Raw genomic sequence first — 56,161 nt, 5'->3', positions numbered from 1 at the left:
CGCCTCGCTGGTCACCCTCATCGTGCCCGCCAGCGCCATCCTGCTCGGCGTGCTGTTCCTCGGCGAAAGACTGGAGCCGATCGAGATGCTGGGCATGGCTGTCATCGCTCTGGGCCTGGTCACCATAGACGGAAGGCTGTTTGACAGCGCTACCAGGGGTGGTCCCGTCAAACGCTCGCCATAATTTTATCGCGCCCGTTTGCAAAATCTTTTCAACGGCTAAGCATCGTCGGCTCGACGGGTTTTCCATAATTCTGCCGCAATGCAGCATGTTTTCCGCTTGTCTGCCGGCCGTTCTCCCCTAGACTCCCGCCCGTACTCTACTCATGGAGGCATCGCATGGGACTTGCACGGCCAATCAACGCATTGATGATTTGTGCTGCGTTCGCATTTATCGGCGCCCTGATAATGGGAGTTCTTCCTTGACCGCATGAGCTGGGGGGCATCGGTCTCCGGTGCCGCACAAACGAGAAAGGCCCGTCGTCACCGGCGGGCCTTTTCCTTTGTGGACAAGGACTTCGGGAGCATTTTTGCACTCCCCGTCGGCCCGTTCATGGGTCGACTTGACCGATTGGTCTAAGCAGCGGCAGCGCCGGGAGTTATTGCCTCTGGCGCGGCCGCCTGCGCCCGCAGGCCGATCATGTGGCAGATCGCGAAGGCGAGGTCCGCCCGGTTCATCGTGTAGAAATGGAATTCTTCCACGCCGCGCTCCATCAGGTCCATCACCTGCTCGGCGGCCACGGCGGACGCCACCAGCGCATGGGTCTGCGGGTCGTTGTCCAGCCCCTCGAACCGCTCCGCCAGCCAGGCCGGCACATGGGTGCCGGCCTTGGCGGAGAAATTCGCCACCTGCCGGAAGCTATGCACCGGCTGGATGCCCGGCACGATCGGAATATAGATGCCGGCCCGCCGCACTCGTTCGACATAGCGCTCATAAAGATCGTTATCGAAGAAGAACTGGGTGATGGCGCGGGTCGCGCCGTTGTCGACCTTGCGCTTCAGCATCTCGATATCGGTCGCGAAATCAGGGCTTTGCGGATGTTTTTCCGGATATGCGGCGACCGAGATGTCGAAATCCGCGATCGCCTTCAGGCCGGCGACCAGATCCGCGCCATTCTGGTAGCCGCCCGGGTGCGGACGGTAGACGTCGCCGACGCCGCTCGCCGGATCACCGCGCAACGCCACAAAGCGTTCGATGCCGATATCCTTGTATTCGCGGATGACCGCGTCGACCTCTTCCTTCGGCGCGCCGACACAGGTCAAATGCGCCGCCGCCGGAATGTCGGTCCCGGTGAGGATGCGTTTCACCGTTCGGGCCGTGCGCTCGCGCGTCGAGCCGCCGGCACCGTAGGTCACGGATACGAATTTTGGACCGAGGGGCGCGAGACGGGTCACCGTCTGCCACAACCGCTGCTCCATCTCGTCGGTCTTGGGCGGGAAAAACTCGAAGGAGACGCGCACGCGGCCCCCTGTGTCGGGGCGTCGCGAAAAACGGAACTGGCTCATCAGGCGGCCTCCCCTTGCAATGCTGCGTTTGGACTGTCGGCGATCAGCACGCGCCTGTCGCGGCCGAGCCAGAGTTTTACGGTGAGCGTGGCGCGGCCGGCGGAGCGCGGCTCGAACGCCTTCGTCGCCTCGACGTCGAGACCGGCTTCGGCGAACCACTCGGCGATCTGCTGATCGGAAAAACCCAGCCGCAGGTGCGCGTGCTCGTCGCGCAGGAACTCCAGCGTATGCGGCGCGAAATCGACAATGACCAGGCGCCCTGCCGGCCTCAGCAGCCGCGCCGCCTCGCGGATCGCGGCGCCCGGCTCGTCGAGATAGTGCAGCACCTGGTGCATGGTGACCAGGTCGAAACTGTCGCGCTCCACCGGCGGGGCAAAAATATCGCCCTGGCGCACCTGCGCATGCGACACCCCTCCCCGGTCGAGATTGGCGCGCGCCACCGCAAGCATCTCGCGCGAGAGGTCGATTCCAACGCCGCGGCGATAAAGCGGCGCGAACAGTTCGAGCAGCCGTCCTGTGCCGGTGCCGAGGTCGAGCATGGACTGGAACGGCCTTGTGCCGATCAGGGCCAGAAGGGCCGCCTCCACCGCTTGGTCGGGCGCGTGCAGGGTGCGCAGTTGATCCCAGGAGGCGGCATTGCGGCTGAAATAGGCGCTCGCCTTCTCCTGCCGCCGATGCTTGACCGCCTGCAGCCGTTCGAGGTCGCGGTCGACCAGCGCGTCGCGCTCATGTACGCGCGACACGATGCCGGCGACGAACTCGCGCACATCCTCGTCGTCGGAGATGCGGAAGAAGGCCCACGAGCCCTCCTGATAGCGCTCGACCAGCCCGGCCTCCATCAGCAGCTTGAGGTGGCGAGAGACGCGCGGCTGCGACTGGTTGAGGATTTCAGTGATGTCGGAGACGGTGAGGTCGCCGCGCGAGATCAGCGCCAGGATGCGCAGGCGACTGGATTCGGCCGCCGCCTTCAATATATCAACCATCAGGTCCAGGGTGATGCGCATCGCAAGCTTGCCAATCAGAAAGACATAAACATATCTTTATGTGAAGAATCGGAGAGTCGCAACCCTTATGTCGCTCGGGGACAAGAAAATGCCGCTTGCCGGTAATGCGGGCAGACCCATGTTCGAGATGCGCGGCGGCGAGGTTGCGCTGGCAGACGACCCGGCGCAGCGGACCGGCGATGCGCATCTCGTTTTCATCGGCTTGGTCCGTTCGCCCTGGGCTCGCCGCGACGACTGCCCGAAAAACATGCGCGAGGCGCGCGAGCGCGGGCAGCCGGCCAGCGTCGAGATCGCGACAGAGTTCCGCGACGGCTTGCGGGAGCTTTCCGCCGCGAGTCACATCGTCCTGCTCACCTGGCTGCATCACGCGCCGCGGAATCTGATTGTGCAAAAACCCCGCCATGCCGCTGAATCGAAAGGAGTCTTCGCCCTTCGTTCGCCGGCGCGACCGAACCCGGTCGGTATGCATGTGGCGCGGTTGCTCAACATCGACGAGGCCGCCGGCGTGCTTGTACTGGAAGGCATCGATGTACTCGACGGCACGCCGGTGATAGACGTCAAACCCTATTTCGCGACCACCGATGCCGTACCGGAGGCCAGCTACGAAAAGAGCCGGCCGGCGAGCGATTCGGACGGCGGCTGATGTCGACTCACCGCCAGCGCGCGATCGCCAAGGCGCTGACGGCGCTGCTGCCGCTGGCACCCTATGCCGATGCCGAGAAGATCAGGACGGACGCGGGCGCGAAACACCTGAAGACCTTGCCGCCGACCGTGGCCGTCTGGCTGGCGGCAGTGGCGCATGTCCGCCATGCGCATACGGACTACGAGGCGCTGCTCGAGGACGACTACGACCGCGACTCGGCCCGCTTTTTCGTCGTCGACCAGATCAACGCCGTGCTGACGCGCTGGCGCGCCACAAGGCTGCTCGATCCGGACGACGAGGACGTGTGAAAGGAGCCTGGACATTTGATGCCGCGGAGAGCGGTTGCATCCGGTGGCGCACGGAGCGCGGCGCTGGATAGCCTCGGGGCAAGTGAGGAGCAACAGCGAGCCTACGCTCGGCCCAAGAATGCAAGTTCACTCCTCTTGAAACCTTAGTCCGTCGACGATCAGCCCCAGCAGCCTTTTACCGCGCGCGTCCGAGCCGTCCTTGCTGAGGCTCGCGGAAATGGTGGCGGCGACTGCCATCAGCACATCCTCGGGGTCGATGCCGCGCCGCACCGTGCCCGCATCGGCGGCGGCGTCGAGCAGCGCCGACAACGCGCCGGCGGCCAGCACGCGCGATTGCGAAAACACTTCGGCGTCGGAATTGAGCGCCGACTTCATCGCGTCGGCAAAACCGTATTTGACGGCCATCAGCGCCGCATAATGCTCCAGCCAGGTCGTCAGCGCCTGCAGCGGCGGCAGCGTGCGCGCCAGCATCTCGGCTTCCGCCTTCAGCCGTGCCACCTCGTTGCGGTAGAGCCCGGCAAGCAGCGCGTCGCGGTTCGGAAAATGCCGGTAGAGCGTGCCGATGCCGACGCCGGCGCGTTCGGCCACAGCCGCAAGCGACAGGTCCCCGCGCTTCTCGGCGACCAGCGCCGAGGTCGCCTCCAGCAGTCTTTCGCGGTTTCGCGCCGCGTCGGCGCGCGGCGGCTTTCGCTTTTCAGGCGATGTCAAAAACTTCTCCGCGGACCCTTGGTAAAACGGAGGAGGCTCCGTATATTCTGAACCGGAGGTCACTCCGCATATCTAAGACCGCCCGCGCCCGCGGGCAAGCAGCCGCTATTTGCCCGAGTGGGCAGGAAGGCACATCATCATGGCAAGCAAGGTTTGGTTCATCACCGGATCGTCAAAAGGGTTTGGTCGCGTTTGGGCGGAAGCCGCACTGGCGCGCGGCGATTCTGTCGCAGCCACCGCTCGCGATCCCAAAACCCTCTCCGATCTGGTCGAGAAATACGGCTACCGCGTCGCCGCGCTGAAACTCGACGTCACCGACAAGGCAGCGGTCGAAACGACGATCGCCGAGGCCCACAAACGCTTCGGCCGCCTCGACATCGTCATCAACAATGCTGGCTATGGCCAGTTCGGCGCGATCGAGGAGATCAGCGAGACAGAAGCCCGCGACCAGATGGAGACCAATGTGTTTGGTGCGCTGTGGGTGACGCAGGCAGCACTTCCGATCATGCGTGCCCAGAAATCCGGCCACATCATCCAGATCTCGTCCATCGGCGGCGTCAACGCCTTCCCGAACATCGGCTGGTACAACGCCTCGAAATGGGCGCTGGAAGGTTTCAGCCAGGCGCTTGCCGTCGAGGTCGCGGATCTCGGCATCCATGTGACGCTAGTGGAGCCGGCGGGCTTCTCGACCGACTGGGGCGGCCCCTCGGCAAAACACTCGACGCCGATCGCCGTCTACGATCCGGCCCGCGCAAAGACCGCGCAGCGGCGCGCGACCGTCGTTCCCGGCGATCCGGACGCAACTGGCCCGGCCATGCTGGCATTGGTGGATGCAGAGGAACCGCCGGTGCGCGTCTTCTTCGGCGATGTCGGCCTGCCGATGATCCGCCAGGAATACGCCAACCGGCTTGCGCTCTGGGAGAAGTGGGATTTTATCGCCGACCTTGCCCAGGGCGAGAAGAAGAACCGCAAGGCGGCGTGATCCTGTCGCCCGCCGGTTAGGCGGGCTTATAAATCCACTGTTCCGGAACGCGGACGGAAACCTCCTCGTCCATCGTCAGCGTTCCGGGCTTCTCCACCCAGGCCACCAATCCGCGCAGGCGCTTCGCCGCCTTGGGAAACAGCAGCGAGCCCGCCTCCTCGTCCGCCATGCCGGCGCGCATCGCCACCTGCTTGCCGGCATAGCGGCACGGGCCGTTCTGCGCGTCGACCTTGACGGTGACGCCGCCCTTGAAGAACAGCAGCGTGCCGGACGGCAGCATGGAGAGATGCGGGATACCCTCGAGCGAAAGGTTGGCGCCGATCCATTCCGGCCTGATCTCGGTCAGCCCCATCCGTTCGGCCACCAGTGCCAGTTCGTCGGGCGCCACGATCGAAAGCTGCCGCTCGTTGCGCATCTCGGTGCCGCGTGGATACCACGGCTCGCGGCTGCCGGAGCGGCGCGTCGGGCCTGCGTGAAAATCGCCGGGAATGCCGTCGAACTCGAGCGGGAGCACGTCGACCGCCGCCGTCTCGAAATGATCGGTCGCCGCGACATAGAGCCCGGCGATGCGACCGGTCAGCTTCCTTGCAGGCACGATATCGAATTGCGCGTCGCGGGCCGGGACTGTTGGCAGGTCGAGCATGAAGTTTCCTTTCGCTCGAAAGCTTTGCCGACGGCCGCCCGCTGCGTCCAGCCAAAACGGCTGATCGGACGATGAGCGGAACGAATGCGACCGAAGCCCTGCCCCTTCAGTCCGCCAGGTTCACATCATCCTGAGCAGCGCGCCGCCGATCGAATAGCCCGCCCCGAAGGCGCACAGCAGGCCCCAGTCGCCCGCCGCCATGTCCTCATGGTTTTCCTTCAGCGCGATGACGGCGCCGGCGGCGGCGGTGTTGCCCAGCCGGTCGAGCACCATCGGCGCGCGGTCGCGGCCGACATCGTGGCCGAAAGACAGTTTCAGGATCATCGCGTTCATGCGCGCATTGGCCTGGTGCAGCCAGAAGCGTCTTATGTCGTCCGGCGTCAGCCCGTGCTCGGCCAAAAAGTCGACGATGAAGCGGTGGCCGGCGACGGTGACTTCCTTGAACACCTTGTTGCCGACCTGCTTGATCAGGTTGCCCTCGGTCGGAATGGCGGAGGTGTCCTCCAGTCCGTCGCGCAGCAGAAAACCGAAATTGGTGCGGATGTTGTTGGAAAACTGCGTCCAGCCGCGCGTGTCGATCACCTCGAAGCGGCCGGGCCGCGGCGCCTCGCCCATGCGCTCGACAATCATGGCGGTGGAGGCGTCACCGAAGATGAAATGCGTCTGGCGGTCGCGGAAATTCAAATGCCCGGTGATGATCTCGGGCGTGACCACCAGCACACGCCGCTGCGCCCCTGCCCGCACCAGATTGGCCGCGACATGCAGGCCGGCGGCCGCCGACGAGCAGCCGAGCCCCATGTCGAAGGCCGCGCCCGGCGCGCCGATCGCCTGCTGGATCTCGATGCCGATCGCCGGATAGGGTCGCTGGTGATGCGAGGCCGCGCAGATGACCATGTCGATGTCGGCGCCAGTCAGGCCGGCATGGTCCAGCGCCCGCAGGGCGGACCCGACTCCGAACTCGGCCATGACGGAGAGTTCGTCGTCGCCGCGCGGCGGAATGCGCGGCGCCATGCGTTCCGGGTCGAGGATGCCGTCCAGCGTGTGCACATGGCGGGTCTTGACGCCGGAGGCATAGGCGATGAAATCCTCGGCCGACTTCTGCAGCAGCGGCTCGGCCGTGCCTTCGCGCCACGCGTTCTCGGCGTCGACGTAAGTGTTGAAGCTTGCGACCAGCTCCTCGTTGGTGATTGAGGCCTCGGGGATCAAAACCCCGATCCCGCTGATCATGACACGATGCATGTTTGCAAAAACTTCCGTGACTGCGCGCAACCGGCTTCTACCCCGGCCCGGCTCGCCCGTCCCGGCGGCGTCATATTGCGCCGCACCCGTTTACGCCGATTTAAGCGCCGCGCAAAGCCCAGCCGTCAGGCCTTGCGCGCCACGATGAACAGCCGCGGAAACCGCAGCAGCACGCGTCCGTCGGCGCGCGGCGGATAGGCTTTTGCAATGCGCGCAAGATAGTCGGCGACAAATTTCGCCTGCTCGTCCGCGTCGAGCGGGTCGAGGAACGGTTTCAGGCCGGTCGAGCTTACCCAGTCGACGATGGCTTGCGCATCGGCCAGCGGATGGTTGTAGGCGATGTGCCAGACATCGACCTGCGCGGCATCAGGCGCGAACAGGTCGTAGTAGAAGGCAACGGGCGGCAATGGCGCGCGCGCCGCCTTGGCGAGCTTTGCCGAAAACGGCATGGCGGCCGCCGTCTCGCGCATCAGGCCATGCGACGGTTCGCCAATATTGTCGGGCATCTGCACCGCCAGCACGCCGCCCGGCGCCAGCCTGGAAAACAGCCGCACCAGCACCTCGGCATGGTTCGGCAGCCACTGGAACACCGCGTTGGCGAAGATCACGTCCGGCGGCGTCCCCGGCTCCCAGTCTTCGGCGCCGGCCAGCGAGAAGTCGAGCCTTGGCAAGCGCTTGCGCGCCGCCAAAATCATGGCGGGCGAAGAATCGATGCCGCTGACCTTCGCTTCCGGCCAGCGCGCCGCCAGCAATTCGGTCGAATTGCCTGGCCCGCAGCCGATGTCGACGACGTTTTTCGGCGTCTCCAGCGGTATCCGCGCCAGCAGGTCGCGCGCCGGCCGCGTCCGCTCGTCCTCGAACTGCAGGTATTTTTGCGCGGACCAGTCTTCTTTGTTCGTCTTTTGCATCTGCCAGCCGCGCCCGGGAGCTTTTTGAAAGGCTGTTCAATCGGCCTGTGACTACCGACCGTTGCTAGATCGATCGCGCCCTCGCCACAAGCGCCATCGTCGCCAAGCTGCGGAATTCCGCAGGGCCATCGATTTTTCTTTCTTCGCGCTCGGCAGGCGCCATCATGACGTGTCGGGGGTTTCCAGCGCGTAGACGGCGAGCGCGTTGGCATGCGCCAGAATCTCGTCGATCTCGCGAATGTTGCGCGGATGGGTGGCTGTCGGGTCGTAACGCGACAGCCGGCCGCCCGGCGGACGCCCGCGCCGCAGCGGCGAGACGCGCCGGAAGCGGACCGCGCCGCGATCTTGTCCGCCCTGCCCGCCCGCGCCGCCACTTGGCTTTTCCCGAGCAACGGCCGCGTCGCGCCGCGCCTTCCAGCGGGCAAACCGTTTGGCCTGGCCGGGCAGATCGTCGAGCGCGCGACCCAGCGCCTCCAGCCGCTGGCCAAGGCGGGCGGCATCGATCGGATCGTCAGGCGACGGCGGCTGTGGCAGGGGGCGGTATGGCGAGTCGTCAGCGAGCGATCTGATGCGCGGCAGGGCATGTGCCGGCACATAGCGGCGGCGAATGCGGAACGGATTTTTGAGCGGATCGAGCAGCGACAGGGTCAAGGCGCGCAGCACTGGGTTTGGACGTTTCTTCGGGCCCGTCGGCATGAAGGCGCGGGGCCCTCGCCGGATCGCGGGCTCTTTCGGTTTGCGCGGGCGAAACGGCGGCAGGGTCACCACGATCCCACGCGCCGCCGCGATGATGAGGCGCCGCGCCGCGGATTCGGCCGGACGCAACAGTCGCATGATGGCGCGGTGGAGATGGCGGGGAAGAGTGGGTGCGCCACCGGCCATCTCGGCCATGCCGACAAGCATGGCCAGCAGACGCTTCAGCGCCTCCCAGTTCTTGTCGATTGCCGGACTTCTCTCCATCTCCGCCGCCTCCTTTCCAGCACAGGCGACGAGGATTATCGCTTCGGTAGGAAGGAGGGGGATAAGTCCTGGGAAAATTATCCTGACGGATGCTGACATCGGCTTACGTTGGCGATCCTTCCAACACCCCTCATCCGACCCCCCCTTCAACTCGCTCGCTGCGCTCACGGCTCAGGGTCGGCCACCGCCCTGGGCCGTGAGCGCAGCGAGCGAGTTGAAGGGGGGGTCGGATGAGGGGTGCTGGACGGAGTGCCGTCAGCAATGGCCTGGCTTCATGCCTTGCCAGCCTGTGCCGCCATCCCATTGGTCGCCGGCTCTATTCCGGCGCCTTGTCGCGCGCCTCGCGCGCGATCGCCGAGACATCCCGGTAGATTTCGTCGAGCCGGTCGTCCAGCGCGTCGAGCTGCTCCGTGGTCAGGCCGAAAACCTCGTGGCAGGCGCCGCGGATTTTCTGGTCGGCCACGCCTTCGAGGATGAGGTCGAGCGCATCCACCCTGAACCGCGCCCGCTCCAGAACCTCCTTCGCCGCGATCAGTTTTGTGCGGATGTCGTCCAGCCGGTCGATGTTTTCCATGGCGATGTCTCCGGTTTGCAGGAGGCCACAAGATAAAGAACTTCAATATTGCAGCGAGGGTCAACTACCCGCGTCAGCCGCTTGTGCGTCATGCGGTGCGGAACGAGCGCCTCCGGCCCCAGCCGGCGGGCCTTGTCCTTCTCATATTCCTCGAAATTGCCCTCGAACCATTCCACATGCGCGTCGCCGCTGGACGGTGAAGCTATATTTCAGTTTTCCTCACCGATAAACGTCGCGCCGATTGCCGATCTGAACGACCAGGATTTCTACAGTGCTATCACTGATCCTTGCGAGGATTCTGAAGGCGCCGACACGATATTTCCATAGACCCGCCAGAGGTCCGGTCAAAGCCGCGCCGATCTCGCGCGGGTTTTCCCGTTGAGCGACATTGGTTTCGAGATAATTCAGGATGCGGACCTGGTCGGATCGCGATAGCTTCGAAAGCGCCTTCTCGGCATTCTTCTCGATCCGGATAAGCCAGGCCACGCCGGACCTGGCTCAGTCGGTCAGGCCAAGGCGCTCTCGCACCTCCTCCAGCGTGTAGAACTCGGTGTCGCCACTCTTCAAGCGCTCGAGCGCGAGAAAGCCGGCCTCAAGGTCCCCCACCTCCTCGATGATCGCCTCCAGAGCGACATCGTGTTTGCTGCGCCCCACCTTGCGAGCGACAGCGTCAAGGCGTTCCTCAAGTTCCACCGGCAGTTTGACAGTGAGCATGGCGGTCTCCATCGCCATACAATACCGGATCAATAGTGCTCGAACAACGCCCCTACCTCGTCAGCCGCTTATGCGTCATGCGGTGCGGCACGAGCGCTTCCGGTCCCAGGCGGCGGGCCTTGTCCTTCTCATATTCCTCGAAATTGCCCTCGAACCACTCGACATGCGCGTCGCCCTCGAAGGCCAGCATGTGGGTGGCCATGCGGTCCAGGAACATGCGGTCGTGGCTGATGATCACGGCGCAGCCGGCATAGGCCTCCAGCGCGTCTTCCAGCGCGCCCAGCGTCTCGGTGTCGAGGTCGTTGGTCGGCTCGTCGAGCAGCAGCACGTTGCCGCCATTCTTCAGCATTTTTGCCAGATGCACGCGGTTGCGCTGGCCGCCCGAGAGGTTGCCGACCTTCTGCTGCTGGTCGCCGCCGCGGAAGTTGAAGGACGAACAATAGGCGCGCGAATTGACCTCGTGCTTGCCGAGCTTGATCACCTCGGCACCGCCTGAGATTTCTTCCCACACGGTCTTGTTGGGGTCGAGCGCGTCGCGGCTTTGGTCGACATAGCCGAGTTTTACCGTCTCGCCGACGCGGATCGAACCGTCGTCCGGCTTTTCCTGGCCGGTGATCATCTTGAACAGCGTGGTCTTGCCGGCGCCGTTCGGGCCGATGACGCCGACGATGCCGCCGGGCGGCAGCTTGAACGACAGATCCTCGATCAGCAGTTCCTCGCCAAAACCCTTGTCGATGTCGGCGACCTCGATGACCACGTTGCCGAGCCGCTCGCCGGCCGGGATGACGATCTGCGTGTCGGACGGCTTGCGCTTGTCGGCCTGCTCGACCAGATCCTCATAGGCCTTGATGCGCGCCTTCGACTTGGTCTGGCGGGCTTTCGGCGAGGAGGCGATCCACTCGCGCTCGCGCCAGATCGCCTTCTGGCGGGCGTCGTCCTCGCGGCCTTCCTGGATGAGGCGCTTGGCCTTGGCGTCGAGATATTTGGTGTAATTGCCCTCGTAGGGGATGCCGCGGCCGCGGTCGAGCTCCAGAATCCAGCCGGTCACGTTGTCGAGGAAGTAGCGGTCGTGGGTGATGATCAGCACCGAGCCGGGATAATCGCGAAGATGCTTTTCCAGCCACTGCGTGGTCTCGGCGTCGAGATGGTTGGTCGGCTCGTCAAGCAGCAGCAAGTCGGGCTGCTCCAAGAGCAGCCGGCAGAGCGCGACGCGGCGGCGCTCGCCACCGGACAGGTTGGTGACCTCCGATTCGCCGGGCGGGCACTGCAGCGCCTCCATGGCCATCTCGACCTGCTGCTCGAGATCCCACAGGTTCTGCCGGTCCATCTCGTCCTGCAGGCGAGCGGATTCGTCGGCCGTCTCGTCGGAATAGTTCATCATCAGCTCGTTGTAGCGCTCGATGATGGCGGTCTTCTTCTTGACCCCCTCCATGACGTTCTCGAACACGGTCTTGTTGGGGTCGAGCTGCGGCTCCTGCGCGAGGTAGCCGACGGTGGCGCCTTCGGCGAGCCACGCTTCGCCCTGGAATTCCTTGTCGAGCCCGGCCATGATGCGCAGGATCGTCGATTTGCCCGAGCCGTTGGGACCCAGGATGCCGATCTTGGCGTCGGGGTAGAAGGAGAGATGGACGTTGTCGAGCACCTTCTTGGTGCCATAAGCCTTGGAGAGGCCCGACATGTGATAGATGAACTGGCGTGCCACGCGCGCGAAACCTTTCGGAACCTGTTTCGGGAGTTGGGCGCTATGTAGGCGAAGCCGGGTCAAACGGCAATCGTCAAGTGGCTGCGAATCTTGCGTCGGCAAGCCCGCGCGACAACGCCGCTGGCGGCGGCATCATCCCGAAACGCAGGGTTGATATGCAGCACGCATGTGTTGCACCCGCAACAAAGATGCGTTCACTCCAAATCTGACCAGGATCGGTCAACTGCCTGACGGGTAATGAAATTTCTTGATTCCGGCATATACGAAAAGTATAATAAACCATAGATTGTGGCAAGAGTCACAATTTTCCCTTGCATGAATGAAAAAGCTTACGTAAGGTAATAAAAAAGAAAAGTTGTTGACCAAATCTTTTGAGGCTCCCTCCCTCCTTACTGGAGCTTCGCCCGTCCCGAGACGTGGACGCTGGGGCAAGATGGTAAACAACAGATCCTTTGCTTTATAGAACAAGCAATGGAGCGGGAAACATTCGCAAAAGACATCCCCACGACGCGGACCCCTTGGATCGTTCGCGCGACGGGTAATGCGGGACTGTCAACGCCCTCGTGTCACGGGCGGGAGACCTGACACGTTGTCGTAGTCGTTTTGGCTGGGCTCATCTGGATGCGGTTTCGATACGGGCGGTGCGCAATACCGCGCCGGCGGCCGCTTTTGCCCTGCCCTTGCCGCGCGAGAACCGGCCAATTCCGGCCCGGGGACCGGGCGCGCCGCGCAATCCGGATCAACCGTAACCAGAACGGGAGTTTCGAACCATGGCCGTCACCACAAGCTTTGCATTCGGTTTCGTCGAAAGCATCGATCCTTTCTCCATCACGGGACGTTCTGACGCCACCAGCCTGTCCGACGGCGGCGTCGCCGTCGTCGGCGATCATATCGGGCACACCGACCTCACGACCTTCGAAGCTGACGGAGACATTGCGGGAAGCGCGTCCGTCATCACCGGCGTCGACTCGGCTGTGACCCAGCTCAGCAACGGTAACATCGTCGTGCTCTCGGACACCGGCACCGACATGTCGTTCCGCATCGTTACGACCACGGGTGCGACCGTGCGGGTCGACACCAGCATCGGAGAGTCCGGGCCCGACGTCCTGGATCCGGAAGTGGCGGCACTGACCGGCGGCGGGTTCGTCGTCGCCATCCAGGATTTCTTCGGCGGCACGGACAACGACGTGGACCTGCGGATCTACGACAACGACGGCAACCTGCTCTTGAACTTCGCGGCCGACGCCAGCGGCGCCAATGACCAGAACCCGAGCGTCGCCGGACTGGCCGACGGCGGCTTCGCCGTCGCCTGGCACCGGAACGTCGGCTCCAGCAACGAGATGTGGTATGCCGTCTACGAAGCCAATGGCACCGTGCGGAAAGCGCCGACGCAGCTCGACGCAATCGGCACCGTGAACCGCAACGCCAGCGTGGTTGCGCTCGACAATGGCGGCTTCGCCATTGCCTACGAGGATAATGGCTGGTCCACCACCGACATCGACATCACGCTCGCGCGCTTCGACGCCGCCGGCAATTTTGTCGACTGGCAAGACATCGCGCAGAACGCCTCGAACGACTTCGCGCCGTCGGCCACGGTGCTTTCGAACGGCATGATCGCGGTCGGCACGGTTAATGACCTGTTCGGGCACAACGACCCGGTCTGGACCCTCGTCGACCAGAACACCGGGGCAATCCTGACAGCCTCGAGCGTCGGCACCACCCACAACGATTTCGACGCTTCGATCGCCGCCATGAAGAACGGCCAGCTCGCGACATTCCACACCAACGCAACCGCGGGCGACGTGGTGGGGCAGATCCTCCAGACCCAGCGCTTCTCGACCAGCGACGCCGCAGGCGACACGATCCTGGTCGACAGCCTGCAGGATTTCGCCTCGGGCAACGCCGGCGACGACACGTTCCAGGGCGGCGGGCTGGATGCTTTCACCAACGACTCGATCGACGGCGGCGCTGACTTTGACCGCATCCTGGCCACCGCCGACATCAGCCTCGTCGACACGACCCTGAACTCGATCGAGGAGATCGAGATATTGTTCCCGAACACGGCGACCTCGGTGACGGTCCGCGCCGACCAGATCGGGGCGGGCCTCGCCGCCGACCTGGTCGTCGACTTCAGCCTCAATGGCAGCCCGGACAAGTTCCGCGTCGAAATGCTGACCGACACGAACGTCGACCTGTCGCAGTTGCAGTTGGTCAACTTCAACGCAGGCGTTGGCGAGGGCGACCGGCTGATCGTCCTCGGCGACAATGACGATGAGCAGATGCGCGGCACATCGGTGCGCGACGAATTGTTCGGCACCGGCGGCAACGATCTTCTCGACGGTGGCTTGGGCGGCGACCTCCTGTCGGGCGGCACCGGGTCGGACCGGGCAACCTATGCCAACGCGGCCGCAGGCGTCGTTGCCAGCCTCTTCGATTCGACGACCAACACCGGCGAGGCGGCCGGAGACACCTACAATTCGGTCGAAAACCTCACCGGCTCGGGTTTCGCCGACACGCTGACCGGCACCAATGGCGTCAACAGCATTCTTGGCGGCAATGACAACGACAAGATCTCCGGTCTCGGCGGCAGCGACAATCTGTTCGGCAACGACGGCAACGACATACTTGCCGGCGGCGCCGGCGCAGACAAGATGTCCGGCGGCGCGGGCAGCGATCGGGCAACCTACGAGACCGCGGCGGCCGGCTTGGTCGCCGACCTCTCCACCCCGGCGAGCAACACCGGCGACGCCCTCGGCGACACCTACAACTCGATCGAAAACCTCACCGGCTCGGCCTTCGACGATGCGCTGCTCGGCAACAACGGCACCAACAGCATTCTTGGCGGCGCCGGAGACGACTTCCTGGTCGGGCGGGGAGGCGACGACAACCTGTTCGGCAATGCCGGCAACGACGTGCTGATCGGCGGAACCGGCGCCGACGATCTCGCCGGCGGCGCCGACAGCGACCGCGCCTCCTACGAAACGGCGGCGGCCGCTGTCGTGGTCGCGCTGCTCAGCCCGGCGACCAACACCGGCGACGCGCTTGGCGACACCTTCACCTCGATCGAGAACCTGACCGGCTCGGACTTCGACGACAAGCTGAGCGGCACCAACAGCGCCAACAGCATCATCGGCGGCGACGGCGACGACCTCCTCATCGGTCTCGGCGGCGACGACAATCTGTTCGGCCAGGACGGCAACGACGTGCTGAACGGCGGCACAGGCGCCGACGATCTCTCCGGCGGCGCGGGCAGCGACCGGGCCACCTACGAGAACGCCGCGGCGGGCGTCACGGCCGCCCTGCTCAGCCCGGCGACCAACACCGGCGAGGCGGCGGGCGACACCTACAGTTCGGTCGAGAACCTCACCGGTTCGGCCTTCGCCGACAAGCTGACCGGCACCAACAGCGCCAACAGCATCGTCGGCGGCGCCGGCAACGACCTGATCACCGGCCTCGGCGGCGACGACAATCTGTTCGGGCAGGACGGCAACGACGTGATGATCGGCGGCACAGGCGCCGACGACCTTTCCGGCGGCGCCGGTTCGGACACGGCGTCCTACAGCACGGCGGCAGCGGGCGTGATCGCCAGCCTCACCACTCCGGCCAGCAACACCGGGGACGCCGCCGGCGACACCTATTCGTCGATCGAGAACCTCACCGGATCGGCCTTCGGCGACACGCTGACCGGCAACAGCGCCGTCAACGTCATCCTCGGCGGCAACGGCGCCGATACGCTGAACGGCCGGGCGGGCGACGACACGATGACGGGCGGCTCCGGCAACGATAACTTCCGGTTCGATACCGCGCTTGGCCTGACCAATGTCGACGACATCACCGACTTCAACTTCGTCAACGACACCATCCAGTTGGACAACGCCATCTTCAACGCCATCATCGGGGTCGGCTTGCTCTCTGCGGACCAGTTCGTGGCCAATCCCGACGGCGAGGCGACGACCGCGGCCCACCGCATCATCTACGAGACCGATACCGGCATCCTCAAATACGATTCCAACGGCAGTGCCCTCGGCGGCAGCACCGTATTCGCGACGCTGACGGCCGGTCTCGGCGTAACCAATGTGGATTTCTTCGTCGTCTAGGCGGAATACCCCTATCCGCCGCTATCATGCAGGAACGCCGGCAGCCCCGCTGCCGGCGTTCTTTTAGCGCCCCATCGCGCCTTATCTGCCTCATCGACGAAGCTCTCGACCCAAGCGCCAACCCCTCACCAGCAGAATGGAGCAGAAAAGGCGCGACCTGCTCTGAAACCCTGAACCGCAACGCCGTCGCCTTGGTGGCCGCGTATCGCATCATGGCGCCGATCTTCGGCTTCGCCGCCGATTGCCGACCCTCCGGCGATCGTCTATCGCTGTCCATAGCGTCGCATCCGAAGCTCCTGAACCGTTGGGCAAGCATGGCCGGCCGCCTTCGCAGGGAATTTTCCACGCCGACCGGCGCCGTGCTGGCGCAGACGGTGACCCTGGCGGACCGCCAGCCGATCGGCGTGGTCCAGATCAACCACGGAATGGCCGAGCATTCGGCGCGGTACGACCGTTTCGCCGACGCCCTCGCCGACGCGGGCTTTCATGTCTACGCCCACGATCATCGCGGCCATGGCGGCACCAAGGCTGCCGACGCCGTCCCGGGACGGTTCGCGACGAAAGACGGCGTCGAAAAGGTGCTGGCCGACATCGATGCCGTACACGATCAGATCGCCGCGGAACATCCGGGCCTGCCGCTGATCGTCTTCGGCCATTCGATGGGCGGCATCGTCGCGCTGAATTCCGTGCTGCGCCGCTCCGACCATCTGGCCGGCGCGGCGATCTGGAACGCCAATTTCTCGCCCGGCCTTTTGGGCCGGGCCGGCCAGGCTATGCTTGCCTGGGAACGATTCCGGCTGGGCTCCGACGTGCCGTCGCGCATGCTGCCGAAACTGACCTTTCAGGATTGGGCCAAGAAGATCCCCAATTGCCGCACATCGGCGGACTGGCTGTCGCGCGACCCAGCGGAGGTCGACAAATATGTCGCCGACCCGCTCTGCGGCTGGGACGCTTCGGTATCGCTCTGGCAGGACGTGTTCCAGATGGTCTTCGCCGGCGCCGACGACCGCAGCTTTGCGACCGTGCGGCGCGACCTGCCCATCAATCTCGTCGGCGGCGGCGCCGACCCCTCGACGGTCAACGGCAAGGCCGTCGAAGAGCTGGCCGCGCGCATGCGCAAAATGGGTTTTTCGAATCTGGTTTCAAAGATTTGGCCGCAGACCCGCCACGAAAGCTTGAACGACCTCAACCGCGACGAGATCACCGCGGATTTCATTGGCTGGGCGAAACGCGTGGCTGCCGAGCGCTCCGCCCGGCAACCGGCGTAACCTCAGGCGATGATGAAGTCCGCGCTCGTCAATGCCACCCCCGCCCCAACCGTCGCGAAATGGATGCGCAGGCCCAGCCCCGAACCGTCGGCATCATAGTAGAGCCGGCCGTTGTCGATGTCCTGGATGATAAGATCGTTGGCATCCTGGGCTTCGCCCGAGGCATTGGCGCGGAACTGGCCGGAGGAAATCGTGCCGGTCTGCGTGAAGGCCGAGAAGATCGCCTTCGACAGTTGGAAGCGGTCGTCGGCTGCAACGAAGCCGACGATCGTGTCGATATTACCTGCCCCCAGCGAGCTTGCGAAGACGAACGTGTCGAGGCCGCCCAGCCCACGCAAGGTGTCGGCCCCGCCCTTCCCCTCCAGGCGGTTGTTGCCGGCGTTGCCGATGATGGACTGGGCGAACTCGTTGCCAGTCAGGTTGATTGCGCCAAGCCCCAGCGTCGAGCTGGTCTGGATCGTCTCCACCTCCGCTCCGGCCGTCAGAGCATAGCTGACCGTCGTGGCCACGCGATCGATGCCGTTGCCTGCCGCCTCGAAGATCACGTCGCCTGAATTGTGCACCCGGTAGGTATCGTTGCCGCCGAGGCCGTTCATCGTGTCCGCCGCGCCGGGACCGCCGTCATGCAGGGTATTGCTGCCGGCATTGCCGATGATTTCCTGCTTGAGCGCATTGCCGGTGAGATCGATCGAAGCCGTGCCCGCCGTACCGTTGGTGCCCATGAGCTCGACGTGGACATTGGCGCCAAGCACGTAGTCGACCGCGGCAGCCAGCCGGTCCAACGTACCTTGCGTCGCGCTTTCGACGATCGTGTCTCCGGAATTGTAGACACGGTAGGTGTCGTTGCCGCCCAGCCCGCGCATGACATCCGTCGCGCCGCCCGCACCGCCGGAACTCAGCACGTTGTTTCCGGCGTTGCCATAGATCGTCTGGGCCCCCAGATTGCCGGTGAGATTGATCGACGACTTGGCGGTGCTGTTGGTGGTGGTCAACAGTTCGATGTCGTCGTCCGCCGCCAGCGCATAGCTGGCGCGGGCCGTCACCCGATCGGCCGCACCGTTTCCCACGGTCTCGACGATCACGTCGCCCTGCTGGTCGACGACGTAGACGTCGTCGCCCTTGCCCCCGGCCATGGTGTCGGCGCCCAGCCCGCCGTCCAGCCGGTCGTTACCGCTCAGTCCGTTCAGTGTATCATTGCCGCTGTAGCCGTAGAGCGTGTCGACCCCGCTCGTGCCGTCGAGCGTGCTGTCGCCGCCGCCTATGCTCAACAGGTTGACGCCGTCGCCGAAGACGCCCGTTGCCAGCAGATATGCGGTGCCGTCCAATTCCACGAAATCGATGTGCGAAGCGCCCGTCAGGCGCGAATCGGCATCGTCGGAGACGCTGTCGATGTGGGTGAGCGAGCCGTTTGCCTCGATGCGAAAATACGAGATAGTCCCGCCGAACCCGGTGGCGGCCGCCGCCAGGTAGGTTTCACCGCCGAACGAGAAGACTTTCAGGCCCCGCGCCCCGTTGAGCGGAATATCCGTCGAATGCGAGATGTTGAAAACATTGAGCAGAAGGCCGGCATCGGAGACCGAAAAGACGCTCAAGCCGTCGGACCCCTCGCCCGAGGCGATAAGGTAGTTGTTTCCGCCGACCGTGGCGGTCGCCAGTGCGAACACGCTCGCGATCTCGAGACCGACGGTGTTGAAGACCGTGTCGGTCGCCGCCAGCGAGCCGTCGGCACCCATTTCGAAGGCCGTGATGCCATGGTCGTCCCGCCCGCCGACAAAGACGAAGGTGTCGGTTGCGGTCGTCAGCGAGGTCGTGGCATAGGCGCCGTTCAAGGCGGTCGCGGCCGTATCCGGAACATTGGCCACGTTGCTCAGCGAACCGTTCGATTTCAGTTCGAAGACGCTGACGCCGTCATCGGTCCTGCCGGGCGCGATCAGAAACTGCTTGCCGCCCTTCTGGACGACGGTCATCTCTCCTTCGTTGTTGGCGAGTTCGAGCGTCGCGTCGTCCACGACGCTGCCTACGAAGGTCAGACTGCCGTCATTGGCGACCTTGAAAGTGTTGATGCCGTTCTCGAGCGCACCTGCTGCATAGAGATAGCGTGTCGAACCGAAGCTGGCCGTCGCGAAATTCGCGGCTCCGTCGAGTTTTGTCGCGCCGACATCGATCGTCGACGAGATGAAGGACAGGTTTCCTTTGGCATCCAGCTTGTTGATGGAGATGCCGTCATCATTGTAACCCGCGACGTAGACGAATGTCTGTCCTCCGATCGACAGAAGCTCCAAGCCAAATGCGCCGCCCAGCGCCTGCGATCCTTGATCGAACAGAACCGCATCGACTCCCAACGTATTGTCCTTGACGACTGCCATAGGATTCCCCCCATCCAAACTTATGGTTAACCGAATTTATAGGCGAATATTTCTTGGAATTTTGACAAAAATCATCATAAACTCTACGAGAATTGCTTCCAACTCCGAACAGATTACACGCATCACCTTGCCGACAGCTATTCAGCAGCTCCGCACGTGCCTGCGGGCCCAGCGAAGCTGTCGCATCCGAATCCTGTTTCCTGGCGCACGCCGGACTGGCATAGAGGAGCGATGTCCAGTCCTCCGCTTCACGGCATCCGCGTCATCGAACTCGCCCGCATCCTCGCCGGCCCCTGGGCCGGGCAGACGCTGGCCGACCTCGGGGCAGACGTCATCAAGGTGGAAAGCCCGGACGGCGACGACACCCGCAAATGGGGTCCGCCCTTCGTCACCGGAGAGGACGGCGAGAACCTGTCGGCCGCCTATTTTCACTCCTGCAATCGCGGAAAACGCTCGATCGCGGTGGATTTCTCGACACCCGAAGGCGCCGAAACGATTCGAAAACTGGCAGCTTCCGCCGATGTGCTCATCGAGAACTTCAAGCTGGGCGGGCTGAAGAAATACGGCCTCGACTACGAGAGCCTGCGAAAGATCAACCCGCGCCTCGTCTACTGCTCGATCACCGGCTTCGGCCAGGACGGCCCCTATGCGGCGCGCGCCGGCTACGACTTCATTGTGCAGGGCATGTCCGGCCTGATGTCGATCACCGGCGCGGCGGACGGCGAGCCACAAAAAGTCGGCGTCGCCGTCACCGACGTCTTCACCGGCCTCTATTCGGTGATCGCCATCCAGGCCGCGCTCCGCCATGCCGAGGCGACCGGCGAGGGCCAGCACATCGACATGGCGCTGTTCGACGCCCAGATTTCCGTGCTCGCCAACCAGAACCTCAACTACCTCGTGTCCGGCAAGGCGCCGTCGCGCATGGGCAACGCGCACCCCAACATCGCGCCCTATGAGGTGCTGCCGGTCGCCGACGGCCACTTTATCCTTGCGGTCGGCAATGACGGGCAGTTCAAGAAGTTCTGCGCGGTGGTCGGGCTGGACGGTCTCGCCGACCATCCGGACTTTTTCACCAATTCGGCGCGGGTCGCAAACCGCGTCGCCTTGCGGGCCGCGATGGTCGAAAGACTGGCGAAGTTCGACCGCGACGCCCTGCTGGCGAAGCTCGAAGCGGCCGGCGTGCCGGCGAGCCCGATCAACACCATCGCCGACATGTTCGCCGACCCGCAGGCGATCGCGCGAAAGATGCGGCTCGACCTCGACGACGGCCACGGCAACGCCCTGCCCTCGGTGCGTTCGCCGATGGTGTTTTCGCAGACACCGCTGGCCTACGAGCGCCCTTCGCCGCGCCTAGGCGAGCACACGGCGGAAATCCTTGGCGAACTGGAGAAGCGCGAAGCATGAAGACCGGCGGAAAGTTGATCGTCGAAGCCCTCGAAGCCAACGGCGTCGACCGGCTCTATTGCGTGCCGGGCGAGAGTTATCTCGCCGTGCTCGACGCGCTTCATGACTCGCCGATCAAGACCATCGTCTGCCGCCAGGAAGGCGGCGCGGCGATGATGGCGGACTGCCACGGAAGGCTGATCGGAAAACCCGGCATCTGCTTCGTCACCCGCGGCCCCGGCGCCACCAATGCCTCGGCCGGCGTCCACATCGCCATGCAGGATTCGATCCCGATGATCCTGTTCATCGGCCAGATCGCCAGCCATGCGCGCGAGCGCGAGGCGTTCCAGGAAGTGAACTACCGCGCCTTCTTCGGTCCCATCGCCAAATGGGCGACCGAGATCGAGGACGCCTCGCGCATCCCCGAGATCGTCACCCGCGCCTTCTCCGTCGCCACTTCCGGTAGGCCGGGGCCGGTGGTGATCGCGCTGCCGGAGGACATGCTGACGAGCGAGGCCGAGGCCCCTGCGGCTCTGCCGTGGACGCCGGTTGAGACTCGGCCGGGCGAACCCGAGATGCGGCAGTTCGCCGACCTGCTGGCCAATGCAAAGCGGCCCTTCGCCATTTTAGGCGGCACGCGCTGGACGGCGGAAGCCAAATCCGCTTTCGAAAAGACAGCGGAGGCCTGGGCGCTGCCGGTTGGCGTCTCGTTCCGCCGGCAGATGCTGTTCGACCACCTGCACCCCTGCTATGCCGGCGATGTCGGCATCAGCCCGAACCCGAAGCTGGCCAGCTACATCAAGCAGTCGGATCTGGTCCTGCTGATTGGCGGGCGTTTCGGCGAAATGCCGTCCTCCGACTATACGCTGCTGAAAAGCCCCTACCCCGACCAGACGCTCGTCCACGTCCATGCCGATCCGGACGAACTCGGCCGCGTCTATCGGCCGACGGTCGCGATCAACTCAACCCCGGCCGCCTTCGCCGAGGCCTTCGCGAAAACCGCGCCGAAGGCGCCGCCCGCCTGGGAGGCCGAGACGGAGCGCCTGCACGCCGCCTATCTCGACTGGTCGACGCCGCCCGAGAGTGGACCGGGACCGGTCGCCATGGGGCCGATCATGGCCTATCTGGAAACCGTGTTGGCGGACGACGCGATCATCACCAACGGCGCCGGCAACTATGCCACCTGGGTGCATCGCTTCCACCGATCCCGCCGCTTCGCCACGCAGGCAGCACCCACTTCCGGCTCGATGGGCTACGGCACGCCCGCGGCGGTCGCGGCGAAACAGCTTTTCCCGGATCGTCAGGTGATCGCCTTTGCCGGCGACGGCTGTTTCCTGATGAACGGCCAGGAATTCGCCACCGCCGTGCAATACGGCCTGCCGATCGTCGTCATCGTCGTCAACAACGGCATCTACGGCACCATCCGCATGCACCAGGAGCGCGAATATCCCGGCCGCGTCTCCGGCACCGACCTGGTCAATCCGGACTTCGCCGCCCTCGCCCGCGCCTATGGCGGCCATGGCGAGACGGTTGAGAAGACCGCCGACTTCGCCCCAGCCTTCGAGCGCGCGCGCGCCAGCGGCAAGCCGGCGATCGTCGAGATAAGACTCGACCCCGAGGCGATCACGCCGACGCGGACGTTGACGGATATCCGCGACGGGCGATAGCGACTTAGAGCACTGTAATGCGCTACATCGCCTTTTCCACCTGGCCGCGGATTTCGCCGCCGGCATGCGCTGCGGTGTGGATGTTGACGTAGTATTGCCCGGCCATCAGGTCGGTCGCTTGCGCCTCCGTCAGCGTCGCCGAGCCTTTCGCGCCGCTTTTCGGATCCTCGATCGGCACGGCCACGTCGGCATTTGCGCCCGCCGCGGCGGGACCGTGGAAATGCGCGCCGGTGGCATCGCCGGTCAGGCCGGAATATTCGATCGTCCAGTCGAGCTTCCTGGTTTCGGTGTCGAAGGTGATATCGGCGGTGCCCTTGGCAGCGCTGTCGTTCGGCGGCACTTCCTGCGAAGCTTCGAGCGTGGCCGACATTTTTACCATCTCGGCCATGGCCGGCGACGCGGCGAAGAGGGCAGCGGCGAGGGTGAGACCGGTGGCGAACGGCAGGGAAACAGACTTGCGCATAGCGTTCCTCCCTTGATCAGAAGCCGTGCGATCGGCAACGGCTGCGCTGTTAACGAACCGCGCTCCCATAAGTTTCCCGCCCACGAAAAAGGGGCGGTCGCCCGCCCCTTCCCGATCTTGCTTGAAACTCGCGGCCTCTACTTGATCGCCTTGTCGGTGATCGCCGCGGTCCAGGCGCCGCTCGGCTCCTTGGTGATGATCTTCTGGGCCAGCAGGGCATCGGCGGTACGCTTGTAGGCCGCCTCGATCAGCTTGCCGTCGGCGTTGTCGATCAGTTTTGCCACCTCGCCCATCATGCGCTTCTGGTGGTTCTCGTCCTGGCCGCCATTCTCGACCACGATGTCGGCAGCTTCATCCGGGTTCTCGGTGGCGTATTTCCAGCCCTTCATCGAGGCGCGCACGAAGCGCACCATCTTGTCCTCGAAGGCCGGGTCCTTGAGCTTGTCCTCCATGGCGTAGAGCCCGTCCTCGAGCAGGTCGTTGCCCATCACCGTGTAGTTGAAGACGATCAAGTCTTCCGGCTTGTAGCCGGCGTCGATCAACTGCCAGTACTCGTTGTAGGTCATCACCGAGATGCAGTCGGCCTGCTTCTGGATCAGCGGCTGCACGTCGAAACTCTGCTTCAGCACGGTGACGCCGTCCGCCCCGCCTTCGGTCTTCAGGCCGAGCTTGTTCATCCAGGCATAGAACGGATATTCGTTGCCGAAGAACCAGACGCCCAGCGTATGGCCCTTGAAGTCGGCCTCGGTCTTCACCGGCCCGTCCTTCGGGCAGACCAGTTCCATGCCGGCCTTCTTGAACGGTTGGGCGATGTTGACCAGCGGCACGCCCTTTTCGCGGGCGGCCAGCGCGCCGCCCATCCAGTCGACGATGACGTCGGCGCCGCCGCCGGCGATCACCTGCTCCGGCGCGATGTCCGGCCCGCCCGGCTTGATGGTGACGTCGAGGCCTTCCTCTTCATAAAACCCCTTGTCCTTTGCGACGTAGTAGCCGCCGAACTGCGCCTGCGTCACCCATTTGAGCTGCAAAGTGACCTTGTCGGCGGCGAGCGCCTGCGCGGCCGCCAGCGACATCGCGCCGGCAAGCAGTGAAACCATCGTTCTTTTCATTTTTTGTACCCTCTGGATAAGTCTATCCACCACGGACAGACGGATGCCAAAACGTGGCGGCCCTCTCGAACAGGGCGACCACGCCATAGAAGACCGAACCCGCGAGCGCCGCAACCGCGATTTCGGCCCACACCATGTCGATGTTCATGCGGCCCACCTCGGTCGAGATGCGGAACCCCATACCGACGACCGGCGTGCCGAAGAATTCGGCGACGATGGCGCCGATGAGGGCCAGCGTCGAGTTGATCTTCAGCGCGTTGAAGATGAAGGGCGCGGCAGCCGGCAGGCGCAGCTTGAACAGCGTCTGCCAGTAGGACGACGCATAGGTGCGCATCAGGTCGCGCTCCATGTGGCCGCTGGCCGCCAGCCCGGCGACGGTGTTCACCAGCATCGGGAAGAAGGTCATGATGACCACCACTGCCGCCTTCGATTCCCAGCCGAAGCCGAACCACATCACCATGATGGGCGCCACGCCGATGATCGGCAGCGCCGACACCATGTTGCCGATCGGCATCAGGCCGCGGCGCAGGAACAGGAAGCGGTCGGCGAGGATCGCGGTGACGAAGCCCGCCGCGCAGCCCATGGCGTAGCCGGCAAGCGCTGCCTTGAAAATGGTCTGCTGCACGTCGGCGGCGAGGATCGGCAGGGAATTCGCAATGCGCGCGCCGACCGCGCTGGGCGGCGGCAAAAGGATGAAGGGGATGCCGGCGCCGCGCGTGATCGCCTCCCAGAAGATCAGCAGCCACAGGCCGAAGATCGCCGGGATGACGAGCCGGAGCAGAATTTGTGCCCAGCGCGCCGCAGGCTGCAGGCCGGAGAGCAGCGCGATGCAGCGCCAGGCGAGCAGCCAGGCTGCCGCCATGAGAAGGTAGAAGGGCGGACGCGCGGCGCCTTCGTTGCCCAACAGCATGGCAAGCAGTATCAGCACGGCACCGTGCGCGCCGACGAACAGCACGCCGGCTGCGGGCTTTGGCGGAAAGCCGTCGGCACCAATTGCCACAAGCAAAAAAAGCAGAACGAACGAGAAAGACCCAATGTCCGACGTCGCCGGTTCAGCGAAGATCGGCCAAAGCAGCACGGCCGCGAGGATAAGCGCCAGGGCGACATAGCTCTGCCATGACTTCGGCGTGACGGTCGACAGCGACAGCAATTCCATCATGCCGGCTGCGCCCCCATCGCGCGCTCGACTATTTTTCCGGCGAGCCCGACCAGCGCCACCAGCAGCGCCGCCACCACCGAGCCGGCGACCAGTGCCGCCCAGATATCGATGGTCTGGCTGTAGTAGGACCCTGCCAGCAGTTTCGAGCCGATGCCGGCGACCGCGCCGGTCGGCAGTTCGCCGACAATGGCGCCGACAAGGCTCGCCGCCACCGCCACCTTCATCGAGGCGAACAGGAACGGCACGGACGCCGGCACCCGCAGCTTCCAGAAGATCTGGTTGGCCGATGCGTTGTAGGTGTGCATCAGGTCGAGATGCATGATTTCGGGCGAGCGGAGCCCCTTCACCATGCCGACGGCGACTGGAAAGAACGACAGGTAGGTGGAAATCAGCGCCTTGGGGATCAGGCCGGTGACGTTCACCGCCGCTAGCACCACGATGATCATCGGCGCGATGGCGAGGATGGGGATCGTCTGCGAGGCGATGATCCACGGCATCAGGCTGCGGTCGAGCGATTTCAGATGCACGATGCCGACGGCGATCGCGATGCCGAGCGCCGTACCGAACAGGAAGCCGACCAGCGTCGACGACAGCGTCACCCACGAATGGTAGACAAGACTGCGGTTGCTGGTGATTTTTCTGAGAAACGTGTTCTCGAAGAAATTGGCCGCGACCTGGTGCGGCGCCGGCAGCGTCGGTTTCGGCTGCGAGAGCGTTGCCTGCACGAACTCCAGCGTGGTGCGCGTGACATTGCCGCGCCGGTCAAGATCGCGCTGGAACGGCGCGTTCATGAATACCGCTGCCACGTACCAGACGGCGACCAGCCCGAGCAGGATGGTGGTGACGGGGATGATCTTGTCGCGGAGAGAATCCATCTAGCTACCCTCGCTGGTTGAGCGAAGGTCAAGCGGCCGGCCCCCCTCTCCCCGTTCACGGGGAGAGGATGCCGGCAGGCAGGTGAGGGGCGGGAGCGCACCTTGGAGAGTTTTGCGCCGCCCCTCATCCCCCTGCCGGGACCTTCTCCCCGTAAACGAAGAGAAGGCGAAGATTGCCTCAATCCTCATAGCTATGCCCCGCCCTCAACCCATCCCTCACGCGGTGGGCGATCTCCAAAAATTGCGGTGTCTCGCGGATGTGGAGCGGGCGCTCGCGCGGCAGGTTCGATTCGATGACGTCGGTGACCCGCCCCGGCCGCGGCGACATCACCACGATGCGGGTGGAAAGATAGACCGCTTCGGGAATGGAGTGGGTGACGAAGCAGATGGTTTTGTCCGTGCGCGCCCACAGTTCTAGAAGCTGCTTGTTCAGATGGTCGCGCACGATCTCGTCCAGCGCGCCGAACGGCTCGTCCATAAGCAAAAGGTCGGCGTCGAAGGCGAGCGCGCGGGCGATCGAAGCGCGCTGCTGCATGCCGCCCGAAAGCTGCCACGGATATTTCTTCTCGAAGCCGGTGAGGTTGACCATATCGAGGGTGCGGCTGACGCGCGCGCGCTGCTCGGACTGGCTCATTCCCATCACCTCAAGCGGCAGCGCCACGTTCTTTTCGATGGTGCGCCACGGAAGCAGCGCCGCCGCCTGGAAGACGTAACCGTAGGCCCTGGCCTCGCGCGCCTGCTCCGGCATCATGCCGTTGACCAGGATGGAACCGGCGGTCGGCTTTTCCAGATCGGCGATGACGCGCAGGAACGTCGTCTTGCCGCATCCGGACGGGCCGATGAAGGAGACGAATTCGCCTTTGCCGATCGTCAGATCGACGTCCGACAGGGCGTTGACCGGACCGTCATTGGTCTGGAAAGTGAGCGACAGGCCGCTGGCGGAAACGACTGCAGTGTTCATGAAATCATCTTGCTGCACCGACGGGCGAAGCTTCAAGAGCGGCGGCCTGTCGCTGATGCCGTATGAACATCAATTTGCGCCCTCGCCGTCATCATTCGCTGGACAGGGTTTCCGGGAGACCAAGATGGAAGACGGATCGAAGCCGACCTGCCGCCTGCTGCGGGCCGAAGGCACCTATGACGGCAAGCAGGGTTTTCGTTATCTCGCCGGCATCGCCAAAGAGACGGTCGGCTCGCAAGGCATCTGCATGCACCTCTTGACCGTACCGCCGGGCGGCCGTGCCAAGGCGCATATGCATGAAAGTCACGAAACCGCCATCTACGTGCTCTCCGGCGAGGTCCACACCTGGTACGGCGACGAATTGGAAAACCTGCTGGTCGCCCGCGCCGGCGATCTTTTCTACATTCCGGCCGGCGTGCCGCACCTGCCGGCCAATCTGTCCAATGAGCCGGCCTCGGCGGTGATCGCCCGGACCGATCCGAACGAGCAGGAAAGCGTGGTGCTCTTGCCGCATCTGGATGCCCTGGTGCCGGCATCCTAACCCGACGGTTAGCCCGGCTTCAGAGGATCAAGATCCAGTATCATCATGAGAGCCCGATCGATCCGGCGCAGGGAATCGCGATCCAGCTTGCCGATATGCTGATGCATCCTGTGCTCAGGTATCGCATAAAGCTTGTCGACCATGATCTTGGAGACCTGCTTCAGGCCGTTTTCGGCGCTTGGCGCAACGTCAACGCGCAAGAGTCTCGCGCCTTCGTCGAAGGTCGTCATAAGCGCGATGATGTAGCTTTCCAGGCGACCTTCCAACCTGTCATTCTGAAGAACAACCGCCGGCCTTGGCTTGCCATAGTCGCCTGGGAGCGAAACGATGACGATGTCCCCGCGCTTCACAAGCCGTTCTCTTCCATTTCTTCGATGAGCCGCATGGTCTCCCGGGCAGCTCCCTCTACCCAAAGATTCACATCGGCGCGTTCTTCGGAAGCGCGGATCAGGTCGCAATCCTTGAAAGCCTGATTCCAGACCTCGTCCGACCAGATATCAGGCACCCACACTTCGACGGGCCGGTACCCCTTGGCGATCAGTTCGGCGCGTTCCTCGTCGGTCAATTCGCGCGGTCGTCCCATGGCGGCCTCCTGTCGTCGGAACCCACAATATCAGCCTTTTCGCCGCCGCTTTCAACGCCGCCGCCTAAGGGCACGGCTCGACATCGCCCCATACCGTGCCGTCCTCGTCGTGGATCACCAGGGCTGCCGAATCCTCGGCTACCCTGGTGATCACCATCATGCGCGGCGCGATCGTCTCCTCGCCCTCGAAGCCGCATATGCCGGAAATGAGGAAGGCGCCGTCCTTGCCCGGCAGCGCCTGCAAGATGTCGCAGCCGGTGCCGTAGCTCTGCACCGAATCCGCCGTCAGCAGCAGCAGTTCGTCGCCGTCGATCGTGCCATCCTTGTGGAACTTGCAGCCGTCCGCATTGCCATAGGCGCCGGCGATCGGCAGCGTTTCGGCGGCGTTTGCCGCGCATGCCGCGAGCATCATCAAGGCGAGAGCGCCTACGCTACCGTGCAATGAGTTCATGAAAGCACCCCCCTCTCCTCCCAGGCTGAGCCGCCAGCCTTTGCGGCCATGCGCCTCGCGGCCAGGCCCGTCCGAACCTTCGCCGTCAATCCGGACAGCTACGCAGCGTCCTTGTCAAATCCCTGTCCTTGGCGATCATCGAAAGGCCAAGCGCCTTTGCCGTTTCGCACGCCGCCGCGAGGTCGAGCGGCCGGTCGAGATATTCGGCATCGAACACCGCCTTGCCCGCGGCAACATAGGGAACCATCTGCTCGCACCATCCGTCCTGGAAGCAGCTTTCGGTGACGGCGAAATCGAGCGATTCGACAAGCTCTTCCGTCAGTTCCGGCAGATTCTTCTGGCCGATGGCCAGATCAAGCTCGTGCGCGGCCATGGCAAGTGCCAACACATAGGCCTCAACATGCCCGGCGCTCACCGGAAAGCCCGAATCGTTCTCGTGCACGTCGATGTTGTCGGGCTCGATGGCGTCGAAGCCGAGTGCCTTGCACACCTCGAACCGCGCCTTCATCAGCGGCAGCAGCACGTCGAGCCGGCGGATGTCGAGAAAGCGCTCGTCCGGCCAGTCGCCGTAAACCTTGCCGACGACTTCTTTCGGAAACCGGCCGCGATCCGGCGATGTTTTCTCCAGAGTGCCGACGCTGACGTAGCAGATGGCTTTCACGCCGCGCGACTTCAACGCCCGCAAGATGTCCGCCTGGACAAGTTCGGGATGAAGGTCGAGCACATCGACTTTGCGCTCAAGGTCGACCGGATCGGTCAACTGCCAGTCCCAGCTTTCACCCGGCGAAAATTTTTCCCACGCAAGCGCGTCGGTCGATACGAGAGCGAGCAACAGGCCGACAACTCTCATGCGGAGTCGTTGATGACTTCCAAGAGGCTCACAAGGCTCACGGTTGCCGCCATCATTCGGCGGCCAGACCGGGATATCGATAGAACAGCAACGCTCGATATATCAGGCCTGCAACCGCTCCACCGACAGCGCCGGCAAAGATCATCGATGGCGGCGCAGCTTGGCTACCGTTTGCGATGGCGCCACTGATTGAAAGTATGGTGAGTGGCATGACACCGACAAGTATTCCGAGGGCCGCGGCATTGGCGCGTGTCGGCGCGACCCTGCCTCTGATGAACCGCGTCAACGGAAAAACTATGAACGCCGCGACGAACGCCACAGGAACCGTGGCTATCACAGCCACCAAAAATCCGAGGAAGCCGCCACCGGCAATAGCCCCAGGAACGGCCAGGGGATAGGCAAATATAGGCGCATCGCTCCGATCGACAGCCATGGCAGCAAACAAGCCCACGGTGCCGGCCCAGAGGCCGGCAAACGTCGCGCCGATCAGCGCACCTATGGAGAAGTAGCCAGCCCTCATTAATCCTCCGGGCGAGAGGGCAAGATTATCCCACAATCCCCGCCGTTTCCACCACGGCGTGGAACAGCACGTCGGCGCCGGCGGCCGCCCATTCCTTGGAAATGTCCTCGGCCTCGTTGTGCGAAAGCCCGTCGACGCATGGGCAAAAGACCATCGCGGTCGGCGCCACGCGGTTGATCCAGCAGGCGTCGTGGCCGGCGCCCGACACGATGTTGCGGTGGCTGTAGCCGAGCCGCTCGGCGGCGTCGCGCACCGCCTTCACGCAGTTCTCGTCGAAGGTCACCGGGTCGAAATGGCCGACCTGCTCGATCTCGTATTTGATGTCGAGCGCCTCGCAGATCAGGTCGATGCCCTCGCGGATGCGCCCGTCCATCGCGTCCAGCACTTCTTTTTCCGGCGAGCGGATGTCGATGGTGAAGACGGTTTTTCCGGCGATGATGTTGCGCGAGCAGGGATAGACTTCCATGTGGCCGATCGCGCCCACCGCGTCCGGCTGGTAGTCCATCGCCACTTCATGCACCAGTTCGGTGACGCGCGCCATGCCGAGCCCGGCGTTGCGGCGTTTCGGCATCGGTGTCGAGCCGGTATGCGACTCCTTGCCGGTCAGCGTCACCTGCAGCCATTTCAGGCCCTGGCCATGGGTAACCACGCCAATATCGATGCCCTCGTCCTCGAGGATCGGCCCCTGCTCGATATGCAGTTCGAAGAAGGCGTGGATCTTGCGGTCGCCGACTTTTTCCTCGCCCTTCCAGCCGATGCGCTCCAGCTCCTCGCCGAATTTTTTACCGTTGCGGTCGGTGTGCTGGTAGATGTCGGCCTGGTCGAGCACGCCGGCGAACACGCCGGACGCCATCATCGCCGGGGCAAAACGCGCGCCCTCCTCGTTCGTCCAGTTGGTCACGACAATCGGATGTTTTGTCCTGATGCCGAGGTCGTTGAGGGTGCGGACAACCTCCAATCCGCCGAGCACGCCGAGCACGCCGTCGAATTTTCCGCCGGTCGGCTGGGTGTCGAGGTGGCTGCCGACATAGACCGGCGGCAGGCTGGGGTCGGAGCCTTCGCGGCGGGCAAACATCGTGCCCATCTCGTCGACGCCCATTTCGAGCCCGGCGGCGTCGCACCAGCGCTTGAACAGGTGCCGACCCTCGCCGTCCTCGTCGGTCAGAGTCTGGCGGTTGTTGCCGCCGGCGATGCCGGGGCCGATCTTCGCCATTTCCATGAGCGAATCCCACAAACGCTCTGGATTGATTCGCAGATTCTCGCCCGGCGCCGCCATGCCACCCTCACCGCTTCAGTTCGATCTCGACAAAACTCATCGGCCGGTCGCCGCCATTGACGACATTGTGCTCCACGCCTTCGTCACGCCGATAGACCGATCCGGCCTCCATGTCGACGCGCCGCGTGGCGCCGCCCGGCTCTTCCAGCAGGAAGCTGCACGGCGTCAGCGTGGTGACCACGTAGTCCATCTCGTGGCGATGCCATCGCGTCTCCGCGCCGGGATCGAAATCCCAGCGCGTGACGCGCACATGATCGTCCTCCATCACTTTCGTGGCGTTCGCCTGCTGCCTTGCCTGGTAGGTCACGCCACTGCCCTTATGGTGTCGCGGACGTGGTCGATCAACTCGTCGATCTGGCCCTTGGTGATGATCAGCGGCGGCGACAGCGCGATGATGTCGCCGGTGATACGCAGCATAGCGCCGTGCTCGAACGCGCGAATAATCGAGTTGAAGCCGCGCTTGCCAGGCTCGCCGGGGATCGGTGACATCTCGACCGCGCCGATCAGGCCGATGTTGCGGATGTCGATGACGTTCGGCTCACCCTTGAGCGAATGCACCGCCTCCTCCCAATAGGGCGCGAGTTCGGCGCCGCGCGTCAGCAGCCCCTCGTCCTTGTAGGTGTCGAGCGTGCCGAGCGCGGCGGCCGACGCGATCGGGTTGCCCGAATAGGTGTAGCCGTGGAAGAACTCGATGATGTGCTCCGGCCCGTTCATGAAGGCGTCGTGGATCGCCTTGGTCACGAACACCGCGCCCATCGGGATCACGCCGTTGGTCAGGCCCTTGGCGGTGATCATGATGTCGGGCGTCACGCCAAAATAGTCGGCTGCGAATGGCGTGCCGAGACGGCCGTAGCCGGTGATGACCTCGTCGAAGATCAACAGGATACCGTGCTTGTCGCAGATTTCGCGCAGCCGCTTCAGATAACCCTTCGGTGGGATGAGAACGCCGGTCGAACCCGCGACCGGCTCGACGATGACGGCCGCGATGGTCGAGGCGTCATGCAGGCCGACGATGCGCTCCAGTTCGTCGGCGAGTTCCACGCCATGCTCGGGCTCGCCCTTGGTGAAGGCGTTCCTGGCGAGATTGTGGGTGTGCGACAGATGGTCGACACCGGTCAACAGCGTGCCGAACATTTTTCGATTGGAGACGATGCCGCCAACCGAGACGCCGCCGAAATTGACGCCGTGATAGCCGCGCTCGCGGCCGATGAGGCGGAAGCGCGAGCCGTTGCCCTTGGCGCGGTGATAGGCGATGGCCGTCTTCAGCGCCGTATCGACCGACTCCGAGCCGGAGTTGGTGTACATGACATGATCAAGCCCCTTCGGAGCGATGTCGACCAGCCGGTTGGCAAGCTCGAAGGCAAGCGGGTGGCCGAACTGGAAAGTCGGCGCGAAGTCGAGATTGGCAGCCTGCTCCTGGATCGCCTCGACGATCTTAGGACGGCAATGGCCGGCATTCACGCACCAGAGGCCGGCGGCGCCGTCCAGGATCTGCCTGCCGTCGATCGCCGTGTAGTGCATGTCCTTGGCGGACACGACCATGCGCGGCTCTTTCTTGAATTGGCGGTTCGGCGTGAACCCCATCCAGAAGGCGGACAAATCGTTCGGCGCGACTTTCAAACGGTTGGACATGACCAAGCCTTTCCCAGAAATTCCCCTAACCAGCTAACGGCCGACGCTTGGTCTTCGCGACGTTTGGTGATACGCAAATTTTGACCGATTGGACAAACGTTAGCACCGCCGGATCGGCGGTCAAGACAATAGTATCGGAAATGACGCGCCGAAATCGCGCTCCACAGCAGGACAGAAACTGGTCCAGACGATTGGGCCAGAGCGCCTGTTTTGCTGGCTGCGAAAGGCGTCGCGCCTGATGGACAGCCCGACGCGCCGGCCCCGCACCCGCATCCAGCAGGAGAAGCGCGAACTCATCCTGGAAGCGGCGCTGGAAGTCTTCTCGGCCAACGGCTTTCGCGGCGCCACCGTCGACCAGATCGCCGACGCCGCCGGCATGTCGAAACCCAATTTGCTCTATTATTTCCGAAGCAAGGAAGACATTCATGTGACGTTGATGCAGCGCCTGCTCGACACCTGGCTGGCGCCGCTGCGCGAGCTTGACGACATCGGCGACCCGATGACCGAGCTCAGGAGCTACATCCGTCGCAAGCTGGAGATGGCCCGCGATTTTCCGCGCGAGAGCCGGCTGTTCGCCAACGAGATCCTGCAGGGCGCACCGCGCGTCATGCCGATGCTGGAAGGCGAGTTGAAGGCGCTGGTCGACGACAAGGTCGAGGTGATCAAGGGTTGGATGCGGGCCGGAAAGATCGCCCGCACCGACCCCTACCATCTGATCTTCTCGATCTGGGCGACCACCCAGCACTATGCCGACTTCGACGTGCAGGTGCGCGCCGTCCTTGGACCGGATCGCGGCGCCGACGGCCGCTTCGAGGACGCGGCGCGGTTCCTGGAGGAACTCTATCTGCACGGGCTGCGGCCGGTCCGATAGCAGCTTGACGGCTCATCGGTCACCCATAAGAATGGCGGATGGCGAGCGACCTTAACGACGATATTGTGATTGCCCTGAGGCGCTTTGCGGCAAAATGTTCGCGCGCCGCCTGCGACGCCGACGATCTCGTTCAGGATGTGCTTCTGGCGGCTGTCGGCAGCGGACGCCGCTGCTCGGGCCCCGGCTTTCTCGCCTGGGCGCGCGGCGCGATCAGTAACCACGCGAAATTCGTGGCGCGCGGCGCGGCGGCGTCGCTCCCGCGCCTGCCCGGCGAGGTCATCGAGACCCTGCCGCCTGCCCAGCGTGTCGTTGCCCGTCTGATCGACGCCGGGATGGGTCGCCGCGAAATCGGCTTCCTGCTCGGGCTGAGCGACGTCGCACTGCGCCAGCGACTGAGCGGGTTGCGTCGTTCGCTAAGGCAGCATGGAACGAGCCCGGACTATGAACGGCTGGAGCGTCTTCAAGGGGACGGTCCCGCCCGTCGCGCCCTGAAATCCGCCATTCCCGGCGTGCCTCGGCGAAGCTTCGCGATCCGCGATCCCGACGGCATCCCGATTTTCTTTTCGGTCCGCGATCACGTTTTGCCCGGCGGCGGCAACTCTATGCGTGATCAACATGGAGAGACCCAATGACCGTCAAGCTCAACGGCGTGACCATCATCTTCAACGTCACCGACCTCGACCGCACGGACAAGTTCTACCGCACCCATCTCGGCCTCGAATTCGATCGTCACGATGAGGATGGGTTCAGCTTCCTCATGACCAAGATCGGCCCGGACATCGATGTGATGGCATTTCCCGGCGACCCCAAGCCGGGCAATACGCCAAATGTCGTCTTCGGTCTGGCGGAAGGAGGGATAGATTCTTTTGTCGAGCGCCTGGCTGCGGCCGGCGTCGAGATCGTGACGCCTGTATCGCCAGCGCCGGACGGCCTTTTTGCCGACTTTCGCGACCCCGACGGGCATACGGTGTCGGTCTACCAGCTTGCGACGCTGCCACGGAATTAGATCGCGGCGATTTCCCCCAAGGTCGCATTGACCTGATGTCAGCCGCCAGACACGATCCTCCCGGCACCAGAAACAGAACCGGGAGGAACCGATGGCAAAACTGATCGCACTCTACAAGACGCCGAAGGACAAGGCCGCCTTCGATCGCTACTACCACGCCACCCATATCCCGCTGGCCAAGAAGATCCCGGGCCTGCGCAAATACGACATCAGCAAGGGCGCGGTGGGCATGCCCTCCGGACCGTCCGATTTTCACCTGGTGGCGACGCTGGAGTTCGACTCCGTAGCCGCAATCCAGAGCGCGCTCGGTTCGCCCGAAGGCCAGGCGACCGCCGGCGACCTCGCCAATTTTGCCGACGGCGGCGTCGACCTGCTGATTTTCGACACGGTCGAGGTTTGACCGTTCGGACGTGCCCAAGCCCCCTCACCCGCCCTCCGCTTCGCTCGGGCGACCTCTCCCCGTTGGGGAGAGGAGACCTGCGCCGCTTGCGCCAACCTATACCGTTACGTTGAAGTGTGGCGAAGGCGTCGAAAACCTCCTCTCCCCAGCGGGGAGAGGTCGCCCGAGCGAAGTGGAGGGCGGGTGAGGGGGCGCTACCCGATGCTCAATTCGCTTACGCCGCCGCGATCAGCAACCCGCCTGCCAGCGCGACATTGCCGATCCAACCGTTGATCTTCGCCGCCCGTTCCGGCCCCTGAACATCCCAGAAATTGTGGAACATCGGGGTCGCCGCGATCAGGAAGACGATCAGCGCCGCGGCGGCACAGGGCACCCACAGACCGGCGGCGAGCAGCACGCCGGCCAGTATCTGCAGCACGATGCCGGCGTAGAGTGCGGGCTTCGCCAGCGGGACACCACGCGCCGCCATCAGGCCGCTCAAGAAGGACACGTTCATGATGTTGCGGATGCCCGCGAACACAAACGCGCCGCCGAGCAGGATGCGGCCGACCGCGATCAGTGCGATTGACAGTTCGGATTCCATAGTCCCTCCAGTTTGCATGGGCGGCCCGAGTTGGTGCCGCCTTTCCCTCGCAAGCTCACGCCGCTTCGACCTGACGGTCGACCGGATGCTGCGAGCGGAAGGCGACGCAGAGCCGGTTCCAGGTGTTGATCACGCCGATCAGCATGGTGAGTTGCACGATCTCCTCGTCGGAAAAATGCGTGGTCAGCGGCGCATAGAACTCGTCGGCCGCCTTGCTTTGTGGCAGCAGCGTCACGGCTTCCGTCCATTCGAAAGCGGCGCGCTCGCGTTCGGAATAAAGCGGGCTTTCCCGCCAGGCGCTGACGAGATGCAGGCGCTGTTCGCTTTCACCGTCATGCCGCGCCTCCTTGACATGCATGTCGACGCAATATGAGCAGCCGTTGATCTGAGAGGCGCGCAGCTTCACCAGATGCAGCAACTTGCGCTCGAAGCCGGATTCGTCCACCGCCTTGTTGAGCGCGCGCATCGCTTCGAGCAGCACCGGCGCCTTGGCAAAGAAATTCATACGGGCCTTCATAGCCATTCCTTTCATCTTGGCTGGGAGGAAGATCGGTCAGCGTGGTATGCGCTGGTTTCGTTCGAGGAAGGCGCAGCCATACGCCACCGCTCGCGGGTCGGCGTCGATCGCGTATTCCTCGATCAGGTCGGACAGTTTTGTCTCGGCGAGCACGGCGCGCCAGGCGCGCTCGGCCTTCAGCATCGCCGTGTTGATGCCGCACGGTTTTTTGTAGGCGGCGGACTCCAGCGCGCCCGGCCCCTTCTGCCGGATTTCCAGGCAGCGGAAGGCCGGCTGCGCCCCCTCCACCGCCAGCACCACGTCGAGCAGGCTGATCCTGTCGGTGCCGCGCGCCAGGCGATAGCCGCCCGCCGGACCCGGCACCGACTCCAGGATTTTTGCGGCAACTAGGTCCTTCAGGTGCTTCAGCAGGTAGCTTCCAGAGACGCCGTGATACTCGGCGAGAGCCGAACCCGGCAGGGTCGCACCCTCGGGCAGGTCAGCCAGCACGATCGCCGAATGGATTGCCGCCTCCACGCCTTCGCTCAGTTTCATGGCCGATCTCCTATCGTGGATATTTTGTATCATGGATATTTTTTATCCGCAATAGGTTGCTACCCAACTGTGGAAAAATGCCGGCCGCCGGCTCTTCCGGAACTTGCCCACACCCCCCGCCCGATTCCCCGAAAACCGCGCGATCCGCTGTTACCGGTGACGGTGCAGATTTGTGGACGTCGATGGCAACAGGTTGACAATCGCCACGCAGCCTTTTCAATCTCGGCGCGAAACAAGGGAGAACGATAATGGCCTATTCAATCAACCGCCGCGGCTTTGTGGCCGGGGCGGCCTGGCTCGCAGCCGCCGCCAGCGCCGGGCGCGCCTTCGCCCAACAGGCTTTTTTTCGGATCGGCACGGGCGGAACGTCCGGCACCTATTATCCGATCGGCGGGCTGATCGCCAACGCCATCTCCGCAACCGGTCCGAATGGCGTGGAAGGTCTGGTCGCCACCGCCGTATCGTCGAACGGCTCGGTGGCGAACATCAACGCCATCCAGAGCGGGGCATCGGAGTCCGGTTTCACTCAATCCGACGTCGCCTTCTGGGCGCATTCGGGAACCGGCCTCTACGAAGGCAAGGGCAAGGTCGAGGACCTGCGCCTGATCGCCACGCTCTATCCCGAAACTCTTCACGTGGTGGCCCGCGCCGATGCCGGCATCAAGTCGATCTCCGACCTCAAGGGCAAGCGCGTCTCCATCGATGAGCCCGGCTCGGGCACGATCGTCGACAGCCGCATCGTGCTCGGCGCTTTCGGCATCACCGAGAAGGACATCAGCCCCGAATATCTGAAGCCCGGCCCATCGGGCGAGAAGATGCGCGACGGTGCGCTCGACGCCTTCTTCTTCGTCGGCGGCTTCCCGGCCGGCGCGATCACCGAACTGTCGGCCTCCACACCGATCACCCTGGTCCCGGTAGAAGGCCCTGAGATCGACAAGCTGCTTGGCGAATACAAGTTCTTCTCGGCCAACACCGTGCCGGCCGAAACCTACAAGGGCGTTCCGGAGACCAAAACGCTGGCGGTCGCCGCGCAGTGGGTCACCAGCGCCAAGCAGCCTGACGACCTCGTCTACAACATCACCAGGTCGCTTTACAGCGACGGCACCCGCAAGGCGCTCGACGCGGGTCATGCCAAGGGCAAGCAGATCACGCTGGAAAACGCGGTAGCGGGCGCAGGCATCCCGTTCCATCCGGGCGCGGAAAAGTTCTACAAGGAGGCGGGCGTCCTGAAATAGGCCGCGCCAGGCGCGACCGATCCCGGGCGGAGAGCCTGCTTTCCGCCCTTTTTTGCATCTGAACCGATGAACGTGGCCCAATGACGGAAAAGAAGACGGAAGACGTTCATCTCGCGCCGATGGAACTCGACGAGGCGAAAGCACGCGAGCTCGAGGAGAAATTCGATTCCGAGATTCGCTTCCGCCCGCTCTCCCGGACGGCGGGGTGGATCGTCGGCGGGCTGCTGATCGTCCTGTCGATCTTCCACTACTACACCGCCGGCTTCGGCCTGTTGCCGGAGATGATCCACCGGGGAATTCATCTTTCCTTCGTGCTTGCCCTCGTCTTCCTGGTCTTTCCCTTCCGCAAGCGCGGCTACGACCAGCCGGCCACGTCGACGCTGCTGCGGCCGCTAGGCATCCCGCTCTTCGACTGGGCGCTTGCCATTGTCGCCGTGGTCGCCGTAGCGCATGTGCCGCTGATCCCGCTTGACGACCTCGCCTTCCGCGTCGGCAACCCCACCACCGCCGACGTCGTGCTCGGCGGCGCGTTGATCCTGCTTCTGATGGAAGCCACCCGCCGCTCGGTAGGGTGGCCCTTGCCGATCATCGCGCTGATCTTCATGGCCTATGCCTTGTACGGGCCGTGGATGCCGAGCATCCTCGTCCATCCCGGCGCCACGGTGGCGCAGCTCGTCGACCATCTCTACCTGACCACCCAGGGCATCTACGGCATCGCCCTCGGCGTCGTCGCCACCTACGTGTTCCATTTCGTGCTGTTCGGCGTCTTCGCCACCCGCATCGGGCTCGGCCAGCTCTTCCTTGATTGCGCCGCTTTCGTCGCCGGGCGTTTCGCCGGCGGGCCGGCAAAAGTGTCGATCTTCGGCTCGGCGCTGTTCGGCATGATCTCCGGCTCGTCGGTCGCCAACACCGTCACGGTCGGCTCGCTCACCATCCCGGCCATGATCCGCCTCGGCTACAAGCGGCATTTCGCGGCCGCGGTGGAGGCCGCCTCCTCCACCGGTGGCCAGATCACGCCGCCGATCATGGGCGCTGCGGCCTTCCTGATGATCGAGTTCCTGGAACTGCCCTACACGACCATCATCCTGGCGGCGATCGTGCCGGCCTTCATGCATTTCTTCGGCGTGCTCATGCAGGTGCATTTCGAGGCCAAGCGCAGCGGCCTGCGCGGCCTGCGCCCCGACGAGATGCCGGACATCGTCGGGGCGCTGAAGCGCGACTGGCCGACGATCATCCCACTGATCGTGCTGATCGGCGTGCTGCTCGCCGGCTACACACCCTATCTCGCCGCCTTCTGGGGCATCACGCTCTGTATTCTGGTCGGCCTGCTCAACCCGCGCCGGCGGCTCACCATCGTCGAGATCGTCGAGAGCCTGCGCGACGGCGCCAAATACGCGCTGGCCGTGGGCGCGGCCGCCGCCACGGTCGGCATCGTCGTTGGCGTGGTGACGCTCACCGGCGTCGGCTTCAAGGTCTCCTACATCGTGACCTCGACCGCGGCGCAACTCGCCGACGTGTTCGGGCCGCTGCTGCCGTGGTTCGCAGCCAACACGCTGACGCTGCTCTTCACCCTGATCATGACCGGGGTCGTCTGCATCCTGATGGGCTGCGGCATCCCGACGACGGCCAACTACATCATCATGGTGACCATCGCCGCCCCGGCGCTCGGTCTGCTCGGCGTCGAACCCATCGTGGCTCACTTCTTCGTCTTCTACTACGGCGTGCTGGCCGACATCACGCCCCCGGTCGCGCTTGCCGCCTACGCTGCGGCGGGCATGGCCGGGGCCGACCCCTTCAAGACCGGCAACACGGCGTTCCGGCTGGGCCTGGGCAAGGTGCTGGTGCCGTTCGTCTTCGTCTTCTCGCCGTCGCTGCTCTTGGTCACCAAGGATTTCACCTGGTCCAACTTTGTCCTCGCCTTCGGCGGCTGCGTCATCGGCATCACCTGCCTGGGCGCGGCGCTCTCGCGCTTCATGCTGGTGCGCACGAAACCCTGGGAGAACGTGCTTCTGCTGGTCGCCGCGTTGCTGCTGATCGCGCCGGAGCTCTATTCGACCCTGCTCGGGCTGGCGCTCATCGTGCCGGTGCTGATCAGGCAGTGGACGGCGTGGCGGACGGAACAGCCCGTGCCGGCGTAGCAATTGCGCGGAAGCCAGATCTTCCCGACGGCGTCAGGACGGCCCAACCGCTCAACAGACGGCAGGCACTCACAGCGCGTCGGCGATCACCATCAGCAGGCCGCCGGCGAGCGTGATGTTGACCAGCGTCAGATAAAGATGCGGGTCGCGCTCCTTGCCCTGGAACATGAAGAGATTGTGGTAAAGCGACGTCGCCACGACGAGGAAGACGATCAGCAGTCCCGCCCCGGTCGCGGCATGCAGATTGAAGATCAGCGACACGCCGCCGACAAGTTGCATCGCGAAACCCACGGCGATCAGCACGGCCGGCAACCGCCAGCCATAGTTGGTGGAAAGCTCCGTACGCTCGCGGAAATGCAGGAAATTCCGGATGCCGGCGATGAGGAAAAAGCCGCCGAAGACGATCCGGCCGATATGCGTCAGAAGTTCTGCAACCGTCATGTCCACCCGCCCGTTTCAGGCGGTGATAGATGATTGCAAGCGCTACCGAAAGTGCAAACGCAACCCGGCGCGAGAACCCGGGGACAGTTTACTTTTATCCCCTGAAAGGCTCAACGATTTGCCGGACACACAAGGGGATAAAGTAAGCTGTCCCCTGCGTTTCTACTCCGCCGCTTGCCGCGCCATCGGGTTGTTCGGATGCGTGGTCCAGTTGGCATAGACCGGCGACACCGGTTTGTTCGTCCGCTGGTCGATGACGCCGGCTGCCAGCGGCTCCATGGTGATGCAGCCTTCGACCGGGCAGACATTGACGCACAGGTTGCAGCCGACGCACTCGTCTTCCATCACCTCGAAGTGGCGGACGCCGTTGACGATCGAGGTAATCGCCTGGTGCGAGGTGTCCTCGCAGGCGATGTGGCAGCGGCCGCATTTGATGCACAAATCCTGGTCGATGCGCGCCTTGGCGACATAATTGAGGTTGAGGAACTGCCAGTCGCTGACATTCGGCGTGGCGCGGCCGATCACATCGTCGAGCGAGCGGTGGCCTTTTTCGTCCATCCAGTTCTTCAGCCCCTCGATCATCTCCTGGACGATCTTGAAGCCATAGGTCATGGCCGCCGTGCACACCTGCACGTTGCCGGCGCCCAGGGCCAGAAACTCCGCCGCGTCGCGCCAGGTGGTGATGCCGCCAATGCCCGAAATGGGAAGACCCCGCGTTTCCGGATCGCGGGCGATCTCGGCCACCATGTTGAGCGCGATCGGCTTCACCGCCGGTCCGCAATAGCCGCCATGCGAACCCTTGCCGTCGATGGTCGGCTCGGGCGCGAAATTGTCGAGATTGACCGAGGTGATCGAGTTGATCGTGTTGATCAGGCTCACCGCGTCGGTGCCGCCGGCATGCGCGGCGCGTGCCGGCTTGCGGATGTCGGTGATGTTGGGCGTCAGCTTGGTGATCACCGGCATGCGCGTATATTGCTTGCACCAGCGCACCACCATCTCGATATATTCCGGCACCTGGCCGACCGCCGAGCCCATGCCGCGCTCGCTCATGCCGTGCGGGCAGCCGAAATTCAGCTCGATGCCGTCCGCCCCGGTTTCTTCCACCAGCGGCAGGATCGCCTTCCACGCATGTTCCTCGCAGGGCACCATGATCGATGCGACCAGCGCCCGGTCGGGCCAGTCCATCTTGACCTGCTTCATCTCCTGCAGGTTGATCTGCAAGGCGCGGTCGGTGATCAGCTCGATGTTGTTCAGGCCGAGCAGGCGGCGGTCGGCGCCCCAGATCGCGCCATAGCGGGGGCCGTTGACGTTGACGACGGGCGGCCCTTCCTCGCCCAGCGTCTTCCACACTACGCCGCCCCACCCCGCCTTGAAGGCGCGGATGACGTTGTAGGCCTTGTCGGTCGGCGGCGCCGAAGCCAGCCAGAAGGGATTTGGCGATTTGATGCCGACGAAGTCGTTGCGGATGTCTGCCATGGGTGCGTTCTCCTAGGCGCTCAATCAGACTTGGTATGCAAAAGACAACAGGCGCTTCGTGACATCGTCGAACAGCATCACTTGCATTGCGCCGATATGCCTGCCCTCGAGTTCAATCCGCCATACAAACATCCGAACGGTGGACGAGTTGACGTTATCGATACATTCGGGACGAGGAGAAGTGCCGGGCCATGCCGAGGCAATCTCTCGTGCCTTCACATAAATCTCGTTCACCTCCGGCCCCAAAACCCATCGTTCGGGGGATGATGGCTCGAACCTCTCCAAGGCAATGCACCTGATTTCGGTGTAGTCGCCATTTGGAGCACGAGGGTCCTTCAGTTCCCAAAGAATCTTGTATTCCTGATTTCGATCCAGTCCACCCCACCCGAACACTTCGGGAAGCACCGGCCCTGGGGAGCGCGGCCACAGGAAAAAGCCAAGCACCACCACGACCACAAACAGACAGATCAATCCGAAGCCACGAAGTATCCAGTCGAACACCCGCAACATCGGCATCAGTCGGCAGAAAGCGCCCGATGAATGCTCTCCGCCGCGTCGCGGCCCGCGGCAACCGCCGACACCGTCAGATCTTCGCGTGCGTCGGCAACGCAGTCGCCGCCGGCCCACACTTTCGCCAGCGAGGTACGGCCCTCAGCGTCGACTTTTATGCGACCGCCCTCCAGCGCAATCACCGCCCCGCTGCCGTTCAGCGCTGCCGGCACAAAAGTCTGGCCGATCGCCTTGAACACCTGGTCGGCGGGCAGCATGAGAAGTTCGCCGGTTCCCGCCAGCCTGTCGCCGGCCAGCGCGGTGTATTCGAGTTCGATACCGACCACCTTGCCGCCCTTGGCGATCACCCGCTTCGGCTGCAGCCAGTGGCGGATAGCGACGCCATTGGCGGCGGCCAGATCCTGCTCGTATTCAGAGGCGTTCATGTGCTCCTGGCCGCGCCGGTAGCAGATGGTTACCTCCTCTGCCCCAAGCAGCTTCGACTGCACCGCCGCGTCGACCGCGGTCATGCCGCCGCCGATGACCACCACCCGCCGCCCGACCGGCAACTCGCTAAGATCGGAGGCCTGCCGCAGTTCGGCGATGAACTCGACCGCGTCGCGCACGCCGTCGGCATCCTCGCCATCGGCGCGCAGCGCATTGACGCCGGCCATGCCCATGCCGAGGAACACGGCGTCGTACTGCGCCGTCAGTTCGGAAAGCTGGATGTCGCGCCCCAGCGCCTTGCCGTTCTCGATCGAAATGCCGCCGATCGCCGTCACGTAGTCGACCTCGGCGCGGGCGAAATCGTCGACGCTCTTGTAGGCGGCGATGCCGTATTCGCTGAGGCCGCCGGCTTTGGGGCGCGCCTCGAAGATGGTCACCGCGTGCCCGTAGCGCGCCAGCCGGTGCGCGGCGGCGAGCCCCGCCGGGCCGGCGCCGACCACGGCGATCCTTTTGCCAGTAGGTGCTGCGCGCTCATAAAACTGCTTGCCCTGGCGCATCGCCGTGTCGGTGGCGTAGCGTTGCAGCCGGCCGATCTGCACCGGCTTGCCCTCCGCCGTCTCGCGCACGCAAACCTCCTCGCACAGCGTCTCGGTCGGGCAGACGCGGGCGCACATGCCGCCCAGAATGTTCTGGTCGAAGATGGTTTTCGCCGAGCCTATCGGATTGCCGGTGGCGATCTGGCGGATGAACAGCGGGATGTCGATCGAGGTCGGGCACGCGTTCATGCACGGCGCGTCGTAGCAGAAGTAGCAGCGGTCAGCCTCGACCAGCGCCTCGTGATGGTCGAGCGGCGGGTGCAGATCGGAGAAATTCTCGGCATATTGCGCCGGCGCCAGGCGCGCCGCGGCGATGCCTTGCTTGAACTGGCCTTCAGCCATCCATGTTCCCCTTGAGCTGGCTTTTCGCTGGCTTTGTTGGGGTCAGGCTAGCACGTTTCGATTTTTTATCAATCGGTCAAATTTTGGGTAGTGACCGGCTCGCGAGCTTGTGGCGACGGCCACTCAAACGAGCACCACCGCCGCCGCAAGCAGGACGAAGCCGAGCGTCGCGAGCGCGGCGCGGGCGACATGCGATCCCTCCCAGCGGTCGCGCAGGCCGCGCCAGTCGGCGTCGGACCGCCCCTGCGCATCCTTCGTACGGAAGAAGCTCTCGCCGGCCTTCGACAGTTTTGTCCGTTGCAGCCAGACCTTGTTCACCGGCTGGGTCGCCAGCCAGAAAACCGCCTGCATTGCCGCAAGCGCCGCCGCCGCGCCAAGCGTCAGCCAGAACGGCGCGCCCGCCGGCATGAAGAAGGCAAGGGCGATCAGCGCGATGACGGCCAGCGGCTCGGCGGTGCCGCCGATGGTGAAGCCGGGATAGTAGATCGGCTGGACAGCCAGATACTCCCCTTCCGTCAGCCGCAGCTTGCCGGGAAGCTCCAGCGCATGGGCCAGCGACAGCGCCATTGCGACGGCGACAAGCAACAGGCTGACGATTTGCAGCAGGTCGAGCATGGACGGATCACCGCCGCCGGGCGGCTCCCTTTCGGACTCAACCCCACGCCGCCACCATGGTTCCGCCCGCGCCGACTTTTACCCGCGTAGCCGCTCCAGATTGGCGTCGAACAGCGGCGCCGGCTGCACATATGCCGCATGGCGTTTGCCCAGCAGTTCGATCTCGAAGCCTTCGCTTGCATCGGCGAGCTGCTTCGGCACATAGCCGAGCGCCACCGATTTTTGGGCGTTGTGCGCATAGCCGCCGGAGGTCACCCAGCCTACGACCGCGCCGCCGTGCCAGATCGCCTCGTCGCCGATCACGTCGGCGTCGACCGCTTCTATGACGAAAGCGCGCAGCCGGTACTTTCCGCCACTCTCGCGCTCGGCAAGCGCCGCCTGCTTGCCGATGAAATCCGCCTCTTTCGAATAAGCGACAAAACGGTCGAGCCCCGCCTCCAGCGGCCCGTAGATCGGCCGGTATTCGCGCGCCCAGGAACCATAATTCTTCTCCAGCCGCAGCGCATTCAGCGCCCTGCCCCCGAACAGGCCGATGCCGAACTCGTGCCCAGCCTCCAGCAATGTCTGGAACACATGCCGCTGGTATTCCGGCGCCATCCAGATCTCGTAGCCAAGATCGCCGGTGTAGCTGACGCGGCCGACGATGCAAGGCGCCATGCCGACGTCCATCCGGCGGATCGCCATGAACGGCAACGCTGCGTTCGACACGTCGTCGCGCGTCACCTTCGCCAGCACGTCGCGCGCCTTCGGCCCGGCGATCGACAGGCCGGTGAGTTTCAGCCCAAGCGCCTCGATGGCAACGGAACCGTCATCCGGCAGATGCTGCTCGAACCAGCGCATATGGTGCTGCTCGGCGATGCCCGAGCCAAGGATCATCCATTCCGCGGAAGAATTGTCGGGCGACGGATCACCAAGCCTCGCCAGCGAAAAATCGCCGATCAGTTTGCCGTCCTGCTTCAGCATCGGCGCCAGCGTCATGCGGCCGGGCTTCGGCAATTTGCAGGCGAGCATCCGGTCGAGCCAGGCTTCTGCGCCCTGCCCCGTCACGCGGTATTTGGCGTAGCTCGAAATCTCGCCCAGCCCGACGCGCTCGCGCACGGTCGCCACCTCCTTCGCCACATGCTCGAAATCGCTCGAGCGCCGCCAGGAAAACTCGTCCTTGACGCCCTGAGGGGCATACCAGAGCGGCACTTCCAGTCCGTAGGCGACGCCGAACTGCGCGCCACGCGCCGCCAGAAGATCGTAGACCGGCGTGGTCTTCAGCGGCCGCCCGGCCGGCAATTCCTCATTGGGGAAGCGGATCGAAAAGCGCCGCGAATAGTTTTCACGCACCTTGGCATTGGTGTAGCGCATCGACGCCCAGTCGCCGTAGCGCGCCACGTCCATCGCAAAAATGTCGAAGCCGGGATCGCCGTGGATCATCCAGTTGGACAGCGCCAGCCCGACGCCGCCACCCTGCGAAAACCCGGCCATCACCCCGCACGCCACCCAGAAACCCGGCAACCCACGCACAGGCCCGACCAGCGGGTTGCCGTCCGGTGCGAAGGTGAACGGCCCGTTGATGATCTGCTTGATGCCGGTGTTCTGGAAGGCAGGGAAATGCCGGAACCCGACCTCCAGCGACGGCGCGATGCGGTCGATGTCAGGTTCCAGCAATTCGTGGCCGAAATTCCACGGCGTGGACAATTCCGACCATGGCTTGTTGGCCTTCTCGTAGGTGCCCATCAGCATGCCGCCGCGTTCCTGGCGCAGGTAAAGCTCGCCATCGAAGTCGACCGCGTGGATCACCTCCTTGCCTGTGTTGCGGTTGACCTCGGCGACTTCCGGCATGTCCTCGGTGATCAGATACATGTGCTCCATGGCGAGCACGGGCAGTTCCAGTCCGACCATGCGGCCGACCTCGCGCGCCCACAGCCCGCCGGCGTTCACCACATGCTCGGCGACGATCTCGCCCTTGTTGGTGATGACGCGCCACTTCCCGTCGGCCAGCCGCTGGATGTCCTCCACCTTGGTGAAGCGCTCGACCTCGGCGCCCAGCTTCCGCGCCGCCTTGGCGTAGGCGTGGGTGACGCCCGACGGGTCGAGATGTCCGTCCTCCGAATTGCGCACCGCGCCGACGAATTGTTTCGGGTCGAGCAGCGGCATCAGCCGGTGCGCTTCCTCAGCCGAAATTTCCTCCAGGTCGAGCCCGAGATAACGCCCCTTTGCGACCACGCCACGCAGCCAGTCCATGCGCGCCTCGGTCGCCGCCAACAACACGCCGCCGGTGATGTGCACGCCGGTCGCCTGGCCCGAGAGTTCCTCGATCTCCTTGTAGAGTTCGATCGTGTATTTCTGCAGTTTGGCGACGTTCGGATCGCCGTTGATCGTGTGCATGCCGCCGGCCGCATGCCAGGTCGAGCCGGACGTCAGCTCGTCGCGCTCCAGCAGCACGACGTCGGTCCAGCCGGCCCATGCCAGATGAAACAGCACCGAGCAGCCGACCACGCCGCCTCCGATGACCACGACCCGTGCATGCGATTTCATGATTTTCGTTCTCGTTCAGGGAGTTGCAGAGGTTTGAGGAATCGTTTTGGCAAGGAGTTGAATCAGCACGCGAGGCAACGCCAAGCTGGAACACCCCTCATCCGACCTCGCTTCGCTCGGCCACCTTCTCCCACAAGGGGAGAAGGTGGAGCCTGACATTTCCGCCTCTGCCAATCGCCAACGTTGGCGACTGATGGCGAGGCAGACGCGAAACTCCTCCTTCTCCCCTTGTGGGAGAAGGAGGCCGAGCGAAGCGAGGTCGGATGAGGGGTGTTGGAAGGAACGCAACACGGCAACCTCAAGGCTCTCCATCCCCGATCTCCTCCCTGCGTTTCGCCACATAGGCCTCCAGTGCCTCGCGCGCGGAAACATCCATCGCCGGCTCGACATATTCCCCCAGCGCCTTCTTCCACACCCGCGTCGCGCGCTGGGTGGCGTCCAGCGCGCCGGCTTCCTGCCAGGCCTCGTAATTCTGCCAGTTCGACACGATCGGCTGGTAAAAGGCGGTGGAATAGCGCTCCAGCGTATGCGCATCGCCGAAGAAATGCCCGCCGGTCGGCACGCGACCAAGCGCGTCCAGCGCCAGTTCGCCGTCGTTGACCTCAATAGGCTTCAGGAACTCGATCATGTGCTGGATCATCTCGACGTCGAGGACGAATTTTTCGAACGACGCGGTCAGCCCGCCCTCCTGCCAGCCGGCCGCGTGGTAGACGAGGTTGCCGTGGCCGAGAACCGCGCCCCACAGCGCCATCATGGTCTCGTAGGCGCCCTGCGCGTCGGCGGCGTTGGAGGCGCTGCCCGGCGTCGTCCGGTACGGCAGGTTGTAACGGCGGGCCAGTTGCCCGGAGGCGATGTTCGCCTTGGTGTTTTCGGGCGTGCCGAAGGCCGGAGCGCCGGAGCGCATATCGACGTTCGAGGTGAACGCGCCATACATCACCGGCGCGCCCGGCCGGACAAGCTGCGTCAGCACGATGCCAAACAGCGCCTCGGCATTCTGCTGCGCCAGCGCGCCGGCCAACGTCACCGGGCTCATCGCGCCCATCAGCGTGAACGGCGTGACGGCAACGGACTGGCCAAACTCGGCCATCGTCATCAGCCCTTCGGCCATCTGCTCGTCGAAGCGGCGCGGCGAGTTCACCGAGATGATGGTGGTCACGCCGGGCTCGCCGGCCAACTGCTCCAGCGTCAGGCCTCGGCTGATCGCCATCATCTCGATGCCGTCGAGCGCCCTGCCCCGTCCGATCGCCGACACGTGGAACGCCTTGTCGGTCAGCGTCAGGTTGGCGAAATACGTGTCGAGGTGGCGCGAATTCGCCGGCAACTCGACCGGCGCGCAGACCTGGTTGCCGAGCATGGTGATGCAGTTGAAATGCTGCGCCAGTCGCACCAGGTCGCAATAATCGCGAAGATTGCCGGCCCGCCGCCCGCGTTCGAGATCATGAACATTCGGCGGCCCGGCGACCAGCGTGAAATTGATCGTGTCGCCGCCGATGTCGACCGCCTTGTCCGGATTGCGGGACGTCAGCCGGTAGCGAGGCCGCGTCGTTTGCAACCTTTCCGCGACCAGCCCGCGATCGAGGCGTACGGTGTGTGTCGTATGGTCGACCGTCGCGCCCGCCTGCTCGAACAGGGAGAGCGCGCGCGAAGTCATCACCTCGATGCCGAAATTTTCGAGGATGTGCATCGAGGCCTCATGGATCGCCTCGATCTGGTCCGCCGACAGCAACTGCATCGGTGGATAGGGATTTCTCACATTGCGGGCGGGAAGCTGCGGGATGGCGGCTCCGGCCCTGGAATGGGCCCGCTCGGCACTGCGTCTGCTGCGAAGTCCTGTCATGGCCGGCATCAAAGACCCAGCCTGCCGCCCCGGCTGTCAGGAAACCGTCATCTACCGGCGCGATTTTAGTCCCGGCGTCACCGGTTTTGCTTGAATAGAAATAATACGACGGAAAGCGTCGGATTACCTACAAGATCATCGGGGCGCCACCGCGCGGACACAAAGGTTAAGTCCGCCCGCAAGACTCCTTTTATGTTTTGCACCTATTGCTCCGACAATGGTTGCGTCGCGTTTTAGTAAAATCGTACCGGTTGCGCTTCTGCTGGCGCTGTCGGCCTGCGCCACGCCGCCCAGCCGCATCAACGACATCTGCGCGGTCTTCGAGCAGCGCGACGGCTGGCTCGACAACTGGCAGCGGTCGGCGAAAGCCACCGAGCGGAAATACGGCATCCCCGTCCACGTGCTGATGGCGACGGTGCGAAAGGAATCTGGCTTCAAGGGCAATGCACGGCCAAAGCGCACAAAACTCCTCGGCTTCATCCCGTGGACGCGCGTGTCCAGCGCCTACGGCTATTCGCAGGCGCTCAACGGCACCTGGTCGCAATACCAGCGCGAGACCGGCAATTTTGCCGCGCGCCGCACCAAGTTCGCCGACGCGGTCGACTTTGTTGGCTGGTATCATTCCAAGACGGTGAGCAACTACGGCGTCGCGCCCGACGACACTTTTCGCCTCTACCTCGCCTATTACCACGGCTGGGGCGGCTTCAAGCGCGGCAACTGGAGCGAGGGCATCCAGAAATACGCGCGCGACACCGACCAGATGGCGCGGCGCTACCAGGCCCAGCTCCGCTCCTGCGGCGGTTGAACCGGCCGCGAAAGCAACGGCTGCCCGTCAATCCCGGATCTTACCTGGCGAGGCGCGGCCTACGGCTTTTCAGGTTTCCTTTCCGCGCCCTCGTCCGGAACATCGTCTTCGAAGGCCGACGGCACGTCGGCGTCGTCCGCCTGCCGTCCGTCTCCGACCTGCAGCGGGGCGATCGGCCCGACATCGGTATTGGCGTCGCGCGTCGCGCCAAAATCCTCGGAGCGGTCGTCGCGCTGCTCATGGGCACGGGCATGGCCGCGCGCCTCGGCCTGCTCGAAGGCGCCCTCGTCCTCGCTCGCGCCGGCGCTCGCCACCTTGCCGTGGGGCCGTTGCGGCGGGGTCCCGGCGAACCCCGGTCCGGTCCCCGGATGCGCATCCTCCGGCACGGGATCCTTGACAGGCGGCTCGGTCCCGCCGCCCTCGAAGGAGATCACCGGCTCCATCGTTGCGAGCTGCTCGTCGTCCAGCCAGCACAGGCTCATATGGCCGTCGCCCAGCGCCTTCAGCGGCGGCAGTTGCGTCTCGCATTTGTTGCCAGGCACGAATTTTTTCCAGCGGCAGCGCGTCTGGAACGGGCATCCGGACGGCGGGTTCATCGCCGAGGGGATATCGCCTTCCAGCACGATGTGTTTCTTGACCACCGACGTGTCGGCGATCGGGATCGCCGACAGCAATGCCTCCGTATAGGGGTGGTAGGGCGGCGCAAAAATCTGGTCGGTCGTGCCCTGCTCGACGATGTGGCCGAGATACATGACCACCACGCGGTCGGCGATGTAGCGCACCACGGAAAGATCGTGGCTAATGAAGAGCATGGTCGTCTTGTTCTTGCGCTGGATGTCCATCAGGAGTTCGGTGACGGCCGCCTGCACCGACACGTCGAGCGCCGAGACGGGCTCGTCCGCCACCACCACCTTGGCCGATCCTGCAAAGGCACGCGCCACGCCGATGCGCTGCTTCTGGCCGCCCGAGAGCTGGCGCGGCATGCGCTCGGCGAAAGCCCGCGGCAGTTTTACCAGGTCGAGCAGCTCGAACATGCGCTTCTTGCGGTCGGCCACCGTCTGGCCGACGCCGAACTTCTCCAGCGTGCGGATGATCTGCGAACCGACGGAGTGGCTGGGGTTCAGCGTGTCGAACGGGTTCTGGAACACCATCTGGATCGACGACACCGTCTGCACGTCGCGCGTCTCGATGCCGGTCGACTGGATCTGCTTATTGCCGAGCGTCACCTTGCCCGAGCTCGCCGTCTCCAGCCCGAGCAGCACCTTTGCCAGCGTCGACTTTCCGCAGCCGGATTCGCCGACGATGGCCACCGTCTCGCTTTCGCGTGCCTCAAAACTGATCGCCTCGTTGGCCTTGACGACGCGGCCCTCGCCGCTGCCGCCGAACACTTCGTTGGCGACGACGCGGTAGTATTTCTTCAGGTCGTCGATCTTCAGCACCGGCGCGCCGGGCTTCACCGGCTCGGTCGACTTGCGCGCGCCCTCCGGCAGCGCCGCCCAGTCGATCTCGTTGAAGCGGATGCAGCGCGAATAATGCCCCTCATGGCCCTCGACCGGGATCATCGGGATCTCGTCGGCGTCGCAGCGCCCCTTGACGAAATGCTGGCAGCGCGGCCCGAAATTGCAACCCTTCGGCCGCTCGTGCGGCAGCGGCAATTGCCCCGGAATGGCGATCAGCGGCCGCGCGTTCTTGTCGGCGCCGGGCAGCGGGATCGAGCGGAACAGACCCTGCGTATAGGGGTGGCGCATGCGGTCGAACACGTCCTCGATGCGGCCGGTCTCCACCGCCTCGCCCGAATACATCACCGTGATCTTGTCGCAGGTCTCCAGGATCAGCCCGAGATTATGCGACACGAAGATCATCGACGTGCCGAACTGTTTTCCCAGCCCCTTCACCAGTTCGACGATGCCGGCCTCGACGGTAACGTCCAGCGCCGTGGTCGGCTCGTCGAGCAGCAACAGCGCCGGCTTCGACAGCAGCGCCATGGCGATCACGATGCGCTGCTGCTGGCCGCCGGAAAGCTGGTGCGGATAGCTGCGCATCATGCGCTCCGGATCTGGCAGGCGCACCGCCCGCACCGTCTCCAGCGCGCGTTTATAGGCCTCCTCCTTCGACACCTTGTCATGCAGGATCGGCACTTCCATGAGCTGCTGGCCGACCTTCATCGCCGGGTTGAGGCTCGCCATCGGCTCCTGGTAGATCATGGCGATCTCGTTGCCGCGGATGGAGCGCAGCTCCTCCGGGCTCATGTCGCCCATGTCCTTGCCTTTGAACTTGATCCGCCCGCCGACGATCTTTCCGACATTCGACAGGTCGCGCATGATGCCGAGCGACACGGTCGACTTGCCGCAGCCGGATTCGCCGACGATGCCCATCGCCTCGCCGGGCTGCACCGTGCAGGAAAAGTCCATCACGGCGGGGATCTCGCCGCGCTTGGTGAAGAAAGAGATGGAGAGGTTTTCGATCTCCAGGATCGGCCGGGCGTTCTCGATGGTCGTGGCTTTGACGGCTTCGTTCATCGTGATGCTCCTCTCACCCTCCCCCTTGCGGGGAGGGTCGATCCGCGCAGCGGATCGGGGTGGGGGTCAAGACGTCAGGGGTTCGACGCTGCACCAGCGGGAATTGGAAATACCCCCACCCCGTCTCGCGGTGTTCCGCTTCGCTCCAACCGTTCGCCGACCCTCCCCACAAGGGGGAGGGTGAGGCGGGGAGGCCGGCGCCTACCATCCTCAATCCTTCAGCGACTGCTCGCGCAGTGCATCCGCCAGCAGGTTCAGCCCCAGCACGAAACTCATCAGCGCGATCGTCGGCGGCAGCGCCGGGTGGATGAACGAGCGCAGCAGCCGGCTGGCGTCCTTGATCGCCGTGCCCCAGTCGGGGCTCTCGGGCGCCAGCCCAAGCCCGAAATAGCCCAGCGTGCCGAGCAGGATCGTCGTGTAGCCGATGCGCAGGCAGGCATCGACGATCAGCGGCCCGCGCGCATTGGGCAGGATTTCCCAAAGCATGATGTACCACGGCGTCTCGCCGCGCGTCTGCGCCGCCGCGATGTAGTCGCGCGTCTTGATATCCATCACCAGGCCGCGCACGATGCGGAACACGCCGGGCGACGACGCGAAAACCACCGCCACAAAAATGTTGAGCTGGTTGGGATCGATGCGGACGATGCCGAGCGGATCGGCGTCGAACACCAGCCCGGCATAGATCCAGCCGCCGAGTATGATTGTGATCGCGAGCAGCGGATAGAGGCGCTCCGGCCGGTTCTTGAAGCGCGTGTAGAACAGCGCCACGAAGAAGATGATCGGGAACAGGAAGAACAGGCCGGCCATCCACCTGGGCAATCCCGTCTCGACGATGCCGGGCGTCACCAGCAGGTAGAACAGCAGGATCACCGGGAAGGCCAGCACCAGGTTCGCGAGGAACGACAGCACCGAGTCGATCCTGCCGCCGTAATATCCCGCAGGCAGGCCGAGCGTGGCGCCCACCATCAGCGCGAAGGCGGTGGCGGCGGGGGCGATGATCATCACGATCTGGCTGCCGTAGACCATGCGGCTGAAGATATCGCGCGCCAGCTTGTCGCCACCGAAATAGTAGATGCCGCCGCCGTCCGGCACGACGGCCCCCGGCAACGCGTCCTTCATCACCGGGATCTGCGCCAGCGGATCGAAAGGCGCGATGGTCGAGGCGAAGATCGCGGTGAACAGCCAGAACCCGCAGATCAGCACGCCGGCGATGCCGACGCCGGTGCCGAAGAGCTGGCCGTAGAGGCCGAGCTTCTTCCGGTAATAGATGCTCGCACCAAATACGATCGCCAGCGCCAGCCACACCGGCCAGAAGCGGCCGATCGCGCCGAGAATGATCTGGAAAGCGCCGATGGTTTCAGTTGGCACGGGCGCTCGCTCCTACTGCACGCGGATGCGCGGGTTGAGGTAGGCGTAACCCACGTCGGAGATGAGCTGTGTGAACAGCACGACGAACACCGAGACCAGAGAACAGCCGAGCAGCAGGTCGATGTCGTTGTTGCCCGCCGCCTCCACCAGTGTGAAGCCGAAACCCTGGTAACGGAACATCGTCTCGACGATCACCACGCCGGTCAGCAGCCACGGGAACTGCAGCATGATGACGGTGAACGGCGCGATCAGCGCATTGCGCAGCGCGTGCTTGATGACCACGCCGGAGAAGGAGAGCCCCTTCAGCCTGGCGGTGCGGATATATTGCTGCGTCATCACCTCGACCATCGAGGCGCGGGTCATGCGGGCGATATAGCCGATGCCATAGACGGCCATCGTCATCACCGGCAGCGTGAAATTATAGAAAGTGATGCCCTGGCTGGTTGCCGACGCCGCCGAGCCGTTCAGCCATCCGAGCCACGAGGCGAAGATGACGGTGAAGATGACGCCCGACACATATTCGGGCGTGGCGGTCGTGGCGATGGAGGCCACCGAAAGACTTCGGTCGGTCCGCGACCCTTCCCGCATGCCGGCAAGGATGCCGACAAGCAGCGAGATCGGCACCATGGTCACCATCACCCAGAACATCAGGATGCCGGTGGCGCCCAGCGCCGGCCAGAGTTTTGCCGAGACGGTCGTCTTGAACTTGGTCGAGCAGCCGAAGTCGCCCTGCAAAATGCCGCCGAAATAGGGCTCGGCCGGCTCGTTGCAGAAAGAGAAACGTGGTGTCGCCTTGCCGGTCTCCGGGTCGACGTTCGGCTGTTTCCGGATGACGCCGATCCACTGGCCGTAGCGCACGAAGAAGTTCTGGCGATAGCCGTTCTTGACCAGCCAGCTTTCGAGCTGCTCCGGCGGCGAACGCATATCGAGCTGGCTGATCGCGAGCTTCTTCAGGTTCGGCTCGAGATTGACCATGAAGAAGACGACCATCGTCAGGCACAGCATCGTGACGAGCATGGTGCCGAGACGGCGCAGAATGAAAGCAAGCATCATCGCCCCCTGCCGTGCGGGTTGGGGTCAGTGGTCGTCACCCCGATAAGGCTGGAAAGGGGGCATGCCGCCCCCTTCCGCAAACTCCGAGATCAAGCTTCGTCGAGCCAGACCTTGCCGAAATCGTGCTCGAAGGTCGGATGCATGCCGTGGTTTTTCACAACCGGCATCGAGCTGTTGTAGAGCTTGCGCCAGTACGGCTGGATGATGATGCCGGAACTCTGCAGGATCGTCTCGATGTCCTTCATCACGGCCTTGCGCTTCTCGGCATCGGCGATCCCCAGCGCCTCGTTGATCTTGGCGTCGAGATCCGGGTTGGAGTAGGCGGCCTCGTTCCAGGCCTCGCCCGTGCGGTAGGCGATGGCGACCACCTGGATGCCCAGCGGGCGCATGTTCCAGTTGGTCATCGAGTACGGATATTTCGTCCAGTCGTTCCAGAAGGTAGAGCCGGGCAGCACTTTGCGCTTCACCTTGATGCCGGCGTCGCGCAATTGCGCGGCGATCGCGTCGCCGGTGTTCTTGTGCCAGTCCTCATCGACGGTGATCAGCTCGTGCTCGAAGTCGGCCTGGCCGGCTTCGGCCATCAACGCCTTGGCCTTGGCGGCGTCGCGCGGCACTTTCGGCAGCTCGACATATTCCGGATGGATCGGCGCAACGTGGTGGTTTTCAGCGGTCACGCCGGCATTGCCGTAGCCGAGCTGCAGCACGATGGCATTGTCGACGCCGAGCTGCAGGGCGTTGCGCACCTTCTGGTCGTCATACGGCTTGTTGGCGACGTTGGTGCGCGCCACGATGGTCGCCGCCGTAACGGCCTCCGAGGTGACGGCGCCGACGCCCTCGAGGATCGTCACGTAGTCCGCCGAGGTCTCGTGGTTGGTATGGACCTCGCCGGCCTCGAAGGCCGACACCATCGCCGACGGATCGGTGCCGTAGTCGATGAACTCGACGCCGTCGAGATAGGCCTCGCCGCCCCACCACTTGCCGTCCTCGCGGCGCTTGTAGACCACCTTCTGGCCGACGTCGTAGGAGACCAGCTCGAACGGCCCGGTGCCGATCGGGTTCTTGACGAAATTCGCGCCGGTCTCGTCGAAGGAGCGGTGCACGACCAGCGCCGGATAGTCGCAGAGCTGCGGGATCAGCGCGATGTCCGGCTTGGTGAGCTTGAGCTTCACTGTCAGATCGTCGACCTTCTCGACCGAGCCTTCGCGCAGCTTGCCGCTGGCTTCGTCGACCAGCGTGCCGAGGCGGCCCGGCATCGAGTTGCCCTCGGCGCT

Annotated in this window: 56 protein-coding genes (2 of these 56 running past the window's edge); 16 read left to right on the top strand and 40 right to left on the bottom strand. The window is 64.2% G+C overall.

Translation table 11 applies throughout. The features are described from left to right. Positions 1 to 184: the 3' portion of a DMT family transporter gene (locus RB623_RS05140; RefSeq protein ID WP_308055689.1), read on the top strand. Its footprint begins 728 nt before the window's first position; the window shows 184 of its 912 coding nt (coding positions 729–912); its start codon lies off the left edge, out of view; it ends in the stop codon at positions 182 to 184. A gap of 392 nt (positions 185 to 576) precedes the next feature. Here the strand turns inward: RB623_RS05140 and metF are convergent, their stop codons facing one another. Both metF and RB623_RS05130 read right to left on the bottom strand, forming a co-directional pair. After that, positions 577 to 1,506, bottom strand: a complete 930-nt coding sequence (metF, locus tag RB623_RS05135; protein ID WP_308055688.1) for a methylenetetrahydrofolate reductase [NAD(P)H] — start codon at positions 1,504 to 1,506, stop codon at positions 577 to 579. Continuing rightward, on the bottom strand, positions 1,506 to 2,510 hold the full coding sequence (locus RB623_RS05130; protein ID WP_308055687.1) for a metalloregulator ArsR/SmtB family transcription factor: 1,005 nt from the start codon (positions 2,508 to 2,510) through the stop codon (positions 1,506 to 1,508). The genes metF and RB623_RS05130 overlap by 1 nt, the downstream gene beginning before the upstream one ends. A gap of 88 nt (positions 2,511 to 2,598) precedes the next feature. Here RB623_RS05130 and tsaA point away from each other — a divergent pair, with 88 nt between their 5' ends. Continuing rightward, a complete protein-coding gene (tsaA, locus tag RB623_RS05125; RefSeq protein ID WP_308055686.1) occupies positions 2,599 to 3,153 on the top strand; it encodes a tRNA (N6-threonylcarbamoyladenosine(37)-N6)-methyltransferase TrmO in 555 nt (184 codons plus the stop codon). Next, positions 3,153 to 3,461, top strand: a complete 309-nt coding sequence (locus tag RB623_RS05120) for a DUF2293 domain-containing protein (protein WP_308055685.1) — start codon at positions 3,153 to 3,155, stop codon at positions 3,459 to 3,461. The genes tsaA and RB623_RS05120 overlap by 1 nt, the downstream gene beginning before the upstream one ends. Positions 3,462 to 3,587: 126 nt before the next feature. Here the strand turns inward: RB623_RS05120 and RB623_RS05115 are convergent, their stop codons facing one another. Beyond that, positions 3,588 to 4,169 carry a TetR/AcrR family transcriptional regulator gene (locus RB623_RS05115; RefSeq protein WP_308055684.1) on the bottom strand — a complete coding sequence of 194 codons (582 nt, stop codon included), beginning with the start codon at positions 4,167 to 4,169 and terminating at the stop codon, positions 3,588 to 3,590. Positions 4,170 to 4,308: 139 nt separating this feature from the next. Here RB623_RS05115 and RB623_RS05110 point away from each other — a divergent pair, with 139 nt between their 5' ends. Further along, complete coding sequence (locus RB623_RS05110) at positions 4,309 to 5,151, top strand: SDR family oxidoreductase (protein ID WP_308055683.1); 843 nt, start codon at positions 4,309 to 4,311, stop codon at positions 5,149 to 5,151. A gap of 16 nt (positions 5,152 to 5,167) precedes the next feature. Here the strand turns inward: RB623_RS05110 and RB623_RS05105 are convergent, their stop codons facing one another. The 9 genes from RB623_RS05105 to ettA all read right to left on the bottom strand — a co-directional run bounded on the left by RB623_RS05105 (position 5,168) and on the right by ettA (position 11,891). Then, positions 5,168 to 5,794 carry an MOSC domain-containing protein gene (locus tag RB623_RS05105; RefSeq protein WP_308055682.1) on the bottom strand — a complete coding sequence of 209 codons (627 nt, stop codon included), beginning with the start codon at positions 5,792 to 5,794 and terminating at the stop codon, positions 5,168 to 5,170. A 120-nt stretch (positions 5,795 to 5,914) separates the two neighbouring features. Further along, entirely contained in the window at positions 5,915 to 7,033 is a 1,119-nt protein-coding gene (locus tag RB623_RS05100; RefSeq protein WP_308055681.1) for a beta-ketoacyl-ACP synthase III, read from the bottom strand. 125 nt (positions 7,034 to 7,158) lie between these two features. Continuing rightward, positions 7,159 to 7,941 carry a trans-aconitate 2-methyltransferase gene (tam, locus tag RB623_RS05095; RefSeq protein ID WP_308055680.1) on the bottom strand — a complete coding sequence of 261 codons (783 nt, stop codon included), beginning with the start codon at positions 7,939 to 7,941 and terminating at the stop codon, positions 7,159 to 7,161. 162 nt (positions 7,942 to 8,103) lie between these two features. After that, a complete protein-coding gene (locus RB623_RS05090) occupies positions 8,104 to 8,901 on the bottom strand; it encodes a hypothetical protein (RefSeq protein ID WP_308055679.1) in 798 nt (265 codons plus the stop codon). Between the two features lie 316 nt (positions 8,902 to 9,217). Then, complete coding sequence (locus tag RB623_RS05085) at positions 9,218 to 9,475, bottom strand: hypothetical protein (protein ID WP_308055678.1); 258 nt, start codon at positions 9,473 to 9,475, stop codon at positions 9,218 to 9,220. After that, complete coding sequence (locus RB623_RS05080) at positions 9,433 to 9,651, bottom strand: hypothetical protein (protein ID WP_308055677.1); 219 nt, start codon at positions 9,649 to 9,651, stop codon at positions 9,433 to 9,435. The genes RB623_RS05085 and RB623_RS05080 overlap by 43 nt, the downstream gene beginning before the upstream one ends. A gap of 43 nt (positions 9,652 to 9,694) precedes the next feature. Beyond that, on the bottom strand, positions 9,695 to 9,961 hold the full coding sequence (locus RB623_RS05075) for a type II toxin-antitoxin system RelE/ParE family toxin (protein WP_308055676.1): 267 nt from the start codon (positions 9,959 to 9,961) through the stop codon (positions 9,695 to 9,697). 12 nt (positions 9,962 to 9,973) lie between these two features. Then, the gene (locus RB623_RS05070; protein WP_308055675.1) at positions 9,974 to 10,189 is read right to left on the bottom strand and encodes a CopG family transcriptional regulator; all 216 of its coding nucleotides are present in this window, start codon (positions 10,187 to 10,189) and stop codon (positions 9,974 to 9,976) included. 52 nt (positions 10,190 to 10,241) lie between these two features. Further along, positions 10,242 to 11,891, bottom strand: coding sequence for an energy-dependent translational throttle protein EttA (ettA, locus tag RB623_RS05065; protein ID WP_308055674.1), 1,650 nt, complete (start codon positions 11,889 to 11,891; stop codon positions 10,242 to 10,244). 770 nt (positions 11,892 to 12,661) lie between these two features. On the opposite strand from ettA, the gene RB623_RS05060 reads away from it, so the two are divergent. Both RB623_RS05060 and RB623_RS05055 read left to right on the top strand, forming a co-directional pair. Beyond that, on the top strand, positions 12,662 to 15,988 hold the full coding sequence (locus tag RB623_RS05060) for a calcium-binding protein (protein ID WP_308055673.1): 3,327 nt from the start codon (positions 12,662 to 12,664) through the stop codon (positions 15,986 to 15,988). A 314-nt stretch (positions 15,989 to 16,302) separates the two neighbouring features. After that, on the top strand, positions 16,303 to 17,256 hold the full coding sequence (locus RB623_RS05055) for an alpha/beta hydrolase (RefSeq protein ID WP_308055672.1): 954 nt from the start codon (positions 16,303 to 16,305) through the stop codon (positions 17,254 to 17,256). Between the two features lie 2 nt (positions 17,257 to 17,258). Here the strand turns inward: RB623_RS05055 and RB623_RS05050 are convergent, their stop codons facing one another. Further along, positions 17,259 to 19,622: a calcium-binding protein gene (locus RB623_RS05050; RefSeq protein WP_308055671.1), complete on the bottom strand. Its 2,364-nt coding sequence runs from the start codon at positions 19,620 to 19,622 to the stop codon at positions 17,259 to 17,261. A 231-nt stretch (positions 19,623 to 19,853) separates the two neighbouring features. Here RB623_RS05050 and RB623_RS05045 point away from each other — a divergent pair, with 231 nt between their 5' ends. Beyond that, entirely contained in the window at positions 19,854 to 21,026 is a 1,173-nt protein-coding gene (locus tag RB623_RS05045; protein WP_308055670.1) for a CaiB/BaiF CoA-transferase family protein, read from the top strand. Then, positions 21,023 to 22,672, top strand: a complete 1,650-nt coding sequence (locus RB623_RS05040) for a thiamine pyrophosphate-binding protein (RefSeq protein ID WP_308055669.1) — start codon at positions 21,023 to 21,025, stop codon at positions 22,670 to 22,672. The genes RB623_RS05045 and RB623_RS05040 overlap by 4 nt, the downstream gene beginning before the upstream one ends. A 22-nt stretch (positions 22,673 to 22,694) precedes the next feature. Here the strand turns inward: RB623_RS05040 and RB623_RS05035 are convergent, their stop codons facing one another. From RB623_RS05035 to RB623_RS05015, 5 genes are all read right to left on the bottom strand, one after another. Beyond that, complete coding sequence (locus RB623_RS05035; protein WP_308055668.1) at positions 22,695 to 23,135, bottom strand: CHRD domain-containing protein; 441 nt, start codon at positions 23,133 to 23,135, stop codon at positions 22,695 to 22,697. Between the two features lie 137 nt (positions 23,136 to 23,272). Beyond that, a complete protein-coding gene (locus RB623_RS05030) occupies positions 23,273 to 24,244 on the bottom strand; it encodes an ABC transporter substrate-binding protein (protein WP_308055667.1) in 972 nt (323 codons plus the stop codon). Between the two features lie 22 nt (positions 24,245 to 24,266). Further along, positions 24,267 to 25,403, bottom strand: coding sequence for an ABC transporter permease (locus RB623_RS05025; protein ID WP_374121639.1), 1,137 nt, complete (start codon positions 25,401 to 25,403; stop codon positions 24,267 to 24,269). Then, entirely contained in the window at positions 25,400 to 26,278 is an 879-nt protein-coding gene (locus tag RB623_RS05020) for an ABC transporter permease (RefSeq protein ID WP_308055666.1), read from the bottom strand. Before RB623_RS05020 ends, RB623_RS05025 begins: the two co-directional genes overlap by 4 nt. Before the next feature lie 178 nt (positions 26,279 to 26,456). Continuing rightward, positions 26,457 to 27,239, bottom strand: a complete 783-nt coding sequence (locus tag RB623_RS05015) for an ABC transporter ATP-binding protein (protein ID WP_308055665.1) — start codon at positions 27,237 to 27,239, stop codon at positions 26,457 to 26,459. A gap of 124 nt (positions 27,240 to 27,363) precedes the next feature. Here RB623_RS05015 and RB623_RS05010 point away from each other — a divergent pair, with 124 nt between their 5' ends. Beyond that, a complete protein-coding gene (locus tag RB623_RS05010) occupies positions 27,364 to 27,780 on the top strand; it encodes a cupin domain-containing protein (protein WP_308055664.1) in 417 nt (138 codons plus the stop codon). Positions 27,781 to 27,788: 8 nt separating this feature from the next. Here RB623_RS05010 and RB623_RS05005 read toward each other — a convergent pair whose 3' ends face one another. The 8 genes from RB623_RS05005 to RB623_RS04970 form a co-directional block, all read right to left on the bottom strand. Further along, on the bottom strand, positions 27,789 to 28,130 hold the full coding sequence (locus tag RB623_RS05005) for a type II toxin-antitoxin system PemK/MazF family toxin (protein WP_308055663.1): 342 nt from the start codon (positions 28,128 to 28,130) through the stop codon (positions 27,789 to 27,791). Next, a complete protein-coding gene (locus tag RB623_RS05000) occupies positions 28,127 to 28,363 on the bottom strand; it encodes an antitoxin MazE-like protein (protein ID WP_308055662.1) in 237 nt (78 codons plus the stop codon). Before RB623_RS05000 ends, RB623_RS05005 begins: the two co-directional genes overlap by 4 nt. 64 nt (positions 28,364 to 28,427) lie before the next feature. After that, complete coding sequence (locus RB623_RS04995; RefSeq protein WP_308055661.1) at positions 28,428 to 28,814, bottom strand: hypothetical protein; 387 nt, start codon at positions 28,812 to 28,814, stop codon at positions 28,428 to 28,430. An 85-nt stretch (positions 28,815 to 28,899) separates the two neighbouring features. Continuing rightward, on the bottom strand, positions 28,900 to 29,664 hold the full coding sequence (locus RB623_RS04990) for an endo alpha-1,4 polygalactosaminidase (RefSeq protein ID WP_308055660.1): 765 nt from the start codon (positions 29,662 to 29,664) through the stop codon (positions 28,900 to 28,902). 52 nt (positions 29,665 to 29,716) lie between these two features. After that, positions 29,717 to 30,184 (bottom strand): hypothetical protein, encoded by a 468-nt coding sequence (locus tag RB623_RS04985; protein WP_308055659.1) that lies wholly within the window; start codon positions 30,182 to 30,184, stop codon positions 29,717 to 29,719. Positions 30,185 to 30,209: 25 nt separating this feature from the next. Next, a complete protein-coding gene (locus RB623_RS04980; RefSeq protein ID WP_308055658.1) occupies positions 30,210 to 31,460 on the bottom strand; it encodes a Zn-dependent hydrolase in 1,251 nt (416 codons plus the stop codon). A gap of 7 nt (positions 31,461 to 31,467) precedes the next feature. After that, complete coding sequence (locus tag RB623_RS04975) at positions 31,468 to 31,725, bottom strand: cupin domain-containing protein (protein ID WP_308055840.1); 258 nt, start codon at positions 31,723 to 31,725, stop codon at positions 31,468 to 31,470. A gap of 38 nt (positions 31,726 to 31,763) precedes the next feature. Further along, on the bottom strand, positions 31,764 to 33,092 hold the full coding sequence (locus RB623_RS04970) for an aspartate aminotransferase family protein (RefSeq protein ID WP_308055657.1): 1,329 nt from the start codon (positions 33,090 to 33,092) through the stop codon (positions 31,764 to 31,766). Positions 33,093 to 33,330: 238 nt separating this feature from the next. On the opposite strand from RB623_RS04970, the gene RB623_RS04965 reads away from it, so the two are divergent. From RB623_RS04965 to RB623_RS04950, 4 genes are all read left to right on the top strand, one after another. Beyond that, on the top strand, positions 33,331 to 33,963 hold the full coding sequence (locus tag RB623_RS04965) for a TetR family transcriptional regulator C-terminal domain-containing protein (RefSeq protein WP_308055656.1): 633 nt from the start codon (positions 33,331 to 33,333) through the stop codon (positions 33,961 to 33,963). Between the two features lie 38 nt (positions 33,964 to 34,001). Further along, on the top strand, positions 34,002 to 34,595 hold the full coding sequence (locus tag RB623_RS04960) for a sigma-70 family RNA polymerase sigma factor (protein ID WP_308055655.1): 594 nt from the start codon (positions 34,002 to 34,004) through the stop codon (positions 34,593 to 34,595). Beyond that, complete coding sequence (locus tag RB623_RS04955) at positions 34,592 to 34,969, top strand: VOC family protein (protein ID WP_308055654.1); 378 nt, start codon at positions 34,592 to 34,594, stop codon at positions 34,967 to 34,969. Before RB623_RS04960 ends, RB623_RS04955 begins: the two co-directional genes overlap by 4 nt. A 91-nt stretch (positions 34,970 to 35,060) precedes the next feature. Further along, positions 35,061 to 35,369: an EthD family reductase gene (locus RB623_RS04950; RefSeq protein WP_308055653.1), complete on the top strand. Its 309-nt coding sequence runs from the start codon at positions 35,061 to 35,063 to the stop codon at positions 35,367 to 35,369. A 214-nt stretch (positions 35,370 to 35,583) separates the two neighbouring features. On the opposite strand, the gene RB623_RS04945 is transcribed toward RB623_RS04950, so the two are convergent. The 3 genes from RB623_RS04945 to RB623_RS04935 are packed head-to-tail and all read right to left on the bottom strand — an operon-like array spanning position 35,584 to position 37,003. Next, positions 35,584 to 35,952 (bottom strand): DoxX family protein, encoded by a 369-nt coding sequence (locus RB623_RS04945; RefSeq protein WP_308055652.1) that lies wholly within the window; start codon positions 35,950 to 35,952, stop codon positions 35,584 to 35,586. Positions 35,953 to 36,007: 55 nt separating this feature from the next. Next, positions 36,008 to 36,469, bottom strand: coding sequence for a carboxymuconolactone decarboxylase family protein (locus tag RB623_RS04940; protein ID WP_308055839.1), 462 nt, complete (start codon positions 36,467 to 36,469; stop codon positions 36,008 to 36,010). A 36-nt stretch (positions 36,470 to 36,505) separates the two neighbouring features. Beyond that, a complete protein-coding gene (locus RB623_RS04935; protein ID WP_308055651.1) occupies positions 36,506 to 37,003 on the bottom strand; it encodes an Rrf2 family transcriptional regulator in 498 nt (165 codons plus the stop codon). A gap of 248 nt (positions 37,004 to 37,251) precedes the next feature. Between RB623_RS04935 and RB623_RS04930 the strand changes: the two genes are divergently transcribed. Beyond that, on the top strand, positions 37,252 to 38,238 hold the full coding sequence (locus RB623_RS04930) for a TAXI family TRAP transporter solute-binding subunit (protein WP_308055650.1): 987 nt from the start codon (positions 37,252 to 37,254) through the stop codon (positions 38,236 to 38,238). A gap of 80 nt (positions 38,239 to 38,318) precedes the next feature. Continuing rightward, a complete protein-coding gene (locus RB623_RS04925; RefSeq protein WP_308055649.1) occupies positions 38,319 to 40,376 on the top strand; it encodes a TRAP transporter permease in 2,058 nt (685 codons plus the stop codon). 69 nt (positions 40,377 to 40,445) lie between these two features. On the opposite strand, the gene RB623_RS04920 is transcribed toward RB623_RS04925, so the two are convergent. The 7 genes from RB623_RS04920 to RB623_RS04890 all read right to left on the bottom strand — a co-directional run bounded on the left by RB623_RS04920 (position 40,446) and on the right by RB623_RS04890 (position 49,145). After that, positions 40,446 to 40,817: a DoxX family membrane protein gene (locus RB623_RS04920; RefSeq protein ID WP_308055648.1), complete on the bottom strand. Its 372-nt coding sequence runs from the start codon at positions 40,815 to 40,817 to the stop codon at positions 40,446 to 40,448. 162 nt (positions 40,818 to 40,979) lie between these two features. Next, positions 40,980 to 42,293 carry an NAD-dependent dihydropyrimidine dehydrogenase subunit PreA gene (preA, locus tag RB623_RS04915; protein ID WP_308055647.1) on the bottom strand — a complete coding sequence of 438 codons (1,314 nt, stop codon included), beginning with the start codon at positions 42,291 to 42,293 and terminating at the stop codon, positions 40,980 to 40,982. Between the two features lie 24 nt (positions 42,294 to 42,317). Then, positions 42,318 to 42,803 (bottom strand): hypothetical protein, encoded by a 486-nt coding sequence (locus tag RB623_RS04910; protein ID WP_308055646.1) that lies wholly within the window; start codon positions 42,801 to 42,803, stop codon positions 42,318 to 42,320. Between the two features lie 5 nt (positions 42,804 to 42,808). Beyond that, positions 42,809 to 44,167, bottom strand: coding sequence for an NAD(P)-dependent oxidoreductase (locus tag RB623_RS04905; protein WP_308055645.1), 1,359 nt, complete (start codon positions 44,165 to 44,167; stop codon positions 42,809 to 42,811). 123 nt (positions 44,168 to 44,290) lie between these two features. After that, the gene (locus RB623_RS04900; RefSeq protein WP_308055644.1) at positions 44,291 to 44,782 is read right to left on the bottom strand and encodes an anthrone oxygenase family protein; all 492 of its coding nucleotides are present in this window, start codon (positions 44,780 to 44,782) and stop codon (positions 44,291 to 44,293) included. Positions 44,783 to 44,860: 78 nt separating this feature from the next. Then, the gene (locus RB623_RS04895) at positions 44,861 to 47,308 is read right to left on the bottom strand and encodes an FAD-dependent oxidoreductase (RefSeq protein ID WP_308055643.1); all 2,448 of its coding nucleotides are present in this window, start codon (positions 47,306 to 47,308) and stop codon (positions 44,861 to 44,863) included. Positions 47,309 to 47,606: 298 nt separating this feature from the next. Continuing rightward, complete coding sequence (locus tag RB623_RS04890; RefSeq protein WP_308055642.1) at positions 47,607 to 49,145, bottom strand: trimethylamine methyltransferase family protein; 1,539 nt, start codon at positions 49,143 to 49,145, stop codon at positions 47,607 to 47,609. A 217-nt stretch (positions 49,146 to 49,362) separates the two neighbouring features. Here RB623_RS04890 and RB623_RS04885 point away from each other — a divergent pair, with 217 nt between their 5' ends. Then, positions 49,363 to 49,950, top strand: a complete 588-nt coding sequence (locus tag RB623_RS04885; RefSeq protein ID WP_308055641.1) for a hypothetical protein — start codon at positions 49,363 to 49,365, stop codon at positions 49,948 to 49,950. A 59-nt stretch (positions 49,951 to 50,009) separates the two neighbouring features. Here RB623_RS04885 and RB623_RS04880 read toward each other — a convergent pair whose 3' ends face one another. The 4 genes from RB623_RS04880 to RB623_RS04865 form a co-directional block, all read right to left on the bottom strand. Continuing rightward, entirely contained in the window at positions 50,010 to 52,469 is a 2,460-nt protein-coding gene (locus RB623_RS04880; RefSeq protein ID WP_308055640.1) for an ABC transporter ATP-binding protein, read from the bottom strand. A 210-nt stretch (positions 52,470 to 52,679) separates the two neighbouring features. After that, positions 52,680 to 53,837: an ABC transporter permease gene (locus RB623_RS04875; protein WP_308055639.1), complete on the bottom strand. Its 1,158-nt coding sequence runs from the start codon at positions 53,835 to 53,837 to the stop codon at positions 52,680 to 52,682. Between the two features lie 12 nt (positions 53,838 to 53,849). Beyond that, positions 53,850 to 54,887, bottom strand: coding sequence for an ABC transporter permease (locus tag RB623_RS04870; protein ID WP_308055838.1), 1,038 nt, complete (start codon positions 54,885 to 54,887; stop codon positions 53,850 to 53,852). 92 nt (positions 54,888 to 54,979) lie between these two features. Beyond that, positions 54,980 to 56,161 carry the 3' portion of an ABC transporter substrate-binding protein gene (locus tag RB623_RS04865; protein WP_308055638.1) on the bottom strand. Its footprint extends 471 nt past the window's final position, so only the last 1,182 of its 1,653 coding nucleotides appear in the window; its start codon lies off the right edge, out of view — the gene reads right to left on this strand; its stop codon occupies positions 54,980 to 54,982.

The sequence above is a fragment of the Mesorhizobium sp. LHD-90 genome (genome assembly GCF_030929505.1).
Lineage (GTDB): Bacteria > Pseudomonadota > Alphaproteobacteria > Rhizobiales > Rhizobiaceae > Kumtagia.
This window is presented reverse-complemented; position numbering and strand designations above follow the sequence as displayed.

Bases quoted from the DNA above. Each gene is read 5' to 3' on its own strand.
- metF (WP_308055688.1), bottom strand. From the start codon at position 1,506: ATGAGCCAGTTCCGTTTTTCGCGACGCCCCGACACAGGGGGCCGCGTG.
- RB623_RS04910 (WP_308055646.1), bottom strand. From the start codon at position 42,803: ATGTTGCGGGTGTTCGACTGGATACTTCGTGGCTTCGGATTGATCTGT.
- tam (WP_308055680.1), bottom strand. From the start codon at position 7,941: ATGCAAAAGACGAACAAAGAAGACTGGTCCGCGCAAAAATACCTGCAG.
- RB623_RS04870 (WP_308055838.1), bottom strand. From the start codon at position 54,887: ATGCTTGCTTTCATTCTGCGCCGTCTCGGCACCATGCTCGTCACGATG.
- RB623_RS05030 (WP_308055667.1), bottom strand. From the start codon at position 24,244: ATGAAAAGAACGATGGTTTCACTGCTTGCCGGCGCGATGTCGCTGGCG.
- RB623_RS04885 (WP_308055641.1), top strand. From the start codon at position 49,363: ATGGTTGCGTCGCGTTTTAGTAAAATCGTACCGGTTGCGCTTCTGCTG.
- RB623_RS04940 (WP_308055839.1), bottom strand. From the start codon at position 36,469: ATGAAGGCCCGTATGAATTTCTTTGCCAAGGCGCCGGTGCTGCTCGAA.
- RB623_RS05100 (WP_308055681.1), bottom strand. From the start codon at position 7,033: ATGCATCGTGTCATGATCAGCGGGATCGGGGTTTTGATCCCCGAGGCC.
- RB623_RS04960 (WP_308055655.1), top strand. From the start codon at position 34,002: ATGGCGAGCGACCTTAACGACGATATTGTGATTGCCCTGAGGCGCTTT.
- RB623_RS05085 (WP_308055678.1), bottom strand. From the start codon at position 9,475: ATGGAAAACATCGACCGGCTGGACGACATCCGCACAAAACTGATCGCG.
- RB623_RS05035 (WP_308055668.1), bottom strand. From the start codon at position 23,135: ATGCGCAAGTCTGTTTCCCTGCCGTTCGCCACCGGTCTCACCCTCGCC.
- RB623_RS05120 (WP_308055685.1), top strand. From the start codon at position 3,153: ATGTCGACTCACCGCCAGCGCGCGATCGCCAAGGCGCTGACGGCGCTG.
- tsaA (WP_308055686.1), top strand. From the start codon at position 2,599: ATGCCGCTTGCCGGTAATGCGGGCAGACCCATGTTCGAGATGCGCGGC.
- RB623_RS05110 (WP_308055683.1), top strand. From the start codon at position 4,309: ATGGCAAGCAAGGTTTGGTTCATCACCGGATCGTCAAAAGGGTTTGGT.
- RB623_RS05070 (WP_308055675.1), bottom strand. From the start codon at position 10,189: ATGCTCACTGTCAAACTGCCGGTGGAACTTGAGGAACGCCTTGACGCT.
- RB623_RS04900 (WP_308055644.1), bottom strand. From the start codon at position 44,782: ATGCTCGACCTGCTGCAAATCGTCAGCCTGTTGCTTGTCGCCGTCGCA.
- RB623_RS05015 (WP_308055665.1), bottom strand. From the start codon at position 27,239: ATGAACACTGCAGTCGTTTCCGCCAGCGGCCTGTCGCTCACTTTCCAG.
- RB623_RS05130 (WP_308055687.1), bottom strand. From the start codon at position 2,510: ATGCGCATCACCCTGGACCTGATGGTTGATATATTGAAGGCGGCGGCC.
- RB623_RS04965 (WP_308055656.1), top strand. From the start codon at position 33,331: ATGGACAGCCCGACGCGCCGGCCCCGCACCCGCATCCAGCAGGAGAAG.
- RB623_RS04895 (WP_308055643.1), bottom strand. From the start codon at position 47,308: ATGAAATCGCATGCACGGGTCGTGGTCATCGGAGGCGGCGTGGTCGGC.
- RB623_RS04985 (WP_308055659.1), bottom strand. From the start codon at position 30,184: ATGAGGGCTGGCTACTTCTCCATAGGTGCGCTGATCGGCGCGACGTTT.
- RB623_RS05055 (WP_308055672.1), top strand. From the start codon at position 16,303: ATGGCCGGCCGCCTTCGCAGGGAATTTTCCACGCCGACCGGCGCCGTG.
- RB623_RS04950 (WP_308055653.1), top strand. From the start codon at position 35,061: ATGGCAAAACTGATCGCACTCTACAAGACGCCGAAGGACAAGGCCGCC.
- RB623_RS05020 (WP_308055666.1), bottom strand. From the start codon at position 26,278: ATGGATTCTCTCCGCGACAAGATCATCCCCGTCACCACCATCCTGCTC.
- RB623_RS04890 (WP_308055642.1), bottom strand. From the start codon at position 49,145: ATGACAGGACTTCGCAGCAGACGCAGTGCCGAGCGGGCCCATTCCAGG.
- RB623_RS04970 (WP_308055657.1), bottom strand. From the start codon at position 33,092: ATGTCCAACCGTTTGAAAGTCGCGCCGAACGATTTGTCCGCCTTCTGG.
- RB623_RS04995 (WP_308055661.1), bottom strand. From the start codon at position 28,814: ATGAACTCATTGCACGGTAGCGTAGGCGCTCTCGCCTTGATGATGCTC.
- RB623_RS05040 (WP_308055669.1), top strand. From the start codon at position 21,023: ATGAAGACCGGCGGAAAGTTGATCGTCGAAGCCCTCGAAGCCAACGGC.
- RB623_RS05010 (WP_308055664.1), top strand. From the start codon at position 27,364: ATGGAAGACGGATCGAAGCCGACCTGCCGCCTGCTGCGGGCCGAAGGC.
- RB623_RS04880 (WP_308055640.1), bottom strand. From the start codon at position 52,469: ATGAACGAAGCCGTCAAAGCCACGACCATCGAGAACGCCCGGCCGATC.
- RB623_RS05000 (WP_308055662.1), bottom strand. From the start codon at position 28,363: ATGGGACGACCGCGCGAATTGACCGACGAGGAACGCGCCGAACTGATC.
- RB623_RS05090 (WP_308055679.1), bottom strand. From the start codon at position 8,901: ATGGAGAGAAGTCCGGCAATCGACAAGAACTGGGAGGCGCTGAAGCGT.
- RB623_RS04930 (WP_308055650.1), top strand. From the start codon at position 37,252: ATGGCCTATTCAATCAACCGCCGCGGCTTTGTGGCCGGGGCGGCCTGG.
- RB623_RS05105 (WP_308055682.1), bottom strand. From the start codon at position 5,794: ATGCTCGACCTGCCAACAGTCCCGGCCCGCGACGCGCAATTCGATATC.
- RB623_RS04955 (WP_308055654.1), top strand. From the start codon at position 34,592: ATGACCGTCAAGCTCAACGGCGTGACCATCATCTTCAACGTCACCGAC.
- RB623_RS04925 (WP_308055649.1), top strand. From the start codon at position 38,319: ATGACGGAAAAGAAGACGGAAGACGTTCATCTCGCGCCGATGGAACTC.
- preA (WP_308055647.1), bottom strand. From the start codon at position 42,293: ATGGCAGACATCCGCAACGACTTCGTCGGCATCAAATCGCCAAATCCC.
- RB623_RS04990 (WP_308055660.1), bottom strand. From the start codon at position 29,664: ATGAGAGTTGTCGGCCTGTTGCTCGCTCTCGTATCGACCGACGCGCTT.
- RB623_RS04980 (WP_308055658.1), bottom strand. From the start codon at position 31,460: ATGGCGGCGCCGGGCGAGAATCTGCGAATCAATCCAGAGCGTTTGTGG.
- RB623_RS05050 (WP_308055671.1), bottom strand. From the start codon at position 19,622: ATGGCAGTCGTCAAGGACAATACGTTGGGAGTCGATGCGGTTCTGTTC.
- RB623_RS04975 (WP_308055840.1), bottom strand. From the start codon at position 31,725: ATGGAGGACGATCATGTGCGCGTCACGCGCTGGGATTTCGATCCCGGC.
- RB623_RS04905 (WP_308055645.1), bottom strand. From the start codon at position 44,167: ATGGCTGAAGGCCAGTTCAAGCAAGGCATCGCCGCGGCGCGCCTGGCG.
- RB623_RS05025 (WP_374121639.1), bottom strand. From the start codon at position 25,403: ATGATGGAATTGCTGTCGCTGTCGACCGTCACGCCGAAGTCATGGCAG.
- RB623_RS05045 (WP_308055670.1), top strand. From the start codon at position 19,854: ATGTCCAGTCCTCCGCTTCACGGCATCCGCGTCATCGAACTCGCCCGC.
- RB623_RS04945 (WP_308055652.1), bottom strand. From the start codon at position 35,952: ATGGAATCCGAACTGTCAATCGCACTGATCGCGGTCGGCCGCATCCTG.
- RB623_RS05060 (WP_308055673.1), top strand. From the start codon at position 12,662: ATGGCCGTCACCACAAGCTTTGCATTCGGTTTCGTCGAAAGCATCGAT.
- RB623_RS04920 (WP_308055648.1), bottom strand. From the start codon at position 40,817: ATGACGGTTGCAGAACTTCTGACGCATATCGGCCGGATCGTCTTCGGC.
- RB623_RS04935 (WP_308055651.1), bottom strand. From the start codon at position 37,003: ATGAAACTGAGCGAAGGCGTGGAGGCGGCAATCCATTCGGCGATCGTG.